This is a genomic window from Streptomyces sp. R818, assembly GCF_056172735.1.
Map to the genome: position 1 here is coordinate 1 of NZ_JAOCNE010000007.1, position 57529 is coordinate 57529.

General features: G+C 72.4%; 50 protein-coding genes and 1 pseudogene (1 of these 51 cut by a window edge). 23 read left to right on the forward strand and 28 right to left on the reverse strand.

The features are described 5' to 3' along the window. Positions 1-308: ribonuclease domain-containing protein (locus N5I75_RS21550; RefSeq protein WP_476679580.1), on the reverse strand; the 308-nt coding region annotated here is incomplete at its 3' end. Between the two features lie 176 nt (positions 309-484). On the opposite strand from N5I75_RS21550, the gene N5I75_RS21555 reads away from it, so the two are divergent. Further along, positions 485-1216, forward strand: a complete 732-nt coding sequence (locus tag N5I75_RS21555; protein ID WP_476679581.1) for an SDR family oxidoreductase — start codon at positions 485-487, stop codon at positions 1214-1216. Positions 1217-1291: 75 nt separating this feature from the next. On the opposite strand, the gene alc is transcribed toward N5I75_RS21555, so the two are convergent. Both alc and allB read right to left on the reverse strand, forming a co-directional pair. Next, the gene (gene alc / locus N5I75_RS21560; RefSeq protein ID WP_476679582.1) at positions 1292-2431 is read right to left on the reverse strand and encodes an allantoicase; all 1140 of its coding nucleotides are present in this window, start codon (positions 2429-2431) and stop codon (positions 1292-1294) included. A gap of 3 nt (positions 2432-2434) precedes the next feature. Beyond that, entirely contained in the window at positions 2435-3799 is a 1365-nt protein-coding gene (gene allB / locus N5I75_RS21565; RefSeq protein ID WP_476679583.1) for an allantoinase AllB, read from the reverse strand. Between the two features lie 252 nt (positions 3800-4051). Here allB and N5I75_RS21570 point away from each other — a divergent pair, with 252 nt between their 5' ends. After that, a complete protein-coding gene (locus N5I75_RS21570) occupies positions 4052-4855 on the forward strand; it encodes an IclR family transcriptional regulator (protein ID WP_476679584.1) in 804 nt (267 codons plus the stop codon). 281 nt (positions 4856-5136) lie between these two features. Here the strand turns inward: N5I75_RS21570 and N5I75_RS21575 are convergent, their stop codons facing one another. Both N5I75_RS21575 and N5I75_RS21580 read right to left on the reverse strand, forming a co-directional pair. After that, complete coding sequence (locus tag N5I75_RS21575) at positions 5137-5811, reverse strand: ABC transporter ATP-binding protein (protein ID WP_476679585.1); 675 nt, start codon at positions 5809-5811, stop codon at positions 5137-5139. Beyond that, the gene (locus N5I75_RS21580) at positions 5808-6890 is read right to left on the reverse strand and encodes an ABC transporter permease (protein WP_476679586.1); all 1083 of its coding nucleotides are present in this window, start codon (positions 6888-6890) and stop codon (positions 5808-5810) included. The genes N5I75_RS21575 and N5I75_RS21580 overlap by 4 nt, the downstream gene beginning before the upstream one ends. 136 nt (positions 6891-7026) lie before the next feature. On the opposite strand from N5I75_RS21580, the gene N5I75_RS21585 reads away from it, so the two are divergent. The 4 genes from N5I75_RS21585 (at position 7027) to aceB (ending at position 11300) form a co-directional block, all read left to right on the forward strand. Next, complete coding sequence (locus N5I75_RS21585; RefSeq protein ID WP_476679587.1) at positions 7027-8217, forward strand: sensor histidine kinase; 1191 nt, start codon at positions 7027-7029, stop codon at positions 8215-8217. Next, complete coding sequence (locus tag N5I75_RS21590) at positions 8214-8855, forward strand: response regulator (RefSeq protein ID WP_476679588.1); 642 nt, start codon at positions 8214-8216, stop codon at positions 8853-8855. Before N5I75_RS21585 ends, N5I75_RS21590 begins: the two co-directional genes overlap by 4 nt. Before the next feature lie 19 nt (positions 8856-8874). Beyond that, positions 8875-9477 carry a nucleotidyltransferase family protein gene (locus N5I75_RS21595; protein ID WP_476679589.1) on the forward strand — a complete coding sequence of 201 codons (603 nt, stop codon included), beginning with the start codon at positions 8875-8877 and terminating at the stop codon, positions 9475-9477. A 200-nt stretch (positions 9478-9677) separates the two neighbouring features. Next, positions 9678-11300, forward strand: coding sequence for a malate synthase A (aceB, locus tag N5I75_RS21600; RefSeq protein WP_476679590.1), 1623 nt, complete (start codon positions 9678-9680; stop codon positions 11298-11300). Between the two features lie 501 nt (positions 11301-11801). On the opposite strand, the gene N5I75_RS21605 is transcribed toward aceB, so the two are convergent. Then, positions 11802-12707 (reverse strand): HipA family kinase, encoded by a 906-nt coding sequence (locus N5I75_RS21605; protein ID WP_476679591.1) that lies wholly within the window; start codon positions 12705-12707, stop codon positions 11802-11804. 93 nt (positions 12708-12800) lie between these two features. Here N5I75_RS21605 and N5I75_RS21610 point away from each other — a divergent pair, with 93 nt between their 5' ends. Both N5I75_RS21610 and N5I75_RS21615 read left to right on the forward strand, forming a co-directional pair. Further along, the gene (locus tag N5I75_RS21610) at positions 12801-14075 is read left to right on the forward strand and encodes a VWA domain-containing protein (protein WP_476679593.1); all 1275 of its coding nucleotides are present in this window, start codon (positions 12801-12803) and stop codon (positions 14073-14075) included. Continuing rightward, positions 14075-14836: a hypothetical protein gene (locus N5I75_RS21615; protein ID WP_476679595.1), complete on the forward strand. Its 762-nt coding sequence runs from the start codon at positions 14075-14077 to the stop codon at positions 14834-14836. Before N5I75_RS21610 ends, N5I75_RS21615 begins: the two co-directional genes overlap by 1 nt. 127 nt (positions 14837-14963) lie before the next feature. On the opposite strand, the gene N5I75_RS21620 is transcribed toward N5I75_RS21615, so the two are convergent. After that, the gene (locus tag N5I75_RS21620) at positions 14964-15626 is read right to left on the reverse strand and encodes a winged helix-turn-helix transcriptional regulator (protein ID WP_476679597.1); all 663 of its coding nucleotides are present in this window, start codon (positions 15624-15626) and stop codon (positions 14964-14966) included. Between the two features lie 107 nt (positions 15627-15733). Between N5I75_RS21620 and N5I75_RS21625 the strand changes: the two genes are divergently transcribed. Genes N5I75_RS21625 through N5I75_RS21635 form a run of 3 tightly spaced genes read left to right on the forward strand, consistent with a single transcriptional unit; the run spans position 15734 to position 18021 of the window. Continuing rightward, the gene (locus N5I75_RS21625; RefSeq protein WP_476679599.1) at positions 15734-16942 is read left to right on the forward strand and encodes a pyridoxal phosphate-dependent aminotransferase; all 1209 of its coding nucleotides are present in this window, start codon (positions 15734-15736) and stop codon (positions 16940-16942) included. Beyond that, entirely contained in the window at positions 16939-17562 is a 624-nt protein-coding gene (locus N5I75_RS21630) for a cysteine peptidase family C39 domain-containing protein (RefSeq protein ID WP_476679601.1), read from the forward strand. Before N5I75_RS21625 ends, N5I75_RS21630 begins: the two co-directional genes overlap by 4 nt. Beyond that, a complete protein-coding gene (locus tag N5I75_RS21635) occupies positions 17563-18021 on the forward strand; it encodes a hypothetical protein (protein ID WP_476679603.1) in 459 nt (152 codons plus the stop codon). 5 nt (positions 18022-18026) lie between these two features. Here N5I75_RS21635 and N5I75_RS21640 read toward each other — a convergent pair whose 3' ends face one another. Both N5I75_RS21640 and N5I75_RS21645 read right to left on the reverse strand, forming a co-directional pair. Then, positions 18027-19340 (reverse strand): SWIM zinc finger family protein, encoded by a 1314-nt coding sequence (locus tag N5I75_RS21640; protein ID WP_476679605.1) that lies wholly within the window; start codon positions 19338-19340, stop codon positions 18027-18029. Beyond that, positions 19337-22201, reverse strand: a complete 2865-nt coding sequence (locus N5I75_RS21645; protein WP_476679607.1) for a DEAD/DEAH box helicase — start codon at positions 22199-22201, stop codon at positions 19337-19339. Before N5I75_RS21645 ends, N5I75_RS21640 begins: the two co-directional genes overlap by 4 nt. Positions 22202-22415: 214 nt before the next feature. Here N5I75_RS21645 and N5I75_RS21650 point away from each other — a divergent pair, with 214 nt between their 5' ends. From N5I75_RS21650 to N5I75_RS21665, 4 genes are all read left to right on the forward strand, one after another. After that, complete coding sequence (locus tag N5I75_RS21650; protein WP_476679837.1) at positions 22416-23018, forward strand: histidine phosphatase family protein; 603 nt, start codon at positions 22416-22418, stop codon at positions 23016-23018. A 79-nt stretch (positions 23019-23097) separates the two neighbouring features. Further along, a complete protein-coding gene (locus N5I75_RS21655) occupies positions 23098-23739 on the forward strand; it encodes a hypothetical protein (protein ID WP_476679609.1) in 642 nt (213 codons plus the stop codon). 193 nt (positions 23740-23932) lie between these two features. After that, positions 23933-26125, forward strand: a complete 2193-nt coding sequence (locus N5I75_RS21660; protein ID WP_476679611.1) for an alpha-N-acetylglucosaminidase — start codon at positions 23933-23935, stop codon at positions 26123-26125. Positions 26126-26244: 119 nt separating this feature from the next. Continuing rightward, entirely contained in the window at positions 26245-27081 is an 837-nt protein-coding gene (locus tag N5I75_RS21665) for a chitosanase (protein ID WP_476679613.1), read from the forward strand. A gap of 59 nt (positions 27082-27140) precedes the next feature. Here the strand turns inward: N5I75_RS21665 and N5I75_RS21670 are convergent, their stop codons facing one another. The 8 genes from N5I75_RS21670 to N5I75_RS21705 all read right to left on the reverse strand — a co-directional run bounded on the left by N5I75_RS21670 (position 27141) and on the right by N5I75_RS21705 (position 34523). Further along, complete coding sequence (locus N5I75_RS21670; protein ID WP_476679839.1) at positions 27141-28493, reverse strand: nucleobase:cation symporter-2 family protein; 1353 nt, start codon at positions 28491-28493, stop codon at positions 27141-27143. Positions 28494-28878: 385 nt separating this feature from the next. Further along, positions 28879-30291 (reverse strand): 8-oxoguanine deaminase, encoded by a 1413-nt coding sequence (locus N5I75_RS21675; RefSeq protein WP_476679615.1) that lies wholly within the window; start codon positions 30289-30291, stop codon positions 28879-28881. 49 nt (positions 30292-30340) lie between these two features. Further along, complete coding sequence (locus tag N5I75_RS21680) at positions 30341-31759, reverse strand: nucleobase:cation symporter-2 family protein (protein WP_476679617.1); 1419 nt, start codon at positions 31757-31759, stop codon at positions 30341-30343. 85 nt (positions 31760-31844) lie between these two features. Next, entirely contained in the window at positions 31845-32777 is a 933-nt protein-coding gene (pucL, locus tag N5I75_RS21685) for a factor-independent urate hydroxylase (RefSeq protein ID WP_476679619.1), read from the reverse strand. Positions 32778-32782: 5 nt separating this feature from the next. Further along, positions 32783-33181: a hydroxyisourate hydrolase gene (gene uraH, locus N5I75_RS21690; RefSeq protein ID WP_476679621.1), complete on the reverse strand. Its 399-nt coding sequence runs from the start codon at positions 33179-33181 to the stop codon at positions 32783-32785. Next, on the reverse strand, positions 33181-33696 hold the full coding sequence (uraD, locus tag N5I75_RS21695) for a 2-oxo-4-hydroxy-4-carboxy-5-ureidoimidazoline decarboxylase (RefSeq protein WP_476679623.1): 516 nt from the start codon (positions 33694-33696) through the stop codon (positions 33181-33183). The genes uraH and uraD overlap by 1 nt, the downstream gene beginning before the upstream one ends. A gap of 189 nt (positions 33697-33885) precedes the next feature. Then, complete coding sequence (locus tag N5I75_RS21700) at positions 33886-34254, reverse strand: helix-turn-helix domain-containing protein (protein ID WP_476679625.1); 369 nt, start codon at positions 34252-34254, stop codon at positions 33886-33888. Then, positions 34251-34523, reverse strand: coding sequence for a YkoF family thiamine-binding protein (locus N5I75_RS21705; protein WP_476679627.1), 273 nt, complete (start codon positions 34521-34523; stop codon positions 34251-34253). The genes N5I75_RS21700 and N5I75_RS21705 overlap by 4 nt, the downstream gene beginning before the upstream one ends. A gap of 163 nt (positions 34524-34686) precedes the next feature. Here N5I75_RS21705 and N5I75_RS21710 point away from each other — a divergent pair, with 163 nt between their 5' ends. From N5I75_RS21710 to N5I75_RS21720, 3 genes are all read left to right on the forward strand, one after another. Continuing rightward, positions 34687-35529 carry a TIM barrel protein gene (locus N5I75_RS21710; protein ID WP_476679629.1) on the forward strand — a complete coding sequence of 281 codons (843 nt, stop codon included), beginning with the start codon at positions 34687-34689 and terminating at the stop codon, positions 35527-35529. Positions 35530-35586: 57 nt separating this feature from the next. Further along, positions 35587-36483 carry a 2-hydroxy-3-oxopropionate reductase gene (locus tag N5I75_RS21715; protein ID WP_476679631.1) on the forward strand — a complete coding sequence of 299 codons (897 nt, stop codon included), beginning with the start codon at positions 35587-35589 and terminating at the stop codon, positions 36481-36483. Between the two features lie 203 nt (positions 36484-36686). Then, entirely contained in the window at positions 36687-38150 is a 1464-nt protein-coding gene (locus tag N5I75_RS21720; protein WP_476679633.1) for a catalase, read from the forward strand. 388 nt (positions 38151-38538) lie between these two features. Here the strand turns inward: N5I75_RS21720 and N5I75_RS21725 are convergent, their stop codons facing one another. Together N5I75_RS21725 and gcl are read right to left on the reverse strand one after the other, a co-directional pair. Further along, positions 38539-39744: a Shedu immune nuclease family protein gene (locus N5I75_RS21725; protein ID WP_476679634.1), complete on the reverse strand. Its 1206-nt coding sequence runs from the start codon at positions 39742-39744 to the stop codon at positions 38539-38541. Positions 39745-39844: 100 nt separating this feature from the next. Next, a complete protein-coding gene (gene gcl, locus N5I75_RS21730; RefSeq protein ID WP_476679636.1) occupies positions 39845-41632 on the reverse strand; it encodes a glyoxylate carboligase in 1788 nt (595 codons plus the stop codon). A 223-nt stretch (positions 41633-41855) separates the two neighbouring features. Here gcl and N5I75_RS21735 point away from each other — a divergent pair, with 223 nt between their 5' ends. Together N5I75_RS21735 and N5I75_RS21740 are read left to right on the forward strand one after the other, a co-directional pair. Continuing rightward, positions 41856-42548 (forward strand): hypothetical protein, encoded by a 693-nt coding sequence (locus N5I75_RS21735; protein ID WP_476679638.1) that lies wholly within the window; start codon positions 41856-41858, stop codon positions 42546-42548. A 22-nt stretch (positions 42549-42570) separates the two neighbouring features. Continuing rightward, the gene (locus N5I75_RS21740) at positions 42571-43080 is read left to right on the forward strand and encodes a GNAT family N-acetyltransferase (RefSeq protein WP_476679640.1); all 510 of its coding nucleotides are present in this window, start codon (positions 42571-42573) and stop codon (positions 43078-43080) included. A gap of 14 nt (positions 43081-43094) precedes the next feature. On the opposite strand, the gene N5I75_RS21745 is transcribed toward N5I75_RS21740, so the two are convergent. Both N5I75_RS21745 and N5I75_RS21750 read right to left on the reverse strand, forming a co-directional pair. Then, positions 43095-44720: an AMP-binding protein gene (locus N5I75_RS21745; protein ID WP_476679642.1), complete on the reverse strand. Its 1626-nt coding sequence runs from the start codon at positions 44718-44720 to the stop codon at positions 43095-43097. Next, positions 44717-46402: an AMP-binding protein gene (locus N5I75_RS21750; RefSeq protein ID WP_476679643.1), complete on the reverse strand. Its 1686-nt coding sequence runs from the start codon at positions 46400-46402 to the stop codon at positions 44717-44719. The genes N5I75_RS21745 and N5I75_RS21750 overlap by 4 nt, the downstream gene beginning before the upstream one ends. A 117-nt stretch (positions 46403-46519) precedes the next feature. Here N5I75_RS21750 and N5I75_RS21755 point away from each other — a divergent pair, with 117 nt between their 5' ends. Continuing rightward, the gene (locus tag N5I75_RS21755) at positions 46520-47386 is read left to right on the forward strand and encodes a helix-turn-helix transcriptional regulator (RefSeq protein ID WP_476679645.1); all 867 of its coding nucleotides are present in this window, start codon (positions 46520-46522) and stop codon (positions 47384-47386) included. A gap of 211 nt (positions 47387-47597) precedes the next feature. Here N5I75_RS21755 and N5I75_RS21760 read toward each other — a convergent pair. After that, positions 47598-47765: pseudogene (locus N5I75_RS21760) on the reverse strand (winged helix DNA-binding domain-containing protein); the annotation flags it as partial. A 142-nt stretch (positions 47766-47907) separates the two neighbouring features. On the opposite strand from N5I75_RS21760, the gene N5I75_RS21765 reads away from it, so the two are divergent. Together N5I75_RS21765 and N5I75_RS21770 are read left to right on the forward strand one after the other, a co-directional pair. After that, positions 47908-48426 (forward strand): Pycsar system effector family protein, encoded by a 519-nt coding sequence (locus N5I75_RS21765; protein ID WP_476679647.1) that lies wholly within the window; start codon positions 47908-47910, stop codon positions 48424-48426. A gap of 25 nt (positions 48427-48451) precedes the next feature. After that, complete coding sequence (locus tag N5I75_RS21770) at positions 48452-49177, forward strand: Crp/Fnr family transcriptional regulator (protein WP_476679649.1); 726 nt, start codon at positions 48452-48454, stop codon at positions 49175-49177. An 18-nt stretch (positions 49178-49195) separates the two neighbouring features. On the opposite strand, the gene N5I75_RS21775 is transcribed toward N5I75_RS21770, so the two are convergent. The 6 genes in view from N5I75_RS21775 to N5I75_RS21800 are tightly spaced (at most 31 nt apart) and all read right to left on the reverse strand, a layout consistent with a single transcriptional unit that may run on beyond the window. Beyond that, on the reverse strand, positions 49196-50920 hold the full coding sequence (locus N5I75_RS21775) for a serine/threonine-protein kinase (RefSeq protein WP_476679651.1): 1725 nt from the start codon (positions 50918-50920) through the stop codon (positions 49196-49198). Then, positions 50917-52299 (reverse strand): protein phosphatase 2C domain-containing protein, encoded by a 1383-nt coding sequence (locus N5I75_RS21780; protein ID WP_476679653.1) that lies wholly within the window; start codon positions 52297-52299, stop codon positions 50917-50919. The genes N5I75_RS21775 and N5I75_RS21780 overlap by 4 nt, the downstream gene beginning before the upstream one ends. A 2-nt stretch (positions 52300-52301) precedes the next feature. Then, positions 52302-52982 carry a vWA domain-containing protein gene (locus tag N5I75_RS21785; RefSeq protein WP_476679655.1) on the reverse strand — a complete coding sequence of 227 codons (681 nt, stop codon included), beginning with the start codon at positions 52980-52982 and terminating at the stop codon, positions 52302-52304. Between the two features lie 31 nt (positions 52983-53013). Further along, positions 53014-54738, reverse strand: coding sequence for a vWA domain-containing protein (locus N5I75_RS21790; protein WP_476679657.1), 1725 nt, complete (start codon positions 54736-54738; stop codon positions 53014-53016). A gap of 2 nt (positions 54739-54740) precedes the next feature. Next, entirely contained in the window at positions 54741-56999 is a 2259-nt protein-coding gene (locus N5I75_RS21795) for a hypothetical protein (RefSeq protein ID WP_476679659.1), read from the reverse strand. Continuing rightward, positions 56996-57529, reverse strand: the 3' portion of a protein-coding gene (locus tag N5I75_RS21800; protein WP_476679661.1) for a nucleotidyl cyclase domain-containing protein. Its footprint extends 249 nt past the window's final position; 534 of the gene's 783 nt are visible here — the last part of the coding sequence; its start codon lies off the right edge, out of view; its stop codon occupies positions 56996-56998. Before N5I75_RS21800 ends, N5I75_RS21795 begins: the two co-directional genes overlap by 4 nt.

Sequence of the window (57529 nt, forward strand, 5' to 3'; positions counted from 1 at the left end):
GTGATGACGGTGTACTCGTGGTAGTACCCGGTCGAGTGCGACGGCAGGATGCCCTCGCGGTTCTGGAAGACGACGCCGTCCTGGTCGTACGGGAACGGGCCGCCCTGCGCGATGAGGTCCAGGGTGTCGTGCGCCTGGGACGGCAGGTCGGAGTAGCAGATGTCGCCGACCGCGGCGGCGGAGAACGCCGAGCCGGCGGTCGTGGTCGTGGGCGCGGGCGCGGCCTGGGCCGCGACCGTGGCGGGGCCGCCGACGAAGAGGGCGGCGGCGAGTGCGGCGACGCTGATGAAGCGTGGGGGAGTCTTCATGCCGCTCAGCATGACGCGCGTAGACGGGTACACGTCAACAGCAACAGCCGCATGTTTTCCGGGTGTTCACATGTGTCCCCGGACGCGTCCGGACTTACCGTCCGATTGCCGCCAGCCTTCACCCTCGTACGCCGCTGTACTCGATGTCATCACAACCGATGACCTCAGGAGAGTTCATGGACAGCAAGGTGGCCCTGGTGACCGGCGGCAGCCGTGGCATGGGCGCGGCGACGGCGGTGCGGCTCGCGGAGGACGGCTTCGATGTCGCGATCACCTACGTACGGGGCAAGGAGGCGGCCGAGGAGGTCGTGCGGCGGGTGGAGGCCCTGGGGCGGCGCGGGTACGCGGTCCGCGCCGACTCCGCGGACGCGGACGAGGCGGCGGGGGCGGTCGCGCAGACCGTCGAGCGGCTCGGGCGGCTCGACGTGCTGGTCAACAATGTCGGCGTCGGTGTCCTCGGCCCGCTGGAGAGCCTGTCCCTCGCCGACGTGGACCGCGTCCTCGCCGTGAACGTGCGCGGCGTCTTCCTCGCCTCGCAGGCCGCGGCGCCGGTCCTCGCCGAGGGCGGGCGCATCGTCACCATCGGCACATGCATGACCAAGTACGTGCCGGGTCCGGGCGGCACGCTCTACGCGATGAGCAAGTCGGCCCTGATCGGGCTGACGAAGGCGCTGGCGCGGGAGTTGGGCGGGCGCGGGGTCACGGCGAACATCGTGCACCCCGGGCCCGTCGACACCGACATGAACCCGGCGGACGGGCCGTACGCGTCGCCCCAGGCGGAGGCCACGGCGCTCGGCCGGTTCGGCACGGCGGACGAGGTGGCCCGGACCGTGGCCTATCTGGCGGGGCCCGCGGCCACGTACGTCACGGGCGCGGAACTGGCGGTGGACGGCGGGCACGCCGCATAACCGAGCGACGCGCCTGCGATGCGGGGCCGCACCGGTGCTGTCAAGCCGGTGCGGCCCCGCAGGTCTCAGCCCGTACTACGCGCCCAACTCCGCGCTGCGCGCAGCCAGTTGCGCGGCGCCCTGCTCCGTCAGGGAGCCGAACAGGCGCAGGCGCGAGATGCCGCCGTCGGGGAAGATGTCGATCCGGGCGTGGGTGCCGACCGCCGGGGCGTCGAGCACGAAGCGGTGGTTCGTGTCGGGCTGGAGGCGGGTGCGGGGCAGCACCTCGACCCAGTCGCCGTCGGCACCGTCCTTGACGGAGACCGAGGCCCAGCCGGCGCTGTTCCCCTTCAGGTACGCCGTGTCGATCTCCAGGGCGCGGATCTGCGCCTGGGCGACGAGCTGGTAGCGGATCCAGTCGTTGCCGGTGTCGCGGCGGCGCCGGGTCTCCCAGCCGTCGTCCATCTTGCGGGAGTAACCCGGCTGGATGGTGTTGGAGGCGGGCGAGTAGAAGAGGTTCGAGGCGTCCTCGGCGTGGCCGCCGTTGGCGAGGGCGACGACGTCGAAGGTGCCGAGCGTGGCGAGCCACCGCGGGTCCGGGACGACCTCGCCGTACACGCGCAGGCGGGCGATGCCACCGTCGGGGTGCTGGTTGAGGCGCAGGTGGGTGAAGCGCTGCTCGACGTCGACCTGGAAGCCGTTGGCCGCGTGGCCGCCGACCGCCGTGCGCGGGACGAGCGTCGTCCACTTCACGTCGGGGGCGAGCAGCTCCTCGGGCGTCGGGGCGCCCGCGACCGAGGTCGCCTCGACGGAGACGGCCTGCGGGTAGTTGCCGCGGAAGTGGGCGGTGTCGACGACGATGCCGCGGATCACGCCGGGCGCGCCGAGCCGGATCAGCGCCCAGTCGTGGTCGTCCTCGGTGGGCCACGGGTGCTCGGGGCCCGTGCCCCGGCGGCGGCGGGTCTCCCAGCCGTCCATGACCTTGCCCTTGTGGCCGAAGTGCTCCGGGTCGAACTCGGCGCGCCCGGCGACAAGGAGGTTCTCGCGCTGCGCGAAGAACTCGTCGTTGGCGGCGATCACCCCCGCGCCGAGGGTGCGCGCGGCGAGGTCGGCGTACCGGGTGAAGGGGAAGTCCGCGGTGCGGTAATCGGCGTAGGGGTCACCGCCGCCGAACGGGCTCGCGTCACCGGTGAAGCGGGGTATCGCGGAGTTCTCGGAGGATACGGATGCGGCCACGGGTTACTTGGTCCTTTCGAGCAGCTTGCCCTGCGGGGCGGTGAACTCGCCGTCGGCGACGATGCGCATCCCGCGCAGCCAGGTCGACTTGACGACGCCGTGCAGCGTCTTGCCCGCGTACGCGGTGACGCGGTTGCGGTGCTGGAGCGCGGCCGGGTCGACGGTGAAGGTCTCGTCGGGGGCGAGCACCGCGAAGTCGGCGTCGCGCCCCGCGGCGATGGCGCCCTTGCGGTCGTCGAGGCCGACCAGCTCGGAGGTGCGCGCCGACATCCAGCGGACCACGTCGTCGAGGGAGTACCCCCGCGCGCGTGCCGCGGTCCAGATGGCGGAGAGGCTGAGCTGGAGCCCGGAGATGCCGCCCCACGCGGTGGCGAAGTCGTCGGTCTTCAGGTCGGCGGTGGAGGGCGAGTGGTCGGTGACGACGCAGTCGATGGTGCCGTCGGCGAGCGCCTGCCACAGCAGGTCCTGGTTGGCGGCCTCGCGGATCGGCGGGCAGCACTTGAACTCGCTCGCCCCGTCCGGGACCTCCTCGGCGGTGAGCGTGAGGTAGTGCGGGCACGTTTCGACGGTCAGCTTGACGCCCTCGGCCTTCGCGGCGGCGATCAGCGGCAGCGCGTCGGAGGAGGACAGGTGCAGGATGTGGACGCGGGCGCCGATCCGCTTCGCGGTGTCGATGAGCCCCTTGATCGCGGTGTCCTCGGAGATACGGGGGCGGGTCGCGAGGTAGTCGTCGTACTTGGGGCCGCTGTGGTGCGGGGCGGCGTCCAGCTCGTGCGGGTCCTCGGCGTGCACGATGAGGAGGCCGCCGAAGCCGGCGATCTCCGCCATGGAGGCGGTCAGCCGCTCGCTGTCCAGGTGCGGGAACTCGTCGACGCCGGACGGGGAGAGGAAGCACTTGAAGCCGAAGACCCCGGCGTCGTGCAGCGGGCGCAGGTCCTTGACGTTGTCGGGCAGGGCGCCGCCCCAGAAGCCGACGTCGATGTGCGCCTTCGCGCGGGCGACCTCCTGCTTGGTGCGCAGGTTGTCGACGGTGGTGGTCGGCGGCAGGGAGTTCAGCGGCATGTCGACGAGGGTCGTGATGCCGCCTGCCGCGGCGGCGCGGGTGGCGGTCCAGAAGCCCTCCCACTCCGTGCGCCCGGGGTCGTTGACGTGGACGTGCGTGTCCACGATGCCGGGCAGCAGCGCGTGGTCGCCGAAGTCCTCGAGCGTGGCGCCCGCCGGGACCTCCGCGTCGTGCGCCAGCACCGCGACGATCTTTCCGGCGGCCACGGCGACGGACGCGGGCCGCGTACCGTCGGGGGTGACCACGCGGGTCGAGCGCAGCACCAGTTCGACGTCGGCTCCCGCCACGGCTTCGGCTTCCGGCACCTGGACCTCCTCGTACTCGTCCTCGACTTCAACGTTCTGTTGAAGGAGTTTTCACTTCACGTTCGCGGTCCGTCAAGGGCCGGCGGGCCTCTGACGGCTCCACGGCGACCCTCTGGACGTTTCCACAAAGTGGAATTACGCTTCCGGTAGGCAGAATGTAGCTACCGACGAACTTCAAGGTCAAGGGATCACCCGTCCGGAAACCGCCGGTAGGCTGCACCACTGCCTGCCTGTCCTCGAAAGGAACGCGCCGTGCCGACGACCGACGCCAGCACCACTGATGGAGCCAAGTCCGCGCCCAGCGGTGGCGTCCAGTCCCTGGAGCGCGCCTTCGACCTTCTCGAGCGGATGGCCGACGCGGGCGGCGAGGTGGGCCTCAGCGAACTCTCCGCGAGCAGCGGGCTGCCCCTGCCGACCATCCACCGCCTGATGCGCACCCTGGTCGCGTGCGGCTACGTACGCCAGCAGCCCAACCGGCGGTACGCGCTCGGGCCCCGGCTCATCCGGCTCGGCGAGTCCGCGTCCCGGCTGCTCGGCACGTGGGCCCGGCCGTATCTCGCGCGGCTCGTCGAGGAGACGGGCGAGACGGCGAACATGGCGCTGCTCGACGGGGACGAGATCGTGTACGTCGCCCAGGTGCCGTCCAAGCACTCCATGCGGATGTTCACCGAGGTCGGGCGGCGGGTGCTGCCGCACTCGACCGGGGTCGGCAAGGCGTTGCTCGCGCATGCGCCGGCGGGTGAGGTGCGGGCGCTTCTGTCGCGGACCGGGATGCCTGCGGCGACCGAGAAGACGATCACCACGCCTGACGGGTTCCTCGATGCGCTGGAGGAGGTCCGCCGCCTTGGCTACGCCGTCGATGACAACGAGCAGGAGATCGGGGTGCGGTGCCTCGCCGTGCCCGTGCCCGATTCGCCGACGGCCGCGGCCATCTCCATCTCGGGTCCCGCGGGGCGCGTCACGGAGGCCGCCACGGACAAAATCGTCCCCGTACTCCAACAGGTGGCCCTGGAACTCTCCGAGGCCCTGGCGAGCTCGGGCTCAACACCGGCTTAGGCCTTGATCGCCGGGCATGTCGGGTGCGGGTTGCGCCGTGGCTGGTCGCGCAGTTCCCCGCGCCCCTGGAGGCTTGCGGCTGCGCCGCGACGCCTGCTCTCGTCGTCGGCTGCCGCGCCGTCGTGGCTGGTCGCGCAGTTCCCCGCGCCCCTGGAGGCGCACTTCGTGCAGCCTCCCCCGGCCTGAGATGGCGCACGAAGTGCGCATCTCAGGGGCGCGGGGAACTGCGCGAGCAACCACGACGAGTCCGCACTCGAAACAGGCCGCAATGGGGCAGACGCTCAGGGGCGCTGGTGCAAAGCCCCGTCCGCCATGGCGACCACCCGGTCCGCGAAGCGGAGGCCGGCGGGGTCGTGCGTGACCAGCACCGTCGCAAGCCCCCGCTCCCGGGTGAGCCGCGCCAGCAACCCCAGCACCACAACCCCCCGCTCGAGATCCAGCGCACTGGTGGGCTCATCGACCAGCAACACCCGCCCCCCGTTCACCAGCGCCCGCGCGATATTGACCCGCTGCCGCTGCCCCCCGGACAGCTGATGCGGCCGCCGGTGCTCAAGCCCGGCGAGCCCCACCGCGTCCAGCAGCTCGGACGCCACCCCTCGCGCGGCCCGAGCGCCACGCCCGTCCAGGTGAGCCATCACTTGGAGCTGCTCCAGCACGGTCAGGGACGGCAGCAGATTGGCCTGCTGGAAGACGATCCCGACGGCCCGGCGCCGCAGCCGCGCCGCGTCCGCCCGGCTCAGCCCCGTCGCCTCGACCCCGTCGATCACCACCCGCCCGCGATCGGGCGTGACCAGCGTCGCGGCGACAGCGAGCAGGCTGGACTTCCCCGATCCCGACGGCCCGACGACGGCGGTCGTCGTCCCGGCGGGCACGTCGAGGCCGACGCGGTCCAGGGCGGTGAGCCGCCCGTCGCCGTCGGGGTAGGTGAGGGTGATGTCGTCGAGCAGCAGGGTCATCGCGCGCTCCCGAGGGCGGTGAGGGGGTCGACGGCGGTGATCCGCCGGACGGACAGGGCGGCGCCCGCGACGCCGAGGACGGCCATGACGGCGGCGGGCCCGGCGCTGGTCAGCGGGTCAAGGACGAAGGGGACGTCGTCCGGCACGAACGCCCCGACGAGCGCGGCGAGCAAGGTCCCCGCCGCGGTGCCGCCGACGAGCAGCACGACCGCCTGCCCGAGCGCGTCCCGCAGCAGATACGCGGTGGACGACCCGAGCGCCTTCAGGACCGCGATGTCCGCGCTGCGCTGGATGGTCCAGACGGTGAAGAACGCCCCGACGACGAGCGCCGAGATGACGAAGAGGAAACCGCGCATGAGCTGCAGCGACCCGTTCTCGGCCTGGTAGGACCCTATGGCTTCGAGCGCGCCCGGCACGCTCGTGGTCTCGGTGCCCGCGGCCCGGTCGGCGGCGCCCGCGTCGTAGCCGGGGCCGGTGTCGAGGGCGACGACGGTGGCCGACGGCTCACCGCCGTCCGAGGCCCCGCGGGACGCGAAGGACTGCCAGTCGCCCAGGTCCGTCCAGACGACCGGGGTGTGGCTGTAGGACGCGTCACCGGACACGGCCGTGATCTTCAGCACCGCCCCGCCCACCGCGAGGGAGTCGCCCACCGCGACCCCCAGCCCGTCCGCCGCCCCGCGCGACAGCACAGCGGTGCCGGGGGCCGTCGCGTCCGGCGCGAGACCCGACCCCCGTTCGACGCCGAACGCGGAGACGGCCGCGCTGTGGGCGCCGGCCCGGGCGTTGACGGTGCCGATACCGAGCGGCCACGCGCGCGTGACGCCCGGTTGCCGCGCCAGCTCCGCCCACTGGGCGCGCCGCACGGTGGAGCCGGTGAACGACACCGACTGGCCTTCGGCCGGGCGTGCGAACGCGATGCGGTCGGCGGGCAGCCCGGTCAGCGCGGACGTATTGTCCCGGGCCAGACCGGCGGTCAGCCCCGACAACAGCCCCACGAGCAGGGTGATCAGTACGATCACGGCCCCCATCAGGGCGAATCTGCCCTTGGCGAACCGTAGGTCTCTCCATGCGACGAACATGGCGTCCACACTGCGGCCCGAGCCCCCGCCCGGGCATCGCGCCACAGCACGCTTCACCCGGAGCGAAGGGCGGAGGCGTCTTTCCACCTTTCGGTTGACCGGCCCGAGCCGTCCGCTTCGTACGCTGGGGAGCGGTATGGATCCCCGTTCGCTCACCCCCGTCCTGCGCGTCCTGCGCCTCTGCCTGCATCTGCTGATGGCCGGGCTGCTCGCGCTGGTCGTCGCGCGCGGACTGACCGGCCGCTCCGCCGAACCGGTCGGCGCGGTCGTGACGGTCGCCGTCGTCCTGGGCGCGGTGTACGCGGCGGGCGCCCTGCTCCCCGTCGTACGGGGCACGCGCGCGGGCGCCGCGTGCTGGCTCGCCGCGCTCGGCGCCGTGTGGGCGGCTCTGCTGGTCCTCTCCCCCGACGCGCTGTGGCTCGCCTTCCCGCTCTACTTCCTGCTCCTGCATCTGCTGCCCGCGCGGTGGGGCGTGCCCGGGGTGGTGTGCGCGGCGGGCGCGGCCATCGCCTCGTACGTGGGGCACGGCGGGGTGCTGAACCCCGGCGCGTTCATCGGGCCGCTGCTCGGCGCCGCCGTCGCCGTCGCGACCGTGCTCGGCTACCAGGCGCTGTACCGGGAGAGCGAGCGCAGGCGCAGGCTGATCGAGGAGCTGGTCGCGGCCCGCGCCGAACTCGCCGACGCGGAGCGCACCGCCGGCACGCTCGCCGAGCGGGAGCGGCTCGCCCGCGAGATCCACGACACCCTCGCGCAGGGACTGTCGTCGATCCAGTTGCTGCTGCGCGCGGCCCAGCGCGATCTGCCCGCCGCGTCCCCGGCCGCCGTCCATGTCGAGCGGGCGCGCGCGACCGCGCAGGACAACCTCGCCGAGGCCCGTCGCCTCGTCCGCGCCCTCACCCCGCCCGATCTGGCCAACGGCTCCCTGGCGGGCGCCCTTGAGCGGCTGTGCGCCACCGCCCCGGCCGTGCGGGCCCGGTTCCGCACGAGCGGCACCCCGCTCGCGCTGCCGACCCCGTACGAGGTGGCCTTGTTGCGGATCGCGCAGTCGGCGCTCGGCAACACGGTGCGGCACGCGGGCGCGCGCCGTGCGGAGATCACCCTCAGCTTCATGGAGACCTCGGTGGCCCTGGACGTGGTGGACGACGGCAGCGGCTTCGACCCGGCGGACCCGGCTCCCCAGGGGGCGGGCGGCGGGTTCGGGCTGCCCGCGATGCGCGCGCGGGTGCGCGATCTCGGCGGCACGTTCACCGTCGAGTCGGCGCCGGGGCAGGGCACGGCGGTCGCGGTGACGCTGCCGGTCCCCGCCCACGACGGGGGTGGCGCGTGATCCGGCTGCTGCTCGCCGACGACCATCCCGTCGTACGGGCCGGGCTGCGGGCCGTCCTCGACGCGGAGCCGGACTTCGCCATCGTCGCCGAGGCCGCCACGGCGGAGCGGGCCGTCGAGCTCGCGACGGAACTGGCGGCGGGCGAGGGGGTCGACGTCGTCCTGATGGACCTGCAGTTCGGTGGCGCGGGCCTGCACGGCGCCGACGCCACCGCGCGGATCGCGGCGCTCGACAAGGCGCCGCGCGTCCTCATCCTCACGACGTACGACACCGACGCGGACATTCTCGCCGCGGTCGAGGCGGGCGCCACCGGCTACCTCCTCAAGGACGCGCCGCCCGAGGAGCTGGCCGCCGCCGTCCGCACGGCCGCCTCCGGCCGCTCCGCGCTCGCCCCGGCGATCGCGCTGCGCCTCATGGACCGCCTGCGGGCGCCCTCCGAGGCACTGACCCGGCGTGAGCTGGAGGTCCTCCGCCTGGTGCGGGACGGCCTGTCCAACGCCGAGATCGCCCGGCAGCTCTTCCTCAGCCAGGCCACGGTGAAGTCCCATCTGGTGCACGTCTACGCGAAGCTCGGCGTCGACTCCCGGACGTCCGCCGTGGCCCGCGCGCGGGAGAGGGGCTTGCTCCGGCCCCGTTGACCTGCGGTATGCAGGGTCCATGACGACCACAGGAACCAGTGAAGTGGCGGGTCTGCTGCTCGCCGCAGGGGGCGGGCGGCGGCTCGGCGGTCGGCCCAAGGCGCTGCTGACCCACCACGGGCGGCCGCTCGTGGAGTACGCGGTGCGGATGGTGCGCGAGGGCGGATGCGGGCCCGTGCACGTGGTACTCGGAGCGGCGGCCGACGACGTACGCGCGCGTGCCCGGCTCGACGGGTGCGTGCTCGTGGACAACCCGGCGTGGGAGGAGGGCATGGGGTCGTCCCTGCGCGTGGGCCTCGACTCCCTCACGGGGGTGAGCGCTTCCGCCGCGCTCGTCCTGCTCGTGGACCAGCCGGGCATCGGCGCGGACGCCGTGGCCCGGGTCCGTACGGCGTACCGCTCCCCCGCGACCCTCGCGGCGGCGGCGTACGACGGGAAGCGCGGGCACCCCGTCCTGTTCGGCCGCGACCACTGGGCGGGCATCGCGGCGAGCGCGCACGGGGACCGCGGGGCGCGCGCCTATCTCAAGGAGCACGCGGCGGCGGTGGAGCTGGTCGAGTGCGGGGACGTGGCCGAGGCGTACGACATCGACACGGCGGCCGACCTGCGCCACCTGGAGTGAGGGAGGTGGCACCCAGCGCCACGTTCTGTCGATCCGGAGAATCTCGACGTCAACAAACGATTGAACTTCCACGATAAGGAAACTAATATCCACTGACGAGAAGGGCCGGACCCCGGGAACCGGGGCCAGCAGCCGTATCCAGGCGCCCCGGCACTCCGTGCCGCCGCGCGCCGCCGCTCGCTGAAGGAAGTGACAGCCTCATGTCCGCACCAGCGCCGTCCCCGCTGGCCATCGTCGACGCCGCGCCCCTGCCCCGGCAGGACGAGGTGCTCACCGACGCGGCTCTCGCCTTCCTGGGCGAGCTGCACCGGCTGTTCACGCCCCGGCGTGACGAGCTCCTCGCCCGCCGCGCCGAGCGCCGCGCCGAGATCGCCCGCACCTCCACGCTCGACTTCCGCCCGGAGACCGCCGCGATCCGCGCGGACGACTCCTGGAAGGTGGCCCCCGCTCCGGCCGCGCTGAACGACCGCCGTGTCGAGATCACCGGCCCCACCGACCGCAAGATGACGATCAACGCGCTCAACTCCGGCGCGAAGGTCTGGCTCGCCGACTTCGAGGACGCCTCGGCCCCGACCTGGGAGAACGTGATCGGCGGCCAGCTCAACCTCACCGCCGCCTACACCCGCTCCATCGACTTCACCGACGAGCGCACCGGCAAGTCCTACGCCCTCAAGCCCGCCGGGGAGCTGGCGACGGTCGTCATGCGCCCGCGCGGCTGGCACCTGAACGAGCGCCACCTGGTGGACACCGACGGCAAGGCCGTCCCCGGCGCCCTCGTCGACTTCGGCCTCTACTTCTTCCACAACGCCAAGCGCCTCATCGAGCTCGGCAAGGGCCCGTACTTCTACCTGCCGAAGACCGAGTCGTACCTGGAGGCCCGCCTCTGGAACGAGATCTTCGTCTTCGCCCAGGACTACGTCGGCATCCCGCGGGGCACCGTCCGCGCCACCGTCCTCATCGAGACGATCACCGCCGCGTACGAGATGGAGGAGATCCTCTACGAGCTGCGCGACCACGCGAGCGGGCTCAACGCCGGGCGCTGGGACTACCTCTTCTCCATCGTGAAGAACTTCCGCGACGGCGGCCAGAAGTTCGTCCTGCCGGACCGCAACCTCGTGACGATGACCGCCCCGTTCATGCGGGCGTACACCGAACTCCTCGTCCGCACCTGCCACAAGCGCGGCGCGCACGCGATCGGCGGCATGGCGGCGTTCATCCCGTCCCGCAAGGACGCCGAGGTCAACAAGGTCGCCTTCGAGAAGGTCCGCGCCGACAAGGACCGCGAGGCGGGCGACGGGTTCGACGGCTCCTGGGTCGCGCACCCGGACCTGGTCCCCATCGCCATGGAGTCCTTCGACAAGGTCCTCGGCGAGAAGCCGAACCAGAAGGACCGCCTCCGCGAGGACGTGAGCGTCGCCCCCGGCGACCTGATCGCCATCGACTCGCTCGACGCGAAGCCCACGTACGACGGTCTCGTCAACGCCGTCCAGGTCGGGATCCGGTACATCGAGGCGTGGCTGCGCGGGCTCGGGGCCGTCGCCATCTTCAACCTGATGGAGGACGCGGCCACGGCGGAGATCTCGCGGTCGCAGATCTGGCAGTGGATCAATGCGGGGGTCGTCTTCGACGACGGGCGGGGGGCCACCGCTGAGCTGGCTCGTGAGGTCGCCGCGGCGGAGCTGAGCGCCATCCGCGCGGAGATCGGTGAGGAGGCCTTCGCGGCCGGCAAGTGGCAGCAGGCCCACGACCTGCTGCTCCAGGTCTCCCTGGACGCGGACTACGCGGACTTCCTCACGCTGCCGGCGTACGAACAGCTCGGCTGAAACCTGCCCCGCCCGTTGTCGACCGCGGCTCGCGTCGTGGTTGCTCGCGCAGTTCCCCGCGCCCCTGAGACGCGCACTACGTGCGCCATCTCAGGGGCGCGGTACGTGGGGGCGCGCCCCGTGGGGAAGGGGCGCGGTACTGGGGGGCGCCCCGTGGAGGAACGGGCGCGGTACTGAGGGGGCGCCCCATGGGGGAAGGGGCGCGGTACTGGGGGGCGCCCCATGGGGGAAGGGGCGCGGTACTGGGGGGCGCCCCATGGGGGAAGGCGCGGCGTAGCCGCTGCCTTCCAGGGGCGCGGGGAACTGCGCGACCAACCCCCACCGACCCGCAGACAAACGTCGGGGAAAGGCGCGGCGTAGCCGCTGCCTTCCAGGGGCGCGGGGAACTGCGCGACCAGCCCCCACCGGCCCGCAGACAAACTCAAAGGAAGGCGCGGCGAAGCCGCAAGCCTTTCAGGGGCGCGGGGAACTGCGCGAGCACCCCCCACCGGCCCGCAGGTGTCAGCTCAGGTGGATCGACCAGTCCTGCTCCGCCGGAGGCTTTCCGTGCAGGTCCGGAACCCGCTTCAACCACGCGGGCCGCCCCTTCTCCACAGCGGCCGCGCGCCGCGCATCCGCCGCCGCCAGCTCCCCCCGGGACGGAAACTCCGTCGGCAACCACGCCGCCGAGGCCCGCGCCCGGGCGAGCAGGTACGCGACGTACGCCCCCCGCGCCTCGTCCGGCGTGGCGAAATCCGTGAGCCACGCGTCCGGGACGAGCGCGAGCACCTCCCGCAGCAACTCCTCCGTCACCCGCGGCGCCAACTCCGCATCGGCGGCCCGCGTGTCCGGCCCGTACCCACCCAGCGCGTGATGACGGAAGTCGTACGCCTTCCCGGGATCGGCCCCGTCCCAGCGGTGGTGGAAGACCAGCGCGGCCCCGTGGTCGATGAGCCACAGCCGCGGCCGGACCACACCGGACGTCGGCCACACCATCAGATTCGAACTGTGCACCGTACGGTCGACGTTCACGGTCAGCGCGTCGAGCCAGACGATCCGCCCGGCTTCCAGCGCGTCGACGGGGAACACCTCCGCGACGTCCGGCGTGAAGTCCGCCGCGCCCGGCAGGAAGTCCATCCCGAGATTGACCCCCGCGCTGGCCCGCAGCAGATCCTGCACCTCCTGGTGCGGCTCATCGGCGGCGACGGCGGGGTCGAAGCGGGCAAGGACCAGCTCGGGGAAGCGCAGCCCGAGACGCCGCGCCAGCTCCCCGACGACGATCTCGGCGACGAGCGCCTTCACGCCCTGCGCGGACCCGGTGAACTTCAGGACGTACGTGCCCAGGTCATCGGCCTCGACCACACCGGGCACGGAGCCTCCGGTGTGGAGCGGGTTCACATAGCGGGTGGCGGTGACTTCTCTGAGCACCCCGCCAGGCTATACGGGCGACCCGGACCACGCCGGAAGGGGATCACGACGCTCGTTTTGGCATGTCTGCGCCTTGATCCATAGGATCCGCCGATGATCACTAGACAACGGCTGGCGGCGGGCGCGAGCGCCTTGCTCGCCGCCCTGGCCCTGGGCGGCCTCGGCCCCGTCGGCAGCGCGGCCGCCGCCGACGAGCCCGTCGCGGACAAGCCCGCCCCCAAGGTCGAACTCGTCCTGGACGTCAGCGGATCGATGCGCGCCCGCGACATCGACGGCGACTCCCGGATGGCCGCGGCGAAGCAGGCGTTCAACGAGGTCCTCGACGCCACCCCCGAGGAGGTCGAGCTCGGCATACGCACGCTCGGCGCGAACTACCCGGGCGAGGACAGGAAGACGGGCTGCAAGGACACCGCCCAGCTCTACCCGGTCGGCCCGCTGGACCGCACCGAGGCGAAGACGGCCGTCGCGACGCTGCGTCCCACCGGCTGGACGCCGATCGGCCCGGCCCTGCTCAAGGCCGCCGACGACCTCGACCAGGGCGAGGAGGGCGGCACCCGCCGCATGGTCCTCATCACCGACGGCGAGGACACCTGCCAGCCCCTCGACCCGTGCGAGGTGGCCCGCGAGATCGCCGCGAAGGGCATCGGCCTCACCATCGACACGCTCGGCCTGGTCGCCGACGCCAAGACCCGCGCGCAGCTCTCCTGCATCGCCGACGCGACCGGGGGCACGTACACCTCCGTCCGGCACAAGGACGAACTGACGGACCGTGTCGGCCAGTTGGTGGACCGCGCGGCCGATCCGGTGGTCACGCCGGTCGCCGTGGACGGCGCCGCGCAGTGCGGCAGCGCTCCGCGGCTCAAGCCCGGCCTCTACACGGACCGCGAGAAGTTCGGCGAGCACCGCTACTACCGGGTGGACGTCGAGCCCGGCAAGGAACTGCGCGCCTCGGTCAGCGTCGCCGCCGACCGCGCCGTCAACCGTGACTACGGGGTGCTCCTCCGCGCCGTCACGACGCACGGCCGCGAGATCGTACGGGGTCAGGAGTCCGGCGACGGGCGCACCGACGTCATCTCGACGGGCCTGCGCTACCCGAAGGCCGACCGCGAGGAGGACGGCGCCGAGACCGTCTGCCTCCAGGTCTCCCACTCCTACTCCGCGCCCGCGTCCGTGAAGACGACGCCCGGCCTGCCGGTCGAGCTGACCGTCGACGTCGTGGACGGCCCGGACGAGGCGTCCGACGTGGCGGCGTTCGGCCTCGGCCACGGCTGGTGGCTGCTCGCCGCGCTCGTCGTGGTGGGCTTCCTCGCGGGTGTGCTGTGGGGCTGGATCTCGCGCTGGCGTGTCGCCGTCTGGAGGACCAACTGATGCGACGTACACGACGTACTCGGCAGTTCTTCGCGGCCGCGGCACTGGCCCTGACGGCGCTGACCACCTTCTCGGGTGCCGCCGTCGCCGACGACGACGAGAGCGCGAAGAAGGCGCCGACGGAGGCGGGCACGTCCTTCCGCACGGCCACCGCGGTCGAGCAGGACCAGAAGGCGACGGCGAACGCCTCCACCGGCGACTACCTGTACTGGTCCTTCCCCGCCGACCAGGGTGAACGCCCGACGGTCAGGGCCACGGTCGACCTCCCCGAGGCGCAGGCCCGGCACGGCGCGCAGACCTGGCGCATCGACGTGTACGACGGGCTGCGGCGCCGCCAGTCGTGCATGCACGGGATGCAGGCGCGGGCGGTGGCGGCGGACGCGGCCCGCGTCGAACTGGCCTGCACGCTGCGTACGGTGCGGGCCTGGTCGGAGCCGTGGGCCAATGACCCGCTGCCCGGCACGTACTACGTACGCCTGACGGTCACGGGCCTCGCCGACGAGGATCTCGGCCTTCCCGTCTCCACGTCCGTCGAGGCCACCGCGAAGGACATGGGCGGCGCGACGGCCGTCGACGGCCAGTTGTCCGCGCCCCTGGTCCCCGGCACGACCGGCACGACGGACGACCACGACTGGGCCTCCGGCTGGTGGACCAGTCGTTGGCTGTGGACAGCGCTGGGCGCGGTGCTGGCGGCGCTGGCGGGTATCGGGGGTTACGCCCTGACCCGGGGCACCGGCCGCCGCCTGCCTCCGGGGGTCTGACACACCGGGTGCGCCCCGTCCCGCCAGGGGCGCGGGGAACTGCGCGACCAGCCCCGACGGCGGCGCACCCGGATCGCACACATCAGCCCCTACGGCGCGCCCAGGGGCTCCGCCCCGGCCCCGCTCCTCAATCGCCGGAGGGGCTAGAAGTGGCGGGGCTTGACCCGACACCAAGCGCCGCGGCCAGCGGACCCGTCCCGGTCACCTCGACCCGCCCCCGCGCAACCCCCTCGACCAGCCCGGACTCCCCCCGCGCGACAGCCCCGGCGACCTCCGCATCGAGCACCACCCGCACATCCGGCTCCCCACCCTCGTAGGCCCCCTCCCCGTACCCGGGCTCCGAGCCGACCCGCACCCAGAACTCCCCCTCGTCGACCCGCACTTCGACGACCCCGGGTGCGGAGAGACCGGCCAGCTCGCGCAGCACGGGCAGGGCCAGCCAGTGCGCCCGCACCGCATCGGTCGCCCGCCGCTCCCCGAGCACCGGCGCCCCCCACTCCCCCAGCGCCTGCAGCACTGGCAGCAACTCCCGTCCACGCGCCGTGAGTTCGTACACGTACGCGGAGACCGGCGGCCCCAGCTTCCGCCGCGCGGCGACCCCGTCCCGCTCCATGTCCCGCAACCGGGCGGCCAGCATGTCCGTGCTGACCCCGGGCAGGTCGGCGTGGAGATCGGTGTAGCGGCGCGGCCCGGCGAGGAGTTCGCGGACGATCAGGAGCGTCCAGCGGTCCCCGACGACGTCGAGAGCGCGGGCGGCGGCGCAGTACTGGTCGTAGCTTCGGCGTGGCATACCTCGCAGTCTATGCAACTTGTTGGACTTTCCAAGCGTCCACTTGGTAAAACCAAGTAACCGCAACCGGCACCAAGGACCGCCCGGTCCGCCTGGAGGGCACGCGCATGGAGTTCCGGCAGTCGAGCAAGCTGAGCGAGGTCTGCTACGAGATCCGCGGCCCGGTGATCGAGCACGCGAACGCCCTGGAGGAGGCGGGCCACAGCGTGCTGCGCCTGAACACGGGCAACCCGGCGCTGTTCGGCTTCGAGGCGCCCGAGGAGATCGTCCAGGACATGATCCGGATGCTCCCGCAGGCGCACGGCTACAGCGACTCGCGCGGCATCCTGTCGGCCCGGCGCGCCGTCGCCCAGCGCTACCAGGCGCTCGGCCTGGACGTGGACGTGGACGACGTCTTCCTCGGCAACGGCGTCTCCGAGCTGGTGACGATGGCCGTACAGGCACTCCTCGAGGACGGCGACGAAGTCCTCGTCCCCGCGCCCGACTTCCCCCTCTGGACGGCCGTCACCACCCTCTCCGGCGGCAAAGCCGTGCACTACCTCTGCGACGAGCAGTCCGACTGGTACCCGGACCTCGACGACATGGCCGCGAAGATCACGGACCGCACCAAGGCCGTCGTCATCATCAACCCGAACAACCCCACCGGCGCCGTCTACCCGAAGGAAGTCGTCGAGGGCATCCTCGACCTCGCCCGCCGCCACGGCCTGATGGTGTTCGCCGACGAGATCTACGACCAGATCCTCTACGACGACGCGGTGCACCACAGCGCCGCCGCCCTCGCCCCCGACCTCGTCGTCCTCACCTTCTGCGGCCTGTCCAAGACGTACCGCGTCGCGGGCTTCCGCTCCGGCTGGCTGGTCGTCACCGGACCGCGGCAGCACGCCAAGAGCTACCTGGAGGGCCTGACGATGCTGGCCTCCATGCGGCTCTGCCCGAACGCGCCCGCGCAGTACGCCATCCAGGCCGCGCTCGGCGGCCGCCAGTCGATCCGCGAACTGGTCGCGCCGGGCGGCCGGTTGCACGAGCAGCGCGACAAGGCGTGGGAGAAGCTGAACGAGATCCCCGGCGTCAGCTGCGTCAAGCCCAAGGGCGCCCTCTACGCCTTCCCGCGCCTCGACCCGAAGGTCCACAGAATCGTCGACGACGAGAAGTTCGTCCTCGACCTCCTCCTGCGCGAGAAGATCCAGGTCGTGCAGGGCACGGGCTTCAACTGGCCACGTCCCGACCACTTCCGCATCCTCACCCTCCCGTACGCTGACGACCTCGACGCCGCGATCAGCCGGATCGGGCGCTTCCTGAGCGGATACCGTCAGTGACTTCCTGCTCCACGTGCGGGTACCCCAGCCACACCCAGTTCGCCTCGCCCGGCCTGGTCGGGGCGATCGTGGCCGGGGAGTTCGACCGGGCCGAGGACCCCGCCTGGCAGGAGTCGGGCGCGACCACGGCCGAGGACTACGCGCGCTGGTCCGGCCACCTCTGCGGAGCGACCTGCCTGCGCATGGCGCTCGGACCCCAGGCACCCACCCTCTTCGCACTGCGCGACGGCGCGCTGAAGTTCGGCGCGTACACCGTGGACGCCGACGGCGAGATCCACGGCATGATCTACGCGCCCGCCGCCGCGTACCTCCGGGAGGTGCACGGCGTCGAGGCGGAGGTGCACCGGGAGCTGACGACGGCCGGGATCGGGGAGCTGCTCGACGCGGGGCGGCTCGTCATCGCCTCCGTCCACTACGCGATCCGCCGCCCGCACGAGCCCGCCCCCGGACGCGGCGGCCACCTCGTCCTGGTCACGGGACGTACGGCGGACGGGTCGGGGTTCCACTTCCACAACCCGTCGGGCACGGACGCGGCGACCCGTACGGCGGAGCTGCCGACGGCACGGTTCGCCGACTTCTTCGCGGGCCGGGGCATGTCCCTCGCCCGCCGGGAGGGCTGAGTGGACGCGGCGCTCATCGCGGTCCTCGGCACCCTCCTCGGCTCCGTGGTCACGCACTACTTCCAGGGCCGCGCGACGGTCCGCGGCGCCGAACTCGCCCGCGCCGAGCAGCTGCGCCAGGAGCGCATCGCCAGTTACAGCGGGTTCGCGAGCGCGCTCTTCGACTACCGGCGCAGTCAGCTCGACCGCTGGTTCCGGGCGCAGGAGCAGCCCGGGGCGCCCGTGGCGGAGGCGGCGCGGTTCGCCTCGTACGAGGCGCGGATCGCGGCGCGGCAGGCGCTCGCCCGGGTCCAGCTGGTCTGCGACGTACCCCGCGTGCGGCACCTCGCCGAGACCGCCTTCGAGTTCGCCAACTGCCTGCACGAGGCGGTGGACGAGGAGGACCGCGCCCGGCGCTCGCAGCGGTGCAAGGACGCGCTGGCCGCGTTCGTCGAGGCCGCCGCGCCGAGCGTGCAGTAGGGCGGTCAGTCCAGGCCGAGCAGGGAGTCGAGCGCCGACACCGGGTCCGGGCGCGGCTCGCCCCGCGGCCACCAGTCCTCGCGGTCCGGCTCGGACTCGTAGCCGTACCACAGCCCGTCGCGGCCGAGGCGGAGTTGGAGCGACGCCGTCGACAGGTGGTTGCGGCGCGGGCGGAACTCCGGGTGGTCCAGGGCGAGCAGCGCGGGCCGTGCGCGGTCGAACGGGCCCGCCGGCGGGTCCCACTCCTCCTCCAGGACGGACAGACCCGCGAGGCCGCCCTGACGCCAGGCGGCGACCGCGCGGGCGAGGTCGACCGGGGTGCGGCCGGTGCCGCGCGAGAGCGCGGCGTACAACGCGCGCGTGGCGGCGGTGAGACCCGAGCCGGGGTGCGCGGCGGCCAGGCGGACGGCGTCCTGCCACGGGGTGAGTCCGGCGAGCGGGTCGGCGCCCGTGGTCAGCAGGGTGTGCGCGCGGGCGCCCGCCTCGGTGGCGAGGAGGTCGAGGGCGAGCGGGTCGGGGGCGTCCGGCGCCTGCGGGTAGGACGGCGGGCGCTCGGCGTGGGCCGGGGCGGGGAACTCCGGTGGCAGGCGCGGGAGTTCGTCCGCGCGGGCGAACGCGTCCCGCGCCGGGACCGAGTCGAGGGCCGGCGCGTCGTCGGCGCGCCGCTCCTGCGCGGTGTGGGCCGCATTGCGGCGCGTGAGGTCGGCGAGCAGTTCCTGTTCGCCGCGTCCGCGCAGCAGGAACAGCACGAACGGGTCCTCGTCGACGAGCCGCGCCGTCTGGTAGCAGAGCGCCGCCGCGTGCTTGCAGGGTTCGGCGCGGTCGGGGCAGGTGCAGGCCGGGACCAGGTCGTCGACGGCGGGCAGCAGGTCCACGGCGGCGGCGAGGGCGTGCGGTACGTCCTTGTCGAGCAGGGACGCCATGTGGTCGGGGCGCGCGGCGGCGGTCTCCGCGAAGCGGGTCCACTCCTCGTCGGTGAGGGTGCGCAGGCGCAGCTCGGCCCGGTAGGGGCGGGGCCGCGAACCGTGCACGTAGGCGACGACGCGGCCGGGCGTGACGGTGATCGCGTCGACGTGCCCCCGCTCGGCGTAGGCCCGCCCGCGCGCGAGCCGCCCCTGGTCCAGGGAGGTGTCCTCCAGGGCGTCCACCCAGGCGTTCCCCCACCAGGTGAGCGCGGCCCCGCCGCCCGGCTGCGCACGCGGCGGCAGCGGCGGGAAGGTGCGGCGGGTGTCGGTGTGCCGGGCCTGAGCCTGCTCGGCGCTCCCGGCCCGGCCGGGGACGTGGACGGCGTGCCGTCCCGTACGTGCGGCAGGACTCATGCCGACCCCCTCCTCAAGGACACCAGGTCGGCCAGTTCCCGGTCCGTCAGCTCCGTGAGGGCCGCCTCGCCGGAGCCGAGGACCGCGTCGGCCAGCGCCCGTTTGGCCGAGAGCAGCTCGGCGATCTTGTCCTCGACCGTGCCCTCGGTGATGAGGCGGTGGACCTGGACGGGCTGGGTCTGGCCGATGCGGTAGGCGCGGTCCGTGGCCTGCTCCTCGACCGCCGGGTTCCACCAGCGGTCGAAGTGCACGACGTGGCCCGCGCGCGTGAGGTTGAGCCCGGTGCCCGCCGCCTTGAGGGAGAGCAGGAAGACGGGGACCTCACCGGCCTGGAAGCGGTCCACCATGCGCTCGCGCTCGGCGACCGGGGTGCCGCCGTGCAGCAACTGGGTGGGAACGGCGCGGGTGGCCAGGTGCGTGGCGAGGAGCCGCGCCATGGACACGTACTGCGTGAAGACCAGCACGGAGCCGTCCTCGGCGACGATCGTGTCGACCAGCTCGTCGAGCAGGGCCAGCTTGCCCGAACGGCCCGCCAGGCGGGCACGACCGCCGTCCTCGCCCTCCTTCAGGTACTGCGCGGGGTGGTTGCAGATCTGCTTCAGGGAGGTGAGCAGCTTCATGATGAGGCCGCGCCTGCCGATGCCCTCGGCGGCCTCGATGTTCGCCATGGACTCGCGCACCACGGCCTCGTACAGCGACGCCTGCTCCCTGGTGAGGGGCGCCGGGTGGTCGGACTCGGTCTTGGGCGGCAGCTCGGGCACGATGCCCGGGTCGGACTTCTTGCGCCGCAGGATGAAGGGCCGGACGAGGCGGGAGAGGCGCTCGATCGCCTCCGGGTTCTCCAGCGGGCCCTCGCCCTCGACCGCGCGCGCGTGCCGGGCGCGGAACGCCTTCAGCGGACCGAGGAGCCCAGGGGTGGTCCAGTCGAGCAGCGCCCACAGCTCGGACAGGTTGTTCTCGACGGGGGTGCCGGTGAGCGCCACGCGCGCGGGGGCGTCGATGAGCCGCAGCGCCTTCGCGGTCGCCGAGTTCGGGTTCTTGACGTGCTGCGCCTCGTCGGCGACGACCATCCCCCAGGTGTGCCCGGCCAGCTCCGTGGCGCGGCTGCGCAGGGTGCCGTACGTGGTGAGGACGAAGCCGCCGCCCGGCCCGTCGAGCGTGCGCTCGGTGCCGTGGAAGCGGCGCACCGGGACGCCGGGCGCGAACCGGTTGATCTCCCGCTGCCAGTTGCCGAGCAGGGAGGCGGGGCAGACGACGAGGGTCGGCGCGGGCCGGTCGCGGCGCAGGTGGAGGGCGATGAGGGTGACGGTCTTGCCGAGGCCCATGTCGTCGGCGAGGCAGCCGCCGAGGCCGAGCGAGGTCATGAGGTCGAGCCAGGCGAGGCCGCGCAGCTGGTAGTCGCGGAGCGTGGCGCGCAGGCCCGCCGGCTGTTCGACGGTGTCGATGCCCCGGGTGAGGCGGTCGCGGAGTTCGGCGAGGCGTCCGGTGGGCACGGCCGCCACCCGCTCCCCGTCGACGTCGGCCTCGCCGGTGAGGGCGACGGCCAGCGCGTCGACGGGCTGGAGCAGCCCCAGCTCGCGCTTGCGCGCCTTGCGGACGAGGTCGGGGTCGACGACGACCCACTGGTCGCGCAGCCGGACCACCGCGCGGTGCGACTCGGCGAGCTGGTCCATCTCGTTCTCGGTGAGCGGGTCCCCGTCGAGCGCGAGCTGCCAGTTGAAGGCGAGCAGCTCGTCGCTGTCGAAGAAAGTCGTGCCGTCGGTCGCGGAGCCCGGCGCGGCCTGCGCCCGCACGACGGCGGTCGCGGTGAGCGAGCGGGCCAGCTCGCGCGGCCAGTGCACGGCGACCCCGGCCTTGGCGAGCCTGGCCGCGCCGGGACCGAGCAGGTCGATCAGCTCGCTCTCGGCGAGCGCGAGCACATCCGGCACGTCCTGCTCCAGGAGGCGGCCGAGCGGCGGCCAGGCGGCGACGGCGCGGCGCACGGCGAGGACGGCGTCGATGCGGGCGCGCGGCCCGAAGTGGTCGGACGCCTCACCGGCCCAGAGGTGCGCGGCGTCCACCACGCGCGTGGGGTCGGCGAGACTGTGCACCTGGACGACGGCGGCGCCGGCGCGGCGCGCGCCCGGGTCGTCCGCCGGCGCACCGGGGCCGTGTCCCGCACCACCCTCGTCTCCCCCGTCGAAGAGCAACTCCTGGGAGAGGTCGAGCCGCAGCGACACCCGTACCCCGGCGTCGAGCCCGGCCGCCGCCTCCACGGCCCAGGGCCTGGCGTGCGGGATGTGCTGGGCGGCGACGGCGGCGAACGGCGCGCCCGCCGCGTGGGCCGCCGCCGGGGTGCGGGGCAGCGCGTCGGCCACGGCGTCGACGAAGGCGCGGACCAGCGCCTCGGGCGCGGGCACCCGCACCGGCCTGCTGCCCGGCACCGGGGTCGCGTACCCCTCGGGCGGCAGGGCGGCGGCGATGCCCTGGAGCTGGGCGACGTCGTCCGCGTCGAGCGGGCCCGCGCGCCACGCGTCGTGGTCGGAGGCGGTGAGACCGGGCAGGAGTCTGCCGCGCGCGACCAGGTGCAGCGCGTGCGCGGCGGCGGCGCCCCAGGCGGCCGCGGCGGGGTGGGCGCCCGGGGTGCGGCGGGCCCGGAGCAGCGTGGGCAGCGCGTCGACGACGGGCAGCACGAGAGCGGGCACCGTGCGGCTGCGCACCCCCGAGCCGTGCGGCCGGACGACCGTGATCTCCTCCTCGGCGCCGGGCAGGCCCGCCCCGTCCGGCGTCCAGAAGGCGACGCGGCCCTCGCGCGGCAGGGCGGCGGGCAGGAAGAGGGCGGCTGCCGCGAGGGGGACACCGGTGCGCACCGGTACGACCATGGCGCCCCCGCCTCCTCTCCGCTCACTTCGCCCGCAGAACCTTTCAGGACCTCTGAACCTTACGGGCCGCCTCTGACAATCCATGATCCGAGCCACTCCCCCGGGCCCGCTCACCGGCGTCCGAGGCGGGCGACACCCCTGCTCAGGCGTCCGTGTACGGTTCGTTCGATAATGTCCCCGTCACTGTCGACCCCCGATGGAACAGGCAAGAACCTTGGGTGATCTGCTGCTCGTCCGGCACGGCGAGACCGAGTGGGCGCTGACCGGTCAGCACACCGGCCTCACCGACATCCCGCTCACCGACAACGGCCGCGAGGAAGCGCGCAGGGTCGCGCCGCTCGTCTGCAGCTACCACATCGGGGCCGTCTTCGTGAGCCCCCTGCAGCGGGCCCGCGAGACCGCCGAGCTGGCCGGGCTCAAGCGCTACACCGTCGACCCCGATCTCCTCGAGTGGGACTACGGCGCCTACGAGGGCATCACCACCCGGGAGATCCAGCGCACCCGGCCCGACTGGTACCTGTTCGACGACGGGGTGCCGCCGGGGCCGCCCGAGCACCCGGGCGAGACGCCGGAACAGGTCGCCACGCGCGCGGACCGGATGCTGTCCAAGGTCGACGCGGCGCTCTCCAACAACGAGGGCAGCGTCGTCCTCGTCGGGCACAGTCACTTCCTGCGCGTGCTGACCGCGCGCCGCCTCGGACTGCCCGCGTCCGGCGGCTCGCACTTCCTGCTCGCCACCGGCACGGTGAGCCGGCTCAGCACCGAGCACGGACGGCCGGTCGTCTCGGGGTGGAACCTGCGCCCGCCGAGCGACTGAGGCGCTGGGCCGTCCGCCGTCGTCCGCGTTGTCAGCGTTGTCAGAGGCTTCGGGCACCATCGTCGGCAGGAGGTGCGCCATGACCCGACCGCCGACCGCCGCGCAGCGGCGCATCATCGAGGCCGCCGACCCGGAGACGGGCCGGATCAGCGGCAGCGCGGCCCAGCTGAGCCGGCTCGTCGTGCTGAAGCTGGCGTTCCGCCACCCGCGCCCGCCGCACGACCACTTCCTCACCCCGGACGGGCACCGGATACGCGAGGGGGGACAGGAACCCACCGTGTCCGAGCCCGCACCGCCTTCCCCGCCCGCCGAACCGGGCGGCGTCTTCGCAGCCCGCCTCGGCGGCGAACCGGGGGGCAGCACGCCCTCGCCCGCCCGCGCCCGCGAGGTCCGCACCGCCTGGCAGGGGCTCCTGGAGATACGCCGCATGACGTCACCGGACGGCGTCACCGACCGGCCCTGCGCCTGGGAACGGGGCCGCCTCACGCACGCGGCGGCGCTCGCCCTGGAGGCGGCGGGATGTGCCCCGGCGAGCGGCGCGGCCCCCGGCTACCGGGTGACCGAGACGCCTCAGCCCGAGGCGGTCGCCGTGCACCACCCGGACCCGGCGGGGCTCGCCGCCTGCGCGGCGGCGCTCGAATCGGCCGGCTGGCAGGTGAGCGAGCACGCGTCCGCACGCGGCGGCGCCCGCTACCTGCTGGCGTCCCCGAGACGAGCATGATCGGCGGCCGTATACTGCGCGCCGATGACCGGGAGGCTCCGCACCGCCGATGCCGAACCCGGGCGTCCCCGCCCACCGCCCGCACCCCCACCCGGTACCCACGCCCCCGGCGCCCCACTCCGTTCACACCCCCCACCCCCCTTCGTACGCGCGGCGTCATGCGCCGCCCGTCGAGAACGGGTATGCACACTTCATGCGCTTAGCTCGTCGTACGTTCTTGCTCGCGGTCGCCGGATCGGCGGCGGTGTCGTGTTCCCGTGTCCCCGCCGACCCCGAGGACGGCGGGTCCGCCGCACCGCGCTCCGCCGCGGCGGCCGCCGCCCGGCGGCTGCTCGGCCGCCATGCCGACCAGCTCTCCTTCACCACGCTGACCGGCGCGGACGACGCCTTCCAGGTGGACGGGCGGAGCGGTCGCATCCGGATCGCGGGGACCTCCCCGGCCGTCCAGCTCGCGGGCCTGCGCCGCTATCTGAGGGACGTGGCGCACGCCAACATCTCCTGGGCCGGCGAGCAGCTCGCCCTGCCCGACCGGCTGCCCGCGCCGCCGCGCCCGCTCACCGGCCGGGCGAACGTCCCGCACCGTTTCGTCCTCAACGACACCAACGACGGCTACACCGGCGCGTACCACGACTGGGCGTACTGGGAGCGCGAGCTGGACGTGCTCGCGCTGCACGGCTTCAACGAGGTCCTGGTGTACGTCGGCGCGGACGCCCTGTACCACCGGGTGCTCAGCGGATTCGGCTACGGCGACCAGGAGCTGCGGGAGTGGATCCCGGCCCCCGCGCACCAGCCGTGGTGGCTGCTGCAGAACATGGCGGGCCCCGTGGGCGGCCCCGTCTCCGCGCAGTTGCTCGCCGCGCGCGCCCGCCTCGGACGCCGGATCGCGGACCGGGTGCGGGAGTTGGGCATGAAGCCGGTGCTGCCCGGCTACTACGGCACGGTGCCGCCCGGCTTCGCGGAGCGCAACGCGGGCGCGCACGTGGTCGAGCAGGGCAACTGGTACGGCTACCGCAGACCCGACTGGCTGGATCCGCGCGGCCCGCACTTCGAGCGCGTCGCGGCGGCGTTCTACCGCGCGCAGGAGGAGATGTTCGGCCCGGCGGAGCTGTTCAAGATGGACCTGCTGCACGAGGGCGGCAAACCCGGCGACGTGCCGGTTCCCGACGCTGCCCGGGGCGTCGAGAAGGCGCTGCGCACCGCGCACCCGGACGCGCTGTGGGTGATCCTCGGCTGGCGCCACAACCCGCCGAAGGAGATCGTGAACGCGGTCGACAAGGACCGCATGCTCGTGGTCGACGGCATCAGCGACCACTACCCGACGGTGATCGACCGCGACGCGGACTGGGACGGCACCCCGTACGCGTTCGGCTCGATCTGGAATTTCGGCGGCCACACCACGCTAGGCGCCAACACGCGCGACTGGCCGGAGCTGTACGAGCAGTGGCGTACGCGGCCGGGCGGCGCCCTGCGCGGCACGGCGCTGCTGCCGGAGGCCGCGGACAACAACCCGGCGGCATTCGACCTCTTCTCCGAACTGGCGTGGCGCGAAGGCCCGTTGGACCTGGAGAAGTGGTTCGCGGACTGGTCCGTCGCGCGGTACGGACGGCGTGACGCCGAGGCCGTCGCGGCGTGGGACGTGCTGCGGCGCACCGCCTACGGCACGACGCGCGCGGACGGCTGGGGCGAGGGCGCGGACGGCCTGTTCGGCGCCCGCCCCTCGCTCACGGCACAGTCGGCGGCGAAGTGGTCACCGAAGCAACTGCGGTACGACGCCGCAGAGTTCGAGAAGGCGCTGACGCACCTCCTGGCCGTGCGCCCGGCGCTGCGACGCTCGTCCGCGTACCGCACGGACCTCCTCGACGTGGCCCGCCAGGCCCTGTCGAACCGCAGCCGCGCGATGCTGCCGCGGATCAAGGAGGCGTACGAGGCGGGGGACGCGGCCGGGCTCGCCCGGCTGACCGGTGACTGGCTCGCCCTCATGGACCTCATGGAGAAGCTGCTCGCCACCGACGCGCGCCATCTGCTGGGCGGCTGGGTCGCGGACGCGCGCGCCTGGGGCGCGGACGACGCGGAGCGCGGCCTGCTCGCGTACGACCAGCTCTCGCTGGTGACGTCGTGGGGGACGCGCGCGGGCGCCGACGCCGGGCTGCGCGACTACGCCAACCGGGAGTGGGCCGGGCTCGTCGGCGGCCTCTACCGCAAGCGCTGGGCGGCGTACCTCGCGGAGCTGCGCAGCGCGCTGGACGAGCGGCGCGCGCCACGCGCGATCGACTGGTTCGCGATGGAGGACGCGTGGATCCGCGACCCGGGCCGGCTGCGGACGCGTACGGCCGGGAACACGTACAGAGTCGCCGGTCAGGTGCGCGACCGGCTGCGCGGGAGCTGACCGGGGGCCGCGGACGGAACCGGCCACGATGCGCTTGACGGGTATACGTCATCCGTAATCTCTGGTAGGAAACCTTCCTAACAGTCGTACGGAACGACGAACTCCCCTCAGGAGGAACCGTGTCCACCCCCCACATACGCACCTCCCGTCGCAGCCTTCTCGCGTTCCTGGGCGCCTCGGTCGTGGCGGCACCCCTGCTCTCCGCCGGCCAGGCGGCCGGCGCCGCCCCGGCGGGCCGCGCCGCCGCGAGCGGGCTCGACGACCCGGCGAAGAAGGAGATCGCCATGAAGCTGGTGTCGAGCGCGGAGAACTCCTCGCTCGACTGGAAGGCGCAGTACAAGTACATCGAGGACATCGGCGACGGCCGCGGCTACACCGCGGGCATCATCGGTTTCTGCTCCGGCACCCACGACATGCTCGACCTCGTCCAGCTCTACACCGACCGCAAGCCGGGCAACGTCCTCGCGAAGTACCTGCCCGCGCTGCGGAACGTCGACGGCAGCGACTCGCACGCCGGGCTCGACCCGAACTACCCGCGCGACTGGGCGAAGGCGGCGCAGGACTCCGCCTTCCAGCAGGCGCAGAACGACGAGCGCGACCGCGTCTACTTCAACCCGGCGGTCAGCCAGGGCAAGGCCGACGGGGTCGGCACGCTCGGCCAGTTCACGTACTACGACGCGATCGTGATGCACGGCGACGGCTCGGACCCGACGAGCTTCCGCTCCATCCGCAAGCGCGCTCTGGGCAAGGCGAAGCCGCCCGCGCAGGGCGGCTCGGAGACGACCTGGCTGCACGCCTTCCTCGACGCGCGGGTGTGGGCCATGCGGCAGGAGGAGGCGCACAGCGACACCAGCCGCGTCGACACCGCGCAGCGCGTGTTCCTGAACAAGGGCAACCTGAACCTGGACCCGCCGCTCGACTGGAAGGTGTACGGGGACAGCTTCCACATCGGCTGACACAACTGCCCCACCTTTGCGGCCCGTTCGGAGCCCCCGCGCTCCGAACGGGCCCCGCGTCAGTGCACCCCGGCCGCCGAGGCGCCCGTCCGCTGTTCGGCGATGGCTCCGCCCGGCTCCATCGGCGAGGTGACGTCGTCCGCCTCCCGTCGCCGGCCGATGTGGTTGAAGACGAGGTTGAGCAGGACGGCGGCGACGCAGCCCGTGGAGATCCCCGAGTCCAGGATGATCTTCGCGGTGTCCGGGAACGCGTGGTAGAACTCCGGCGCCGCGATCGGGATGAGGCCGACGGCGAGCGAGACGGCGACGATGAGGACGTTGTTGTCCTTCTCCAGGTTGGCCTTGACCAGGGTCTGGATGCCGCTGGCCGCGACCGAGCCGAACAGGACGACACCCGCGCCGCCGAGCACCGGACGCGGCACGACCGCGATCAGCGAGGCGGCCACGGGGCACAGCCCCATCAGGAACAGGAACGCGCCGCCGGTGGCGACCACGTACCGGCTGCGGATCCTCGTCATCGCCACCAGCCCGATGTTCTGGGCGAACGCGCTGCACATGAAGCCGTTGAAGAGCGGGCTGACCGCCGAGCCGAGGGTGTCGGCGCGCAGGCCCGCCGCGATGGTCTTCTCGTCGGCGGGGCGGCCGACGATCTCACCGAGCGCGAGCATGTCGGCGGTCGACTCGGTCATGGAGACGACCATGACGACGCAGAGGGAGACGATGGCCGCGCCCGCGAACTGCGGGGCGCCGAAGTGGAACGGCGTCGGGAAGCCGACGATGTCCGCGTCCCCGATCGGCGAGAAGTCCGTGACGCCGAACGGGATCGCGACGACCGTGCCGATGACCAGGCCGAGCAGGACCGCGATCTGCTTGACGAACCCGGTCGTGAACCGGCGCAGGAGCAGCACGATCACGAGGGTGATCCCGGCGAGGGCCAGATTCTTCATGGAGCCGTAGTCCGACGCCTTGGTGTCGGGCCCTTGCGCCCAGCCGAACGCGACCGGCATCAGCGAGATGCCGATGAGCGTGATCACCGTGCCGGTCACGACCGGTGGGAAGAAGCGGATCGCCTTGCAGAAGACGGGCGCCGCGATGAAGCCGAGCACACCCGCGACGATCACCGCGCCGAAGATGATCGGCAGCGCGTCGTCCTTGTCCTTCGTCGAGTCGACGACGGCGAGCATGGGGGCCACGCCCGCGAACGTCACGCCGTTGACGAAGGGCAGCCGGGCGCCGATCTTCCAGATGCCGAGCGTCTGGAGGAACGTCGCCAGACCGGCGGTGAAGAGGCAGGCGCCGGTCAGGAAGGTGAGTTCCTTCGCCGAGAGGCCTATGTAGGCGCCGACTATCAGCGGGGGCGCGACCACACCCGCGTACATCGCCGCCACGTGCTGCAACCCCGTCGTCGCCATCTTCAGCGGGGGCAGCGTCTCGTCTACCGGATGTTTGGTATGCCCCGCGCCGGGCTCTGTGTCCTGCTGCGCGGGGGTGGTGCCTTGCTTGGTGAACCTGGGCTTCGACGCCACTGAGGCTCCTCCGGTTGTTTTCCAGTACCGGCGGAATTACCGGCACTTTTCGCTTCTGGGAGGTGGTGCAAGGTGCAAGGTCCAGCTATTCGGTTGTCGTGCGCCCAGGTACTACTGACCGCCCCGGCACGTGAAGCTTTGGGCCACGTTCCGGGGCGGCTCCCGAACAGCCCGCTCGGCTGCTCGGGTCCGGCCGGGGACCGTCCTCCCCGGCCGGAGTCTGAGGGTTACGTGTTACGTATGACGTGTGTACGTGTTACGTATGACGCGGTTACGCCTGCGCCGCGATCCGCGCGAGGCGCTGGGCCTCGTCCCGCGTGGAGCGGGCGACGGCGTCCTCGTCGACGTGCAGGAGGCGGCTGTTCTCCACCACCGGCGCGCCGTTGACGAGGGAGAGCGTGACCGGTGCGGCCGCGCCGAAGACGAGCGCGGTGACCGGGTCGGCGATGGACGAGTGGGCCAGGGTGTCCAGCTTCCACAGGACCAGGTCGGCGAGCTTGCCGGCTTCGAGCGAGCCGATCTGGCTCGCGCGGCCGAGCACCTGCGCACCGCCGTAGGTGCCGAGGCGCAGCGCCTGCCGGGCGTTGAGGGCCGCTTCGCGGTGGGCGCCGAGGCGGTTGATGAGCAGGGCGTTGCGCAGTTCGGTGTGGAGCTCGCCGGACTCGTTGGAGGCGGTGCCGTCGACGCCGAGGCCGACCGGGACGCCGGCCGCGAGCATGTCGGGGACGCGGGCGATACCGGCGGCGAGGCGGGCGTTGGAGGACGGGCAGTGCGCGACACCCGTCTTCGTCCGGCCGAACGCGGCGATGTCGGAGTCGTTCATGTGGACGCTGTGCGCCATCCACACGTCCTCACCGAGCCAGCCCGTCGACTCGAAGTAGTCGGTCGGGCCCATCCCGAACAGCTCGTGGCAGAACTTCTCCTCCTCGACCGTCTCGCTGCCGTGCGTGTGCAGCCGTACCCCGAGGCGGCGCGCCAGCTCGGCGCCCTGCTTCAGCAGTTCGGTGGAGACGGAGAACGGCGAGCAAGGCGCCACCGCCACCTGCGTCATCGCGTCGAAGGAGGCGTCGTGGTGGGTCCTGACGGTCTCCTCGGTCGCGGCGAGCGCGCCTTCGAGGGTCTCGACGGCGAAGTCCGGGGGCAGGCCGCCGTCCTTCTCGCTGCGGTCCATGGAGCCGCGGGCCAGCGTGAAGCGCACGCCCATCTCGGAGGCGGCGCGGATGATCGACCCGGAGAGGTCGCCCGACCCCTGCGGGAACACGTAGTGGTGGTCCATGGCGGTGGTGACGCCGCCGCGGACCATCATGGCGAGGGAGCCCTGCGCCGCCGCGTACGTCATCCGCTCGTCGATCCGCGCCCACGTCGGGTAGAGCGTCTTCAGCCAGTTGAACAGGTTGTGGTCCGTGGCGAGGCCGCGGGTGATCCACTGGTAGAAGTGGTGGTGGGTGTTGACCAGGCCGGGCGTGGCGAGGTGGCCGGTGCCGTCGACGCGGCGGACCACGTTCTCCAGGCCCTCGGGGGCCTTCCCGGCCCCGAGGGACTCGATCCTGTTGCCCGCGACGACGATGTGGCCCGAGGCATACTCGGTGTCCTGGGCGTCGACCGTCGCGATGGCGACGTTCTCGATGACGATGCGCTCGGTGACGGCGCGGTCGGTGGAGCTGTTTGCCGTAGAAGCTGCCATGGTGCTTCCTTCAATCCTCAGTGGCGATGGCTGTGGGCACGGCAGGACCCTAGGTGGATTTGAGTGCCGCGGCGGCGCTGGCGCCGCCGCGGGTGCCGAGATGGTGGAAGAAGAGGTTCAGCGTGACGGCGACGAGCGCGCCGGCGCTGATGCCCGAGCCGAGCACGGTCTGCGCCCAGGCCGGGAAGTCGGCGTAGAAGGTGGGCGCGGCGAGCGGGATGATGCCCGCGCCGAGCGAGACGGCCACCAGGATGATGTTGGAGCTGTCGTCGAGGCCCGCTTCGGAGAGCGTCCGGATGCCGCTGACGGCGATCGATCCGAAGAGGACGATGCCCGCGCCGCCGAGGACCGGCATGGGGACCAGGGAGACGACCGCGCCGAGCATCGGGAAGACGCCGAGGATCAGCAGGGCGCCGCCCGCGACCGCGACGACGTAGCGGCTGCGCACTTTCGTCAGCGAGACGACGCCGACGTTCTGGGCGAACGCGGAGGTCGGGAAGCCGCCGAAGACGGGGCCGAGGAAGGTGGCGATGCCGTCGGTGCGCAGGCCGCGGGTGATGGTGCGGCCCGAGGTCTCGCGGTCGCAGATCTCGCCGATGGCGAGCATTCCGGCCGAGGACTCCGTCATCAGGACGAGCATGACCAGGCAGAGCGAGACGATCGCGGCGGGCTGGAACGCGGGCGCGCCGAAGGCGAACGGTGTCGGCAGCGCGGCGACGGGCGCCGAGCCGAGGGCGCTGAAGTCCGCCATGCCGAACGGGATCGCGGCGAGGGTGCCGATCAACAGGCCGAAGAGCAGAGCGACTTGCTTGACGAAGCCGCGGCCGAAGCGCTGGATCAGCAGGATGACGACGAGGGTGAATCCGGCGAGTGCGAGGTAGCGCATGTCGCCGTAGTCGGCGGCGGTCGCGTCGCCGCCCTGGGCCCAGCCGACGGGTACGGGCATCAGCGTCACGCCGATGAGCGTGATGACGACGCCGGTGACGAGCGGCGGGAAGAAGCGCAGGAGGCGCCCGAAGAACGGCCCGATGGCGAGGCAGAAGACACCGGCCACCATCACCGCCCCGTATATCGCGGGGAGTTGGTCGCCTTTGGCGTTGGTCTCGGCGATCGCGAGCATCGGCGCGATACCGGCCGAGGAGGCGGCGTTGACGAAGGGCAGCCGGTTGCCGACGAGGCCCTTGACGCCGAGGGTCTGGAGCAGGGTGGCCACGCCCGCGATGAGCAGGGACGCGGCGATCAGTCTGGTCCGGCCCGCCGTGTCGAGGCCGACGGCCTGGCCGATGATGAGCGGAGGGGTGACGACGCCCGCGTACATGGCGGCGATGTGCTGGAGAGCGGCGGGGACGAGCCGCGAGGGGTGGAGCTTCTCGTCCACCGGATGCACGGTGTCCGTGCCGTCCGATGGGAGGGAGATTTCAGAACACGGGCCCTCGGCTTCAGCCGGCCCCTTTGCTGGCACTGCCATTGCGATGTTCCCTCCGGTGCGGCGCACCCCCGCCGACCTGGGGTGGACGGGGGTGCGCTGTCGCGTCCGAGTACGCCGGGAGGCGTCAGAGGTTGGTCATGTCGACCGGGATGCGCTGCTCGGCGCCGTCCCGCAGGATGGTGGCCTCGATCAGGCCGTAGGGGCGGTCGGCGGCGTAGTACACGGCGCCGTCCTTCGCCTCGTTGTCCAGGCCGAACGGAGACAGGTCCTGGCGGAAGTGGTGCTTGTTCGGCGCGGAGAAGCGGATCTCGTCGATCTCGCTGCGGTTGTTGATGACCCGCGAACCCATCTGGTACAGCGTCTGCTGGAGCGAGAGCGAGTACGTCTCCACGAACGCCTGGAGCATGTGCTTCTTGGCCTGCGCGTAGGACTTCTCCCACTGCGGCATGCGCTGCTCGTCGCTGGTCCAGTTGTGGCGCCACCAGGTGGACAGCGACGTCGCGAGGATACGGTCGTAGTCCTCCTGCAGCGTCGTGTACTTGTCCTTGATGAAGCCCCAGAACTCCGAGTTCGTGGAGTTCAGGACGGTCAGGTCCTTCAGCCCGGACAGGACCTCGAACTTCTCGCCGTCATAGGTGATCTGCGCGAGGCGCGTCTCCTGGCCCTTGCGGACGAAGGAGTGCTGGACCTCGTCGGCGCCGATGAAGTTGGAGCCCGCGTCCGAGCCGGCTATGCGCTCCCAGGCGTACTCCTCCAGGCGGATGCGCGCCCGGTGGATGGAGGGCTGGCTGTCGACGAAGTGCCGGGCGAGGTGGATGCCGTACTGCTCCACCGAGTCGATGCCGTGTTCCTTGGCGAAGGCGAAGCAGGTGTTCTTCGTGGTGTCGGTCGGCAGGCAGTTCGCGTTCGACCCGTTGTAGTGCACGTCCACCAGGTCGCCGCTGAGCGCGACCGAGACGTTCACGTCCTTGATGTGGTGGGTGTCGCCGTCCCGCGTGATCTTTACGACGCGGTTCTCTGCTTTGCCGTACTGGTTCTGGCCGAGAATCGTGGGCATGTCTGCTAGCTCCCTCGGTAAACGGAGTAGCCGAACGGGTTGAGCAGCAACGGCACGTGGTAGTGCTCGCCCGGCGTGACGGCGAACGTGATCGCCACCTCCGGGAAGAACGCTCCGGTCGCGCCGCTGTCCCGATTCGCGGGGGCGTCCTGCTGCGCATCGGCTTGCTTCTTGTCGAAATACCCTTCCGTCTCGAAGTCGAGACGGACATGGGTGGTGCCCTCCGGCAGCGCCGGAAGGTCCTTGCAGCGCCCGTCCGCGTCGGTGGCCGAGCCGCCGAGCGCCACCCAGGCGGCGCCCGAACCGGCGCGCGCCGCGAGGGAGATGGCGACACCCTCGGCGGGGCGTCCGATGCTGGTGTCCAGGATGTGCGTGGACACCGACGCGGTCGTCTCGGTGCTCATCAGGCGTTGTCCCCTTGTTCTACGAGGCGGGTGAGGCGGATGCGGTTGATCTTGCCCAGCTCGGTGCGGACGATCTCCCGCTCCTGGTCGGGCGTGTTGCCGCTGCGCGTCTTGAGCGCCTGGAGCATCTGCTCCGCGCTCGCCCCGGTGGCGCAGATGAGGAAGACATGCCCGAAGCGGTCCTGGTAGGCCAGGTTCCGTTCGAGCATCTCCGCCTTGAGCTCCTCGGAGGCTCCCGCCATGCCGCGCTGTTCACGCGACGAGGTCGGGTCGCCGGGCTTCGGGCGGCCGATCGGCGGATGCCCCGCCATCGCCTCCGCGAGGTCATCGGCGGTCAGCTCGGCCATGGCGGCGTCGCTGGCCTCGAAGAGGGTCTCGGCGGTGGCGAAGGGGCGCTGGGCGACGATCTTGTGCCCCCACGCCGATGAAGCACACACCTCGTGGAGCTCGGCCAGGGCCGCGCTCTCGTCCGAGGCGTTGAACCGGGTCAGACCCGGCATCGATCCTGAAGTCACGGGAAGCCTCCGTGGCCTTGTGCTGGACGGGCTGCGGATAGCTAACGCCCTCGGAAACACCGCGTCAACACTTTGTTGAAAACTTGGAGTGAAGAAAACCGCCGTCCGGTTAACGGACGGCGGTTGGGTGTTCGAGGCGTTCCCGCAGGTCAGCGCAGGTCAGCGCAGGTCAGCGCGGACGGGGCAACGTCAGGACGGCTTCTCGCGGTTGAGGTAGTTGTACACAGTGAACCGGGAGACGCCCAGCGCGCCGGCCACCGTCTCGACCCCGTGCCGCACGGAGAAGGCGCCGCGCGCCTCCAGGAGACGCACCGCCTCCTGCTTCTCCTTGCGGTCGAGCTCGGCGAGGGGTTTGCCCTCCTTGCGCTCCATGGCGGCCAGGATGTGATCGAGGGAGTCGGCCAGCTGGGGCAGGCGGACGGCGATGACCTCGGCCCCCTCCCAGCTCAGCACGACATCGTCCTTGCCGGCCTCACCCGGCGGCAGCATCTCGGCCCCCATCGCGTCGACGAGCGGCTTGACCGCCCGGACGAAGGGCTCGTCCCCCATGGCGGTCACCTATCACCCTCCCCGTCGGCCACGTTCTTCCCGTCGATCACATTGACCTGGAGCGAGACGCGGGTGGCGCCCGCTTCCAGGGCCTGGCGCAGCAGCGCGTCCACCGCGGTGAGCACGCGGCCGGCCTCTCCCTCGGCGGTGTTGCCGAACGGTCCCACGTCGACCGCGTCCAGGTCGGCCCCCTGGACGACCTCGCGGGCGACGACCGCGTGGGGCGGTGCCTCGTCGAGATCGAAGGGTTCGGTCGTGAACTCCACTCTCAATCGCACGGGCTCAACCTAACGCCGATCGGGCTTTTTCCGGCAGCCCCTCTTGACAGCGCCCCGACCCCGCAGGCAATCTTCCATCAAGTAGAAACGAACTTCCGCAATACGGAATCTGTAGAGATCGCACGTGGAGCGGAACACGAACCAGAAGGGAGCGCCGACCCCGATGGGATTCGCAGACCAGCGCTTCAACGTCAACCTGTCGATCCTCTTCACGGAACTCCCGCTCCTGGAGCGCCCCGCGGCCGCCGCCGCGGCGGGCTTCACCGCGGTCGAGCTGTGGTGGCCCTGGGTCGACGCCCCCGTCCCCGCCCCGTCCGAGCTCGACGCCCTGCGCGACGCGCTCAAGGACGCGGGCACCCAGCTGACCGGCCTGAACTTCTACGCCGGGCAGCTTCCGGGCCCGGACCGGGGCGCCCTGTCCATCCCCGGCGAGGAGAGCGAGAAGTTCCGCGCGAACATCGACGTCGCCGCCGACTTCGCCGCCTCCCTCGGCTGCAAGGCGCTCAACGCGCTGTACGGCAACCGCGTGGACGGCGTCGACCCGGCCGTCCAGGACGAACTCGCCCTGGAGAACCTGGTCCTCGCGGCCCGCGCCGCCGACCGGATCGGCGCCGTGCTCCTCATCGAGGCGCTCAACAAGCCCGAGTCGCCCGCCTGCCCGATCGTCAGCGCCCCGAAGGCCATCGAGATCGTGGACAAGGTCAACGCGGCGACCGGCCTCGGCAACGCCAAGTTCCTCATGGACCTGTACCACCTGTCCATGAACGGCGAGGACCTCCAGCAGGTCATCAGCGCCTACACCGACAAGACGGCGCACGTGCAGATCGCGGACAACCCGGGCCGCGGCGCCCCCGGCACCGGCACGCTGCCGCTCGAAGAGCTGCTCGACCAGCTCAAGAAGGCCGGTTACGAGGGCTACGTGGGCCTGGAGTACAAGCCCGGCGACGCCCCGAGCGCCGAGTCCTTCGGCTGGCTGCCGCACGAGGCCCGCGCCGCGCGGCACTGACGCCCGCGCCACCCCATCGACGTACCCAGCGTTCCTTAAGCTTTTGGAGTCACCCTCATGAGCAACAACCTCCCCAAGGTCGCGTGGATCGGTCTCGGCATCATGGGCTCCCCCATGGCGGAGAACCTGATCAAGGCCGGTTACGACGTCACGGGCTTCACCCTGGAGCAGGAGAAGCTGGACCGCCTCGCCGCGGCGGGCGGCACGGCCGTGAAGTCGATCGCCGAGGCCGTCAAGGACGCCGACGTGATCGTGACCATGGTTCCGGCATCGCCGCAGGTCGAGGCGATCGCGTACGGTGCCGACGGCATCCTGGAGAACGCGAAGTCGGGCGCGCTGATCGTCGACATGTCCTCGATCACCCCGCAGACCTCGGTGGACCTGGCCAAGGCCGGCAAGGAGAAGGGCATCCGCGTCCTGGACGCCCCGGTCTCCGGTGGCGAGGCGGGCGCCATCGAGGCCGTGCTCTCCATCATGGTCGGCGGTGAGCAGGCCGACTTCGACGAGGCCAAGCCGCTCCTTGAGGCCCTCGGCAAGACCATCGTGCTGTGCGGTCCGCATGGCTCGGGCCAGACCGTGAAGGCCGCCAACCAGCTCATCGTCGCCGTGAACATCCAGGCGTGCGCCGAGGCCGTGGTCTTCCTGGAGAAGTCCGGCGTGGACCTGAAGGCCGCGCTCGACGTCCTCAACGGCGGCCTGGCCGGCTCGACCGTCCTGACGCGGAAGAAGGACAACTTCCTGAACCGCGACTTCAAGCCCGGCTTCCGCATCGACCTGCACCACAAGGACATGGGCATCGTCACGGACGCGGCCCGCAACGTCGGCGCGGCCCTGCCCGTCGGCGCCGTGGTCGCCCAGCTCGTCGCCTCGCTGCGCGCCCAGGGCGACGGTGGCCTCGACCACTCGGCGCTGCTGCGCTCGGTCGAGCGGCTCTCGGGCGACCAGGTGGCCTGACCCCCAGACTTCCGGGCCGTGGCGGCGCTGACACCTGTCCTGTCGCGCCCAGGCGCCGCCGCGGCCCGGAACCCTTCTTTTTCGCCTCACTTGACTGACCCACGTCCGCCCATAACTTCAACAAACTGTTGACGCAGCAGGTCAGGGGTGCCTACGCTCCCCGGCATCGTCAGCAGCCCTGCACGGAAGGTCGCCTCTCCACCATGCCCAAGCGTGTGCTCACGACCGAGTCCGGCGCCCCAGTCGCCGACAACCAGAACTCCGCCACCGCAGGCGTCGGCGGCCCGATCCTCCTCCAGGACCAGCACCTCCTGGAGAAGCTCGCCCGTTTCAACCGTGAGCGCATCCCGGAGCGTGTCGTGCACGCCCGCGGCTCCGGCGCGTACGGCTACTTCGAGGTGACGGACGACGTCACCGGCTTCACCAGCGCGAACTTCCTGAACACGGTGGGCAAGCGCACGGACCTCTTCGCGCGCTTCTCGACCGTCGCCGACAGCCTCGGTGGCGCGGACGCCGTCCGCGACCCGCGCGGCTTCGCCGTGAAGTTCTACACCGAGGAGGGCAACTACGACCTCGTCGGCAACAACACCCCGGTGTTCTTCATCAAGGACCCGTTGAAGTTCCCCGACTTCATCCACACGCAGAAGCGCGACCCGTTCACGGGCAAGCAGGAGCCGGAGAACGTCTGGGACTTCTGGGCGCACTCCCCCGAGGTCACGCACCAGGTGACCTGGCTGATGGGCGACCGCGGCATCCCGGCCTCGTACCGGCACATGAACGGCTTCGGCTCGCACACCTACCAGTGGACGAACGAGGCGGGCGAGGCCTTCTTCGTCAAGTACCACTTCAAGACCAACCAGGGCATCCGCTGCCTCTCCACCGAGCAGGCGCAGGAGCTGGCGGGCAAGGACCCCAACTCCCACCAGACGGACCTCGTGCAGGCCATCGAGCGCGGCGTGAACCCGTCCTGGACGCTGTACGTGCAGATCATGCCGGCGGCCGAGGCGGCGGAGTACCGCTTCAACCCGTTCGACCTCACCAAGGTGTGGCCGCACGCGGACTACCCGCTGCAGCGCGTGGGCCGCATGGTCCTCGACCGCAACCCGGACAACGTCTTCGCCGAGGTCGAGCAGGCCGCGTTCTCCCCGAACAACTTCGTTCCGGGGATCGGCCCCTCCCCCGACAAGATGCTCCAGGGCCGCCTCTTCGCCTACGCGGACGCGCACCGCTACCGGCTCGGCGTCAACCACACCCAGCTCGCCGTGAACTCGCCGAAGGGTGTCGAGGGCGGGGCCGACAACTACGGCCGCGACGGCCTCATGGCCACCAACGCCTACGGCCGCGCCCGCAAGAACTACGAGCCGAACTCCTTCGACGGCCCCGTCGAGACCGGCCGCCCGCTCTCCGCGCCGCTCGCCGTCGCCGGGTACACGGGCACGCACGAGGCGCCGGCCCACACGAAGGACGACGACTTCTTCCAGGCGGGCGAGTTGTACCGCCTGATGTCGGAGGACGAGAAGGGCCGTCTGGTGGCGAACATCGCCGGCGGTCTCTCCCAGGTCTCCCGCGACGACATCGTCGAGAAGGCCGTCGCCCACTTCCACGCCGCCGACCAGGACTACGGCAAGCGCGTCGAGGAAGCGGTGCGCGCGCTGCGCGAGGACTAGTCCTCGCGCCTTCCAGACTGCGTACGGGGTATGACGGGAGGTCAGCTCCGTACGCACAGGCCCGCACTGCTCGCGCGACCCGGATGAGGGGTGGTCGTGGGGGTGGGTGCGGGAGGACGAGGACCGCGGCGGTTCGTGTTGGTCGTGCGAGCCAGTGCGGTGGTGAAGGTCTTCCGGTGACTCTCTCGACCTGAGGGAGAGCCGCCCGGGGGCCGTCGCACACCATGGGGACCGCCGCGGTCCCAGCCATTCCCCTCCGGGGGACCCTGGATTCCGTCCGGCGGCGCGCATGCATGTCTCGCCAGTCGCGCGCCGTCGGACGGCACAAGTACATCTCTAGATCAAGCGCCGGGTGCGGACGGTTCCGCACCCGGCGCTCGTTCGTGGGTCAACCGCCCGTAAGCGACCGCTCAGCGTTGTCCAACAACTCCTTGTACGTGAGGACCTCGACACGGGCTACGTGGGTGTTAAACGTGCGCAAGGCTTCACAGATCTCGACCTCCGGCACGTCGGCTTGGAGAGCGGGATGTCCGATCAGGACGATGGCGCTGGCCCTGCGTGTCTCGATGCCCAGTTCTTCACGTATGCGGCCACGGTTCTCGTCCAGGCCCACGAGGTAGTTGACCGCCTGGCCCACGGCATCGTGCACCTCGGCCGTCGGAACCCATGCGTTGCGATACTTCTTGACCAGTGGCTTGTTCAGACTCATCGCGCGCTTCAGTTCCACGATGTGCAAGGACCCGTCGCCGCGAATCAGAGGTATGTCCAGCTCGTCGCCGGGCACCAGCCGCCGCTGTACGGCCTCTCCTACATAACGACCGCCGAAGATCCATGGCTGACCCTGGAGAGCCTTCTGCAGGTCGTGCTCCAAAGCGGTACGGTCTTCGACCACCTCGCGCAAGGTCTCCAGGCCGGCGGCACGCCGGCGCAACACATCGGCCTTCAACAGCAGCTGCCCCTTCTCATCTGCGGCCAGAAGCTCCAGCGCCTGCGGCGTCGTGGCGATCCTTCTCGCCACTCCCGCCGGGTCCTCGACGTCGATGCGGTCGCCGCGCAGGATGCGCTCCAGCCAGAGCGCGGTTTCGGCCATACCGCGTGGAATGACATAGCGCCCTGGACGATCATCCGGCGCCTGCAGGAAGCGGGCGTCCTCACCCTGCGCCCGGAAGTGCTCGACCACATCCGTGGCGGTGATGTCCGGTTGCCTTGTGATCAACTCCTCGGCGGCGGACACCATCCACTGGTGCATGGCGGCCATCGAACTCGCGAGAAAGTCACGACTGCGCTCGTGGCGGGCGCCGTCCTGGAATATCCGGTGACGTTCCTCGAATTCGCGCCGGATGATGCGCCCCTCTGCGTAGGCGAGGGAATCGTGGAGCTGTCTCACTGCCTCCCACTCCCCCTTGCCTGCCGCGGCTTCGCGAGCCACGGTCAGTAAGCGGACCATCTCCTTGCCGCCTCGGCGCTTCTGGCTCCGCCCGCTGTGCATGTGCGTCATCACGGCGGACACTGCCGTCCGTACTCCCTCGTCGGTGATGGAATCCCGCACCTTGCGAAGCTGCCACTCCAGCGTCATGTCGACTCGTGTCTGCATGGACCGCATTGTGCAGCCGGGCACTGACAACTGAATCAACGCCAGGGGCGGCCCATCCGTACGGACGGGCCGCCCCTGGCGTCCGGGCGGTTGCTCGGGATCAGACCTTCAGGGGACGGATCGCCGTCGGCGCGTGCCCCGGCTCCGTCGCCAGCTCCTCGAACTCCTTGACCGCGCTGATGTCGGCCGTGGGGCTCATGGAGATGTTCGTGATGCGTTCGAGGATCGCCTCGACCACGACCGGGACCTGGTGGTCCTGCGCGAGCTTCTTGGCCCGCTCCAGCGCCTCACCCAGCTCGTTCGGGTCGGTGACCCGGATCGCCTTGCAGCCCAGGCCCTCGGCGACCTTGACGTGGTCGACGCCGTAGACACCCAGCTCAGGACTGTTCTGGTTCTCAAACTCCAGGTTGACCTGGAAGTTGATGTCCAGGCCGATCTGGGCCTGCCGGATGAGGCCCAGGTAGGCGTTGTTGACCAGGACGTGGACGTACGGGATGCGGTGCTGCGCCCCGACCGCCAGCTCCTCGATCATGAACTGGAAGTCGTAGTCCCCGGAGAGGGCGACGACCTGCGTGTCCGGGTCGGCCTTGGCGGCGCCGAGCGCGGCCGGGATGGTCCAGCCGAGCGGCCCGGCCTGGCCGCAGTTGATCCAGTGCCGCGGCTTGTAGACGTGCAGCATCTGCGCGCCGGCGATCTGGGAGAGGCCGATCGTCGTGACGTAGCGCGTGTCCTTGCCGAACGCCTTGTTCATCTCCTCGTAGACGCGCTGCGGCTTCATGGGGATGTCGTCGAAGTGCGTACGGCGCTGGAGGGTGGACTTGCGCTCCAGGTGCGAGGCGACCCACGCGGAGCGGTCGGGCAGCTTGCCCGCGGCCTTCAGCTCCTTCGCCACCTCGACGAACAGCTCCAGCGCGGCCTTGGCGTCGGACGTGATCCCGTAGTCCGGCGCGAAGATCTTGCCGATCTGGGTCGGCTCGATGTCGACGTGCACGAACGTGCGGCCCTGCGTGTAGACGTCGAGCTTGTAGCCGGTGTGCCGGTTGGCCCAGCGGTTGCCGAGGCCGAGCACGAAGTCCGACTCCAGGAACGTCGCGTTGCCGTAGCGGTGGCCGGTCTGCTGGCCGACCATGCCCGCGTTCAGCTCGTGGTCGTCCGGGATCGTGCCCCAGCCCATCAGGGTGGGGACCACCGGCGTGTTGGTGATCTCCGCGAACTCGACCAGCAGGTCGCTCGCGTCCGCGTTGATGATGCCGCCGCCCGCGACGATCAGCGGCCGCTCGGACTCCAGGAGGAGGCCGAGCGCCTTCTCGATCTGCGCGCGGGTCGCGGCCGGCTTGTAGACCGGCAGCGGCTCGTACGTCTCGACGTCGAACTCGATCTCCGTCTGCTGGACGTCGATGGGGAGGTCGATCAGGACGGGGCCGGGACGCCCCGAGCGCATCAGGTGGAACGCCTGCTGGAAGACGCCGGGCACCTGCGCGGCCTCCAGGACGGTGACGGCCATCTTCGCCACCGGCTTGGCGATGGAGGCGATGTCGACGGCCTGGAAGTCCTCCTTGTGCAGCAGGTGGCTCGGGGCCTGCCCGGTGATGCACAGGATCGGGATGGAGTCGCCGATCGCGGAGTACAGGCCGGTGATCATGTCGGTGCCCGCGGGGCCCGACGTACCGATGCAGACACCGATGTTGCCGGGGTGGGCGCGGGTGTAGCCCTCGGCCATGTGCGAGGCGCCCTCGACGTGGCGGGCGAGCGTGTGGTCGATGCCACCGCTCTCCTTGAGCTCCTTGTAGAAGGGGTTGATGGCGGCACCGGGCACGCCGAACGCGTTGCTGACACCCTCGCGCTTGAGGATCTCAACGGCCGCGCGGGCGGCGGTCATTCGAGCCATGAGTGCTCCCGACTTCTGCTGTGACTGAGCTCCCGTCGCGCCCCGCGGCGAGCTCTGGCGTCGATTGTCCGTAGCTGGTTCTCTGCGCTTCCCTGTACGTTTCCGCAATGTGGAAAGCTAGTTCTGCTATATGGAAGCAATGTAGAGGGGGGTTTCGGAGGCCGTCAAGGTGGATGATGAGACTCACGTCGAACCGGAATCCGCGGGACCGAGGGGGTGAGCCATGGCCGGACCAGTGCGCGTACGGTGCCCGGCCTGCCGGCGCGAGCACCTCTACACGCCCGCGGTGCTGCCCTGCGCGTGCGGCGCCCCCGTCGCCCCGCCGCTGCTGCGCGGCGCCGACGCCGAACCGGTCAGCGAGCGGACCTGGGCCGACGACTGGGTCACCCTGCGCTGCCCGGTGTGCGGCCGCCGCGACCGCTGGCCCCGGCCCGAGCTGGGCTGCGACTGCGGCACCGTCCTGCGCGTCCCCGTCCAGAGCGACCAGGCGCCGGCGCCCTCGCACATACCGCTGCCGCGGACGGCGCCCGCGCCGCGGCCCGCGTTCGAACCCGTCGCCATCCGCACCGCACGCGACGCGGTGACCGCCGCCGCGCTCTATCTGCGCTGGCTCGGCTACCGGGACGTGCGCCGCGCCGACCAGCGCCCCACGTCCGGCATCGGGCTCGCGGCGCGCGGCGTCGTCGCGCAGGTGGAGCCGTCGGTGCGGCCCCCGACCGTGCGCGACGTGGAGTGCCTGTGGCTCCAGTCCATGACGGAGTCCGCGACCTCCGTCTTCTTCTCCCTCGCGGGCTACGCGGACGAGGCCCGCACCCGCGCCGACGAGCTGAACGTGCCGCTGTTCGTCCTCGACCTCGCCGGGGTGCCGCAGCCGGTGAACAGCCCGGCGGACGAACTCATCGCCTCCGGCGCCTGATCCGTCTCCGTAGGATCGCGGGATGATCCTCCGCAGCGCCGCCCCGGCCGACCTGCCCCGCCTCCAGGCCATCGAGGTCGCCGCGGGCGCCGCCTTCCGCCCGCTCGGCATGGCCGCGATCGCCGACGACGAGCCCTTCACGCTGCCGGAGCTGGAGCGCTACCGCGCCGCCGGGCACGCCTGGGTCGCCGAGGCGGAGGACGGGGCGGTGGTCGCGTACCTCGTCGGCGAGCCGGTCGACGGCGCCTTCCACATCGAGCAGGTCACCGTGGACCCGGCCGCCGCCCGGCGCGGCATCGGCCGGGCGCTGATCGAGCACGCCGCCGACCACGCGCGCGTGCTGGGCCTGTCCGCCCTCACGCTGACCACGTTCACCGAGGTGCCGTGGAACGCCCCGTACTACGAGCGTCTCGGCTTCCGCCCCCTCGGCTCGACCGCCGACCTGACGCCGGGACTGCGCGCGATCCGCGCGGCGGAGGCGGAGCACGGCCTGGACCGCTGGCCCAGGACGTGCATGCGCCGGGACCTCTGAGAACCCGGGCGCCGCTACTCCCCGTACCCCTCCCGCAGTTCGATCTTCCGGACCTTGCCGCTCACCGTCATCGGGAAGGAGTCGAGGATCCGCAGCCGCGTCGGCACCTTGTAGTGGGCGAGCCGGTCGCGGCAGTAAGCGCGGAGTGCGTCGAGGGTGAACTCCCCGGCCTCCGGGTCCTTGAGGATGACGCAGGCCAGGACCTCCTCCCCGTACTTCTCGTGCGGGACGCCGACCACCTGGACGTCGGCGATGCGCGGATGCCCGTACAGGAACTCCTCGATCTCGCGCGGGTAGATGTTCTCGCCGCCGCGGATGATCATGTCCTTGATGCGGCCGACGATCTGCGCGTAGCCGTCCTCGCGCAGGACCGCGAGGTCGCCGGTGTGCATCCAGCGTCCGGCGTCGACGACCTCGGCGGTGCGCTCGGGGTCGTTCCAGTAGCCGAGCATGACGCTGTAGCCGCGGGTGCAGAGTTCGCCGGGTTCGCCGCGCGGCAGCGTGACGCCGGTGACCGGGTCGATCACCTTGACCTCGATGTGCGGCAGGACGCGGCCGACGGTGCCGGTGCGGCGCTCCAGGTCGTCGTCGCGGCGGGTCTGGAGGGAGACGGGGGACGTCTCGGTCATGCCGTAGCAGATGGAGACCTCGGCCATGTGCATCTCGGCGACGACCCGTTTCATCACCTCGGCGGGGCACGGCGAGCCCGCCATGATGCCGGTGCGCAGGGTGGAGAGGTCGTAGGAGGCGAAGTCGGGCAGGTTCAGCTCGGCGATGAACATCGTCGGGACGCCGTACAGGGACGTGCAGCGTTCGTCCTGCACGGCGCGCAGGGTGGCCGCCGGTTCGAAGGACGGGGCCGGGATGACGATGCAGGCGCCGTGGGACGTGGCGCCGAGGTTGCCCATGACCATGCCGAAGCAGTGGTAGAAGGGCACGGGCAGGCACACCCGGTCCTGTTCGGTGTAGCCGACCGTCTCGCCCACCCAGTAGCCGTTGTTGAGGATGTTGTGGTGGGAGAGCGTGGCGCCCTTCGGGAAGCCGGTCGTGCCGGACGTGTACTGGATGTTGATGGGGTCGTCGCAGGACAACTCGGCTTCACGCGCGCGGAGCCGCTCGTCCGGCACGGACGTGCCCGCCGCGACCAGCGCGTCCCAGCTCTCCTCGCCGATGAAGACCTTCTCGCGCAGCTCCGGGCACTCGTGCGCGACCTGGCGGACGAGCGCCCGGTAGTCGGTGCCCTTGTGGCCCGTGGACGAGATGAGCACCGAGATGCCGGACTGCTTCAGTACGTACGCCAGCTCGTGCGCCCGGTACGCCGGGTTGATGTTGACCATGATCGCGCCGATGCGGGCGGTCGCGTACTGGGCGAGGACCCACTCGGGGCAGTTGACCGCCCAGATGCCGACGCGGTCGCCCTTGGCGACGCCCCGGCCGAGCAGCCCGCGCGCCAGCTCGGCGACGGCGGCGTCGAACTGTGCGTAGGTCCAGCGCCGCCCGCTGACCACGTCGACGAGCGCCTCCCGGTCCGGCCAGGCCTCGACGGCGCGGCGCAGGTTGCGCGGGATGGTGTCGCCGAGGAGGGGCGTGGCGCTGGTGCCGTGGGCGTAGGAGAGGTCATCGGAGAGGTTGTCGGTCACCGGAAGTCCTCCTCGCGGTACTCGCCCGCCGAACCCTGCGCCGTACGCTCGCGCAGCTCGATGCGGCGGATCTTGCCGGACACGGTCTTGGGCAGCTCGGCGAACTCGATGCGGCGCAGCCGCTTGTACGGGGCGAGGACGGCCCGGGAGTGCTCGAAGAGCAGCTTCGCGGTGTCGGGCCCGGGTTCGTACCCCTCGGCGAGGACGACGTACGCCTTCGGGACGGAGAGGCGGAGGTCGTCGGGGGCGGGCACGACGGCGGCCTCGGCGACGGCCTCGTGTTCGAGGAGGGCGCTCTCCAGCTCGAAGGGGCTGATCTTGTAGTCGCTGGCCTTGAAGACGTCGTCGGAGCGGCCCACGTAGGTGAGGTACCCCTCGGCGTCCCTGGAGCCGATGTCGCCGGTGCGGTAGTAGCCGCCCGCCATCGCCTCGGCCGTGCGCTCCGGGTCGCCGTGGTAGCCGACCATCAGGCCGACCGGGTGCGCGGCCAGGTCGAGGCTGATCTCGCCCTCGGCGGCGCCGGGCTCACCGGTGACGGGGTCGAGGAGCTCGACCTTGAAGCCGGGGCTCGGCCGCCCCATGGAGCCCGGCTTCAGCGGCTGGCCCGGGCTGTTGGAGACCTGCACGGCCGTCTCGGTCTGCCCGAAACCGTCGCGGATGGTGATGCCCCAGGCCCGCTTGACCTGCTCGATGACCTCGGGGTTGAGCGGTTCGCCCGCGGCGACGACCTCGCGCGGCGGGTTGGCGAGCTGGGTGAGGTCCGCCTGGATCAACATGCGCCACACGGTGGGCGGCGCGCAGAACGAGGTGACGCCCGCGCGGTCCATCGCGGCCATCAGCCGGCCCGCGTCGAAGCGCGTGTAGTTGTAGAGGAAGACGGTCGCCTCCGCGTTCCAGGGCGCGAAGAAGTTCGACCAGGCGTGCTTGGCCCAGCCGGGCGAGGAGATGTTCAGGTGCACGTCGCCGGGGCGCAGCCCGATCCAGAACATCGTCGCCAGGTGGCCGATCGGGTACGAGACATGGGTGTGCTCGACGAGCTTGGGCCGGGCCGTCGTGCCCGACGTGAAGTACAGGAGCAGCGGGTCGTCGGCGAGGGTGACCCCGTCGGCCTCGAAGGTGTCGGGGGCATCGGCGGCGTCCTCGTACGCGAGCCACCCCGCCACCGGCGCCTCGCCGCCGACGACGATCCGGGTGTACTCGCCCGGCACCTCGGTGAACTTGGCGACGTCCTCGGGGCGTACGACGACGTGCCGGGCGCGGCCGCGCTCCACGCGGTCGGTGAGGTCGGCGGGGCCGAGCAGCGGCGTCGCGGGGATGACGACCGCGCGCAGCTTCATCACGGCCAGCATCGTCTCCCACAGCTCGACCTGGTTGCCGAGCATCAGCAGGACGCGGTCGCCAGGACCCACGCCCTGGGCGCGCAGCCAGTTGGCCACCCGGTTGGAGCGGCGGCGCAGGGTGTCGAAGGAGAAGCGGGCGTCGTCGCCGTCCTCCTCGACGATGTGCAGGGCCGTCCTGTCGTTGCCGTCGGCGACGGTGTCGAACCAGTCGAGGGCCCAGTTGAACCGGTCCGGGCGCGGCCAGGCGAAGCCCTCGTACGCCGTCTCGTAGTCGTGCGCGTGTTCAAGGAGGAAGTCACGTGCGGTGCGGAACTGCTCGGTGGAACTCTGCGACGTCGTCATGTGCGCTCCTTGCACTGTCCTGGTCCGGCGCGACCGTGTCTGCCATCGTGTACGGCGTGACGCGGGTCTCACCACCCCCGAACGGGGGTGTCCGGGTCCGGGGCGAGGAGAGCGAAGGTGACAGCGGAAGCCGCCGAGGCGGTCGAGGTGCGGGCGGCGCTGGTCCGGCTGCGCCGGGGCACGGGCCTCCCCGTGGCGTTCGGCGGGCTCACGCCGAGCGCGGGCCAGGTCCGCATCGCCGAGCTGAGCGGCGCGGCGACGAACGCGCTGCGCGGCCTCGCCGTGTCGGCGGGCAACGGCCTGGGCGGCAAGACGCTCTCCCTGGCCAGGGCGTGCGCGGTCACCGATTACCACGACTCGCGCCACATCAGCCACGAGTACGACGCCGCCGTCGGCGCGGAGGGCCTGCGCTCGGTCCTCGCGGTCCCCGTGGTCGTACGACGCCGGGTGCGCGGCGTGCTCTACGGGGCCCTGCGCTCGGCCCAGCCGCTGGGCGACCGGGTGCTGAACGCGGCCGTGATGGCCGCCCGCGACGTGGAGCAGGCGCTGGTCGTACGGGACGAGGCACGGGCCCTGCTCGCGGCGGCGAGTGCGCCGGTCGGCGAGGGCGCAGGGGCGTGGGAGGAGGTCCGCGAGGCGCACGGGGCGCTGCGAGCGCTCGCCCCGCGGATCGTCGACCCGGCGCTGCGGGCAGAACTGCTCGCCGTGTGCGGGCGACTGGCGTCGGCGTCGGCCCCGCCGGCCCGGGAGGCGGCGCCGGTGCTCGCCCCGCGCGAGGTGGACGTCCTGGTGTGCGTGGCGGCGGGCGCGACGAACGCGGCGGCGGCCGAACGCCTCGGTCTCCGCCCCGAGACCGTCAAGGGCTACCTCCGCGCCGCCATGCGGAAGCTGGGCGCGCACACGCGGGGCGAGGCGGTGGTGGCGGCGCGGCGGGCGGGGCTGCTGCTGACTCCTCCCTCGTCCGGCCCGCCCGGCCGCCGCTAGGGCCTGTCGTCAAATCCCGTCGTCGCCCGGAGGGCGGCCCCCGCGTCTGGTGCGTGCTCTGGGGTGGCCGAGGCTGGGGGAGTGCCGGGTGCAAGGCCTCGTACTGGACGTACTTGGCCTGTGCCCGGTGCGGCGAGTGGGGGTCCCCCGGCCGCAGGCTGGGGGAGCGTGCCAGGCGTCGCGGGGCAGACGGGAATTGTCAGACAGGCCCTAGCCGCGCGGCGAGCGTGACGTACGGCGGCCGGACCTCCTGCGCCTGCAGCCCGACGAGGTGGGCGACGGCGTCCGTCACGCTCAACGGGGCGCGCGCGAGCAGCAGTTGGCGCTCCAGGGTGGCCCTGCCGAGGGCGCGAGCGGACATCGGCTTCGTCGTCGTCATGGGGGGACGGTAGCGGGCTCCGAGTCCGTCGCGCGGCCTCCGTGCGGCACGTCACCGAGGTTGCGCGAGCCGGCGCGCGGGTAGCCACCCCCTGCGCCGGCCAGGCGCTCACGTCCGCCGAACCACGAGGAGGGTGCGCGCCGTGTCCGACGGTGATCCGGTGACCCGCGAGGAAGCGACCAAGACCGCCTGGCAAGTGCACTCCGTCCTCACCGAGTGGACGCGCACCGTGGACGCCAAGGCGTCCTTCGCCCTCGCGATGGAGTCCGCGGCCCTCGCGGGAGCGGTCGCCCTGTCCGGCTCGGGACAGCGGCTCGGCAATGTCTCGGGCATCGCGCCGAACACGGCCCTGTGGACCGGCCTCGCGCTGCTCGCGCTCTCCGCCGTCCTCGCGGTCTTCGCCGTTCTGCCCCGCCACCACCACGCGGGCCGCGTACGCTCGGGCCATGCCGACGACTTCATCTTCTACGGCCACCTCCGGCACTGCGGCCCGGACGAGCTCGCCGAACGGCTCGTCCGGCACGGCCCGTTGCCCGCGTTGAGCAGGCAGCTGGTCGACATGAGCCGGATCGTGTGGATCAAACAGCGGCTCGTACGGCGGTCGCTGCTCACCGCGGTGGGCGGATGCGCGCTGATAGCCGTCGCGGGTCTCACCGGCTGACCGCGGGATGGGGCGGGAGGCGGGGGTGGCAGTGGATTTCCGGGACAGCGGGCCGCTGAGACACGGGCCCAGCCGGACCCCGTTCTGGAACCTGCTGGACGACGCGGCCCGGCGGACGCTGCGCGAGGCGGGCAGGGTGGCCGCGTTCACCACGCGGGAACACCTGGTGCGGCAGGACGAGCTGAGCGACCATCTCCTCGTCCTGGGCCGTGGTTGCGTCAAGGTCACCACGGTCGCCGCCGCCGGGTATCAGGCGGTACTCGCCCTGCGTGGCCCCGGCGACCTGCTCGGCGAGCAGGCCGGGCTCGACGGCGGGCCCAGATCCGCGACGCTCACCGCGCTGACACCGGTCCAGGCCCTGGTGATACCCGCCGAGGCGTTCCGGGCGGCGGCCCGCGACCATCCCGTCGTCACCGGCGCCGTCCACCGGATGCTCTCCGCGCGCCTGCGGGACGCCGACCGGCAGCGCACCTCGGCCGGCGCCGATCCGCTCGCCGCGCGCCTGGCCGGGCTGCTGCTCGACCTGGCCGCTCAGCACGGCCGACGCACCGCCTCGGGCGACGTGGACATCGGACTGCCGTTGTCCCAGGACGATTTCGCCGGGCTCGTCCTCGGCTCCCGCAGGACCGTCAGCCGGGTCCTGGAGCAGTGGCGCACCGAGGGGTGGGTGACGACCGGGCGCACGCAGGTGACCGTCCACAGCACGGACGCGCTGAAGCGGGTGCGGGAGGGCGGACCGGCCGGACGGTGACCACCGCCGCCCGGCCCCTCACAGATCGGTCCAGGCGAGCGTGTTCAGGCCGTACTCCCGCGCGACGGGGTTCCATCCGGCGACGAAGTCCTTCTTCGCCGCCGTGGCATCGGCGCTGGCCGACGCCGCGTCCTGCCAGGCGCCCGCTCCCGTGACGGCGGAGGACGAGCAGTTGCCCGACACGTCGTCGACGATCCGTACGTAGGCCCGGTCGGCCCGCTCCGAGCTCCGCCAGGCGTCGCGCAGGGCCGACGCCAGACCGGCGGAGAGCCGGTCCAGGGAGAGCGCGTCCAGTTCCCCGACCAGAGCGGCCCGTGCCTCGGCCGCTTCCGCGAAGACCTGCCGGCTCCCCTGGAGGTCGTCGCAGTTCATCATCGACTGCACGGCGTCGGAGACCCCGCTGCGCCGGTCGGCGTTCCGCGCGAGGAGCGTGTCCAGGGCCTGGGCCTGCTCCTCGCGCGTGTCCGTGGACGCGCTCGGGGACGGGCCCGCGTCGCCGCTGCCGCTCTCCCCGCTGATGCCGCTGCCACTGCCGCTGTCGCTGCCCCCGAGGTCCAGCGCCGTCACGATCTGCCAGCCGGCGAAGGCGATGACGGCCAGCACGACCCAGACCACGGCGGCGGCCACCCGGCTCGACGAGGAGCCGCGTCCGGGTGTGCCGCGGGGAGGGCCGGCCGGGCGGGAGGGCCGCGGCGGCGCGGGGCGGGCGCCGACGGTGGTCCCCAGCGGGCCGCCGGCCGGGGTGCGGGGCACTCGCCGGCCCGCGGCCGGCACGGTGGCCCTCGACGCTGTCGTCGCCGTTGCCGCCGTCGTCGTCGCCGCCGTTGTCGCCGTTGTCGCCGCAGTCACCGTCGGCCGCGCCGCCTTCGCCGCGGCCGGCCAGGTCACGGGAGCGCTGTCGAAGGCGCGGCGCAGGGGATCGAGCCAGTCGCCGAGGGCGGGCCGGTCGGCGGGCGTCCGGCTCAGCCCCCGCTCGGCCAGCTCGGCCACGGCCCTGTCCATCCGGCGCAGCGGAGCGAGGTCCTGCCCGTGCTGCTCGTGCAGGAAGAGCCGCACCGCGAGCAGCGCGAACTTGTAGCAGTCGCCCTCCGGTGTCTCCGGCGCCTCGCCGTCGGGCAGATGCCAGCCGGGCGTCTGTACGGGCTTGAGGACCCAGTCGCCGGCGAGGCCCATGGCGTCGCAGTCGATGAGGAAGCAGCCGGGCCGCGGCCCGGACAGCGAGAACAGCAGGTTCTTCGGGGAGAGGTCACCGGCGACCACACCGAGGCCGTGCAGCCGTTCCAGGATGTCGGCGAAGGCGAGCAGCAGACCGAAGACCTGGCGCGGGGTCACGCTCCCCACCATCTTGTCCACGTACGTCAGCGAGTTGAGCAGGAACTCGAAGCCCGCCGTCTTCCTGTCGCCCGACGGCATGGTGAGGAAGAACTCGTCCGGGATCTGCCGCATCAGGAAGCCGCGAACGTGCGGCCCCTCGGTCACCAGCGCCGCGGGCCAGGCCGTGTGCTCGGCCAGCCATTGCGCCACCGTCGGCGGCCGTTCCGGCAGGAAGGCCACCATCCGTTCGAGCGCGTCGGTCCGCAACTGCCGCTGGGCGTCCGGCTTGTACTCCTTGTACACCACCGGCCAGGCCTTGTTGATCAGCCGCTTCTCGACCGCGCGGACCGTGCCCTGTCCGCCGCCTCCCAGCTCCCCGCCGAGCACCAGGTCCGCGCGGGCGATCCGGACCGCCCCGGGCCCGCTCACGGGGTGCCGCCGCGGAGCCGGTGCCGGGGCCAGACGGCGAGCAGGGTGCGGTCGTCGTCGAACGTCTCCCGCGAGAAGTCCAGCAGAGGGGCCAGCTCCCGTGGTTCCGGCGGGCGCACCGCCAGCTGCGCGAACAGCTCGCCCACCACGCCGGAACCGTCACCGAGCGGATCGCCGAAACCGTCGGTGCCGACCAGCAGGACGCCGTCGGCGGGCAGCGTGTACGACACCGGACGGGAACCGGTCGACAGGCGCGGCAGCGCGGCCACGGCGTTGCTGGTGATGTCGCCCGGGCGGCTGTTCTTGTCGCTGAGCAGCGGGTTGAACCGCCCTTGGTGCAGGCACCAGGCCGAGGAGTCCCCGACGTGCACCAGCGTCACGTGCATCCCGCCGCCCTCGGCCGGTGCGACCGTGCCCGCGACCAGGGTCGTCGCCAGGGTCCGGCCGGCCTCGGCCAGATCCCGCTCGTCGGGTTCCCGGCCGCGGGCCACCCGCATGAGCAACTGGTACCGGGCCGCCTGCAGCACCCGGGTCCAGTCGGGGGCGGAGCGCTCCTCGCCGAGCTGCACCATGAGGTCGTTGACCGCCGTGCGGCAGACCAGCGCCGCGCCCACGTGCGACTGCGCTGCCGCCGAGACGCCGTCGGCGACGGCGAAGACGACCGTGGCCGACGGCTCGTGCCAGGCGACGACCACGTCGTCCTGGCGTGGCCGCCCGTCGAAGCGGTGCTGGTCCCCCCGGACGGAGGCCAGCCGCACGGTCAGCTCCGGGCTCGACCACCCGTCGAAGAGGGTGTCGGGACGATAGGGGTCGCCGGGCGGCGGTTTGGGCTCCACCTGCGCGGTGGGCGCCCCCAGCACGACCCTGCGGAACCGGTTCGCGCCGCCCGGGGCGGCCGCCGCGGGCCGGTCGGCCCCGGTGTCCGGTGGTCCCGGCGCCGCGTGCCGTGGTGACGGGGCCTGACGCGGGGCCGGGGTGTGCGGCGGCGGTGCGACGCGCGGATCCCGCGGGTCCGCGCCGGGGGCCCGCGCCGTGCCCTGCGCGGGGGGCGGGGCCGTCCGCTGTCCGGGGCCGGAGGGCGCAGGGGGTTCCAGGGCCGGGCCGTCGTACGCGGGCGGGACGTACTCCGCGACCCGGTAATCGGGCACCGCGTACCCCGGGATGTGCGCGGCGGGCGACGGTGCCGCACCGCCCCCGTGCGGCGCGGACGAGTGCGGCGCGGGCGGGCTCGGCGCGGGCGGATGCGGCTCCCCCGTCCGGTGCGGGTCGGGGGCCCGTCCGCCGGCGGCGTCCGCCGTGCCGGCGTCCGGCGGCTCGGGCGTGGCCCGCTGCTCGTCTTCCGGGCTCTTGCTCCGCCGGCGGGGCAGCCACTTGTCCACCGTCAGACCTCGTCGATCGCGAGCCGGAAGCCCTCCGGCCTCTCCACCGCCAGCTCGGCCTGCTGGCCGGCGGCCAGGGCGTTGGCCGACTCGACCACGCTCTTGGTGAGTGCTGTGAAGAACTTCGCGATGGCGTCGCCGAGTTGGGCGCCCGGGATCGAGATGAACGCGAACTTCTGCTGCGTCGCCACGGCCAGGATCGTCTCGGCGCGTGCCCCGCCGATCCCGAAGGCGATGACGTTGGGCGCCGCGCCGGTCACCGTGCGGTCCGTGAGCCGGCCGTGTGTCTGGCGCCACTCGTCGCCGCAGGTCGGCTGGCCGTCGCTGAGGAAGAAGACGGCGGGGCGCAGCACCTTGTAGCCCTGGGACTTGAGCGTGCGCACGTCCTGGGGGACGCGCTCCAGGAGCGCGGCGAACGCCGCGTCGTAGTTGGTGCCGCCGCCCGCCGACAGCCGCGGCAGTTCGTTCTCGCTCCGCAGGTCGGCCAGCACCAGGTGCTCCACGACGCTGTTGGAGAAACCCAGCACGGAGAAACGCACCTTGGCGGCGGCCATCGGCTCCCCCAGGAGCGCGACGTGCAGCGACTTCATTCCTTCGTTGAGGTCGCCGACGTAGCTCGCCATGGAGCCCGATTCGTCGGCGAGGACGTACACCGGCAGCAACTGTCCGAGTGTCTCGGCCATCCCACTCATCCCCCTCTGTTGTGCAACCGCACTACTGCTCTTGCGTGACGGGCCGGAGGCCCGGCGGACAGTCGAGTCTCAGCTCCATGCCGCCCACGATCGCGCTCCGGCCGAGATGCAGCAGCGTCTGCTGCAACAGGACGGAGAACTGCACCACCGACTGCGCGGGTTCCGCGCCCTCGACGGCGACGACTGCCAGTTCGGGCCGGGAGGCGAGGCGCCGCACGGCCCGGGCCCGGTCCGCCGTGATGCCGCACGCCACGACGTGCGGGAAGTACTTGTGCGCCAGCAGCTCGGCGTGCGCCTCCGGCCATTCGGCGTCGTCCTCGGCCTGGCCGACGGCCAGGAAGAACACGACGGGGCGCAGTACCCGGGGCACCTGCTCCTTCAGCCGCTCCGTCTCCAGCGGCACCAGGTCGAGGAGGCGCCGCAGCACCGGCCGGTAGCGGCAGCCCGGCGCCGTGCCGAGCCCCGGGACGCCGGTGCGCCAGGAGACCTCGGTGAGCGGCAGCACGACGTCGGCCTCGTCGGCGTAGGTGAGCACCGAGAGCCGGACGGCCGCCGCCACGTCGGGGCTGTTGGCCAGGAGGGTCTGGACCGAGCGGAGCGCGTTGCCCAGGTCGGTGACGCAGCCGGCCGCGGCCTGGGAGGTGTCCAGGACGACGTAGACCGGGATCAGTCCGTTCGGCGGCGCGACGGCGGGCTGCGGGGCGCTGCCGCCCCACTGCACGGGACCGCCCTGCGCCGCCGCGGGCGCGGACGCGGCGTAGTCGGGGCCGCCGGGCGCCACCCCGGAGGTGAAGGAGGCCGGGCGCCCGGCGTCGGGCCGCTCGAGGACGCCCGCGACTCCGGTGCCCGGAGTGGTCGGGCCGAGCACACCCTGGCGCAGGCCGGGCAGGTCGACCTCGCGCACGACGCCGCGCTCGATGAGGTACTTGACCATCTCGGCGTGGCGCTGGTCCCGGATCTCGTGCTGGGTGGCCTCGGTCTCCCGGACCCGCGCGAGCAGTTCGAGGGCGTGCGCGGCCTCCTCGGGATGGCGGACCAGATGCTCGCGGACGAGGTGCTCCAGGTCGAGCCGGGTGTCCGCGAGCGTGGCCCGCTCCTCCGCCTGCCTGCGCCTGCGGCCGGCCGCCCTGATGTCCTCGATGTCCTCGTCGGAGTAGGTCTCCGAGCGTCTGGCCTCGTGCGCGTGCGCACCGAGCCGGGCCCGGCGCCGCGACTCCTCCATGGCCTGGATGTGCCGGGCCGCGGCCTCGTCGGGCTCCATCTGGACCTTGCAGTAGTAGATGGTGATGCCCTCGGGGAGCTGGATCTGCCGGTCCAGCTCCTGGTTGACGGCGAGCTGCGCCGCCATGGCCTCGGTGATCGCGAACTGCGCGGCCCGCAGCCGGATGCGGTCGGTGAGGTATCCGTAGACGACCGTCAGCGCGTCCCGTACGTTCCTGGCCACCACCATCGCCGGGTCGTGCACCCGGAAACCGATGTCGATCGTGGCCTGGAAGCGGTGGCCGCCGTCCTTGCAGGTCAGCGGTGTTCTGCTGACGGACGCCTGGCGTCTGTGGTCGCTGAGGTCGACGACGTAGCAGGCGCGGTTCCGGCCGAGCCAGCGCTGCCCGAAGGTGCGGACGGTCTCGACCTCGAAGGGTCCGCCCTCCACCGGGTAGACGACCGCCACCGCGGGCGGCAGCTGGGGCAGCTCGCCGATCCGGCTGCGGGAGATCGGTCGCTCGTTGAGGATCAGGGAGACGGTCATCCTCACGCCCCTTCCAGGTCGAGTTGTGCGTGCACCATGGCCGCCGTCAGCGGCAGCCCGGCGATCCGGTCGGGGTGCGCCCAGTCGTCGGCACAGGCCCGCAGGATGCGGCCCGAACGCCGGTCGCCGTGGGCGATGGCACCGATCAGCAGCCGGAGCATCTCGCGCAGTTCGGGGTCCCGTTCGGCCAGCTTCGCCCAGTCGCCCACGACCTGTTCCGCCTCGTCGTGGAAGAAGGACTCGTTGAGCGCGGCGCGCCACAACCGTACGAAGGAGGAGCGCAGTTCGGGCCGCCGGTGCGCCAGGTAGAGCAGTGTCGGCCACTCGGGCACCGCGGCCCGCGCGTCGACGTCCTTCGTCTCCACGACCACCTGCGCCGCGACGATGAGGAAGGCGAGCACCGCCGCGCGCCCGGAGCGGTGGTCGTCGGTCCGGTCCCGCAGCATGGGCAGCACCGAGCCGGCCGCCTCGGGGTCGTCGGCGACGAGGTCGGCCAGCGCGCAGCCGGCCGCCACCGCCACCGTCACGCTGTCCACCGCGAACAGCCGGGCGAGCTGCTCCACCGGGCGCCCCGGCACCGCGCCGAGGCCGTGCACGCGCGCGGCGGCGGCCTGCAGCTGCGGTCGCTTGTCGGCGTACCAGCCCTCCACCAGGGCGGTCGCCTGCTCCCGCACCCAGGGGTGCCGGCAGGCGACGGCGAGCGCGTAGGCGACGGCGGTGCGGCGCGCCGCGCTGTCGCTGCGCGCCCAGGGGACGAGGACACGGCGTTCGATGTGCCGGTAGCCCTCGGCGGCCAGCACGCCGAGCCCGGAGGCCGCCGCGTAGATGCGCACCTGCTCCGCCGGGTGCACCACCAACTCGGACAGCCAGTCGAGGAGTTCGCCCTGGATCTCGTACTGGGTCCAAGCGTGGAGGATCATCCGGCGCGCGTAGCCGGGGTCCTTGTACTCGAGGATCTTGCCGGGCTCGCCGCCCGGCTTGTCCCGCTCCTGGGCGCGCAGGTGCCGCAGCTGCCGCCGCCGGGGTGTCTCGAACAGGTCCTTGGCGCGGACGGGGCGTCCGTCCGGCCCCGGCGCCAGGACGTAGGGCGCGTCGTCCTCGAGGCGCTCGCGCAGGGAACGGGCGGCTTGGGCGATGTCCTCGTGGGGCAGGCCGTTGAGCACCGCCAGGGCGAGCGCGAAGCTGCGTGCGCCCGCGTCCGGCAGGCTCTCGGCCCAGATCTCGAAGTCCTCCGCCTCCAGGCGTGCCCGGCGTTCGCGCAGCCGGTCCAGGTCGATGGCGCCGTACAGGTCGTACTGTTCGCTCATCGCGGCGGCCAGGTCACCGGCCTGCCGGCAGGCCGGGACGCCGCCCACCAGCTCCGCGATCATGTCGCGCACGTCCTCGCGGGCCAGCAGCCGGTCGGCGTCGCGCTCCCCGAGCCGCCAGCGCAGGTGGGCCCGCACGACCTCCCAGGGCTGCGGCGCGTCCGTCAGATCCCGTACACCGGTGAGCAGTTCGCCGTCGGCGAGGTCGCCGGACGCCGCCGTGACGACCATCCAGGCGTCCGCCTGCTCCAGCGCTCCCTGCACCTTCTCGTAGGTCTCCCGGCCGAGGTTCCCGATGTCCTCGGGCTGTTCGAGGAGGAAGCCGGCGCCGCGCTCGATGGCCCCGCTGTCGTTCTCCAGCTGCTCGGCCAGCGAGCCGAAGTCGACGCCGCTGTCCAGGTGGTAGACCGCGCCCCGGCAGGAGCCGAGCAGCAGCCGTACGGCCATGGCGGACTTTCCGTACCCGGCCGCCGAGCGCAGGATCAGCAGCCGCTGGCGGGTGAGCGCGTCCCGGACGTCCGGCAGGTCGGCGGGCGCGCAGTAGGCGAACCGGATCCGTTCCGCGATGAGCGGGGAGAGCGCCCGCAGCTTGCGCCGGTGGCCGCCGAGCACCACGACGTACTTGTCGCCTCCCACCATGTCACCCTCGACGTTGGCGGCGGCGTTCTGCAGCAGCCCGCGCCGCTGCGACCCCTGCCCCCGCTGGCCGGTCGCCTCATAGGACTCGGCGCCCGGCCCGGACTGCGGGGGCGGGCTCTCCGGGCCGCCCCCTCCCTCGGCCGGCGGCTGCGCGGGCGGCTGGCCGCCCTGTCCGCCCCCCGCCGGTTCCTGACCGGCCCCCGGGGCGGGCGGTGCGGACGCACCGCCCGCCCCGGGCCCCCCGGACCCGGCCGCCGGCTGGCTCCCCCCTGGATCACCGGCGGCCGGGGGTCCTGGCGCCGCGGCTGCCGTCACAGCCGCACGTTCCCTGTGTTGTGCACGGTCACCTGTTTGGATCCGGCGACCTGGTCGCCCTGCACGGTCTGCGCGTGCTGCACGACGGAGGGCTGCGCGACGGAGGGCCGGTCACCGCAGGGCCGGCCGTCTGAGGCGCTCGGCTGCTCGTCCGAAGTGCTCCGCCGCCCGTCCGTGGCGGGCGGCAGCCCCGGAGGGGCCGCGTGGCCGGGAACGGTGATCCAGGTGGTGAGCGTCTCGCCGTGCTTGGTGGTGAGGCCGGACGGCAGGTACGCCGCCGGGTCGATCCCCCGGTGGCCGTGCCGGATCACCGTGCGGTGGATGTCGTCCGACACGGCGAACGCCATCCGGGCCGAGGGGGCCGCGTCCAGGACGTCACGGAGGGCCTGGGCGTCGACGATCCGGCAGGCGGTGTTGACCGCGTCGCCCGACCACCCGCGCGCGTCCCTTGTCATCGGCCCCTGGTGCAGGGCCATCCGCAGTCTGACCGCGTGCTCCTCGTTGGCCTCCTGGGCGTACTCGCCGAGCCC

Coding starts and splice junctions, on each gene's coding strand:
- N5I75_RS21555 (WP_476679581.1), top strand. CDS start 485: ATGGACAGCAAGGTGGCCCTGGTGACCGGCGGCAGCCGTGGCATGGGC.
- N5I75_RS21575 (WP_476679585.1), bottom strand. CDS start 5,811: ATGACCCTGCTGCTCGACGACATCACCCTCACCTACCCCGACGGCGAC.
- N5I75_RS21580 (WP_476679586.1), bottom strand. CDS start 6,890: ATGTTCGTCGCATGGAGAGACCTACGGTTCGCCAAGGGCAGATTCGCC.
- N5I75_RS21585 (WP_476679587.1), top strand. CDS start 7,027: ATGGATCCCCGTTCGCTCACCCCCGTCCTGCGCGTCCTGCGCCTCTGC.
- N5I75_RS21595 (WP_476679589.1), top strand. CDS start 8,875: ATGACGACCACAGGAACCAGTGAAGTGGCGGGTCTGCTGCTCGCCGCA.
- aceB (WP_476679590.1), top strand. CDS start 9,678: ATGTCCGCACCAGCGCCGTCCCCGCTGGCCATCGTCGACGCCGCGCCC.
- N5I75_RS21610 (WP_476679593.1), top strand. CDS start 12,801: ATGATCACTAGACAACGGCTGGCGGCGGGCGCGAGCGCCTTGCTCGCC.
- N5I75_RS21615 (WP_476679595.1), top strand. CDS start 14,075: ATGCGACGTACACGACGTACTCGGCAGTTCTTCGCGGCCGCGGCACTG.
- N5I75_RS21620 (WP_476679597.1), bottom strand. CDS start 15,626: ATGCCACGCCGAAGCTACGACCAGTACTGCGCCGCCGCCCGCGCTCTC.
- N5I75_RS21625 (WP_476679599.1), top strand. CDS start 15,734: ATGGAGTTCCGGCAGTCGAGCAAGCTGAGCGAGGTCTGCTACGAGATC.
- N5I75_RS21640 (WP_476679605.1), bottom strand. CDS start 19,340: ATGAGTCCTGCCGCACGTACGGGACGGCACGCCGTCCACGTCCCCGGC.
- N5I75_RS21645 (WP_476679607.1), bottom strand. CDS start 22,201: ATGGTCGTACCGGTGCGCACCGGTGTCCCCCTCGCGGCAGCCGCCCTC.
- N5I75_RS21655 (WP_476679609.1), top strand. CDS start 23,098: ATGACCCGACCGCCGACCGCCGCGCAGCGGCGCATCATCGAGGCCGCC.
- N5I75_RS21660 (WP_476679611.1), top strand. CDS start 23,933: ATGCGCTTAGCTCGTCGTACGTTCTTGCTCGCGGTCGCCGGATCGGCG.
- N5I75_RS21670 (WP_476679839.1), bottom strand. CDS start 28,493: ATGGCGACGACGGGGTTGCAGCACGTGGCGGCGATGTACGCGGGTGTG.
- N5I75_RS21675 (WP_476679615.1), bottom strand. CDS start 30,291: ATGGCAGCTTCTACGGCAAACAGCTCCACCGACCGCGCCGTCACCGAG.
- N5I75_RS21680 (WP_476679617.1), bottom strand. CDS start 31,759: ATGGCAGTGCCAGCAAAGGGGCCGGCTGAAGCCGAGGGCCCGTGTTCT.
- pucL (WP_476679619.1), bottom strand. CDS start 32,777: ATGCCCACGATTCTCGGCCAGAACCAGTACGGCAAAGCAGAGAACCGC.
- uraH (WP_476679621.1), bottom strand. CDS start 33,181: ATGAGCACCGAGACGACCGCGTCGGTGTCCACGCACATCCTGGACACC.
- N5I75_RS21710 (WP_476679629.1), top strand. CDS start 34,687: ATGGGATTCGCAGACCAGCGCTTCAACGTCAACCTGTCGATCCTCTTC.
- N5I75_RS21715 (WP_476679631.1), top strand. CDS start 35,587: ATGAGCAACAACCTCCCCAAGGTCGCGTGGATCGGTCTCGGCATCATG.
- N5I75_RS21720 (WP_476679633.1), top strand. CDS start 36,687: ATGCCCAAGCGTGTGCTCACGACCGAGTCCGGCGCCCCAGTCGCCGAC.
- N5I75_RS21725 (WP_476679634.1), bottom strand. CDS start 39,744: ATGCAGACACGAGTCGACATGACGCTGGAGTGGCAGCTTCGCAAGGTG.
- gcl (WP_476679636.1), bottom strand. CDS start 41,632: ATGGCTCGAATGACCGCCGCCCGCGCGGCCGTTGAGATCCTCAAGCGC.
- N5I75_RS21735 (WP_476679638.1), top strand. CDS start 41,856: ATGGCCGGACCAGTGCGCGTACGGTGCCCGGCCTGCCGGCGCGAGCAC.
- N5I75_RS21740 (WP_476679640.1), top strand. CDS start 42,571: ATGATCCTCCGCAGCGCCGCCCCGGCCGACCTGCCCCGCCTCCAGGCC.
- N5I75_RS21750 (WP_476679643.1), bottom strand. CDS start 46,402: ATGACGACGTCGCAGAGTTCCACCGAGCAGTTCCGCACCGCACGTGAC.
- N5I75_RS21785 (WP_476679655.1), bottom strand. CDS start 52,982: ATGGCCGAGACACTCGGACAGTTGCTGCCGGTGTACGTCCTCGCCGAC.
- N5I75_RS21790 (WP_476679657.1), bottom strand. CDS start 54,738: ATGACCGTCTCCCTGATCCTCAACGAGCGACCGATCTCCCGCAGCCGG.